Annotated in this window: 50 protein-coding genes, 1 tRNA gene, 1 riboswitch and 2 other annotated features (1 of these 54 cut by a window edge); of the genes, 45 read left to right on the top strand and 6 right to left on the bottom strand. The window is 38.7% G+C overall.

Annotation, left to right across the window (positions count from 1 at the left end):
• The 5 genes from AN957_RS20490 to AN957_RS20470 form a co-directional block, all read left to right on the top strand.
• Positions 1–352 carry the 3' end of an electron transfer flavoprotein subunit beta/FixA family protein gene (locus AN957_RS20490; protein WP_053477228.1) on the top strand. Its footprint begins 422 nt before the window's first position, so the window shows 352 of its 774 coding nt (coding positions 423–774); its start codon lies off the left edge, out of view; the stop codon is at positions 350–352.
• A 40-nt stretch (positions 353–392) separates the two neighbouring features.
• Entirely contained in the window at positions 393–1,370 is a 978-nt protein-coding gene (locus tag AN957_RS20485; RefSeq protein WP_053477227.1) for an electron transfer flavoprotein subunit alpha/FixB family protein, read from the top strand.
• A 180-nt stretch (positions 1,371–1,550) separates the two neighbouring features.
• Entirely contained in the window at positions 1,551–1,865 is a 315-nt protein-coding gene (gene trxA, locus AN957_RS20480; RefSeq protein ID WP_053477226.1) for a thioredoxin, read from the top strand.
• 286 nt (positions 1,866–2,151) lie between these two features.
• On the top strand, positions 2,152–3,924 hold the full coding sequence (gene uvrC / locus AN957_RS20475) for an excinuclease ABC subunit UvrC (protein WP_053477225.1): 1,773 nt from the start codon (positions 2,152–2,154) through the stop codon (positions 3,922–3,924).
• A gap of 64 nt (positions 3,925–3,988) precedes the next feature.
• Positions 3,989–4,169: riboswitch (Lysine riboswitch) on the top strand.
• A 159-nt stretch (positions 4,170–4,328) separates the two neighbouring features.
• Complete coding sequence (locus AN957_RS20470; protein ID WP_053477224.1) at positions 4,329–5,558, top strand: aspartate kinase; 1,230 nt, start codon at positions 4,329–4,331, stop codon at positions 5,556–5,558.
• A gap of 54 nt (positions 5,559–5,612) precedes the next feature.
• On the opposite strand, the gene AN957_RS20465 is transcribed toward AN957_RS20470, so the two are convergent.
• Positions 5,613–6,071: a YslB family protein gene (locus AN957_RS20465; RefSeq protein WP_053477223.1), complete on the bottom strand. Its 459-nt coding sequence runs from the start codon at positions 6,069–6,071 to the stop codon at positions 5,613–5,615.
• A gap of 388 nt (positions 6,072–6,459) precedes the next feature.
• Between AN957_RS20465 and AN957_RS20460 the strand changes: the two genes are divergently transcribed.
• From AN957_RS20460 to AN957_RS20320, 29 genes are all read left to right on the top strand, one after another.
• The gene (locus tag AN957_RS20460; RefSeq protein WP_053477222.1) at positions 6,460–7,068 is read left to right on the top strand and encodes a succinate dehydrogenase cytochrome b558 subunit; all 609 of its coding nucleotides are present in this window, start codon (positions 6,460–6,462) and stop codon (positions 7,066–7,068) included.
• Between the two features lie 79 nt (positions 7,069–7,147).
• Positions 7,148–8,899 (top strand): succinate dehydrogenase flavoprotein subunit, encoded by a 1,752-nt coding sequence (sdhA, locus tag AN957_RS20455; RefSeq protein ID WP_056685924.1) that lies wholly within the window; start codon positions 7,148–7,150, stop codon positions 8,897–8,899.
• Between the two features lie 18 nt (positions 8,900–8,917).
• A complete protein-coding gene (gene sdhB, locus AN957_RS20450; protein WP_053477220.1) occupies positions 8,918–9,679 on the top strand; it encodes a succinate dehydrogenase iron-sulfur subunit in 762 nt (253 codons plus the stop codon).
• A 345-nt stretch (positions 9,680–10,024) separates the two neighbouring features.
• The gene (locus AN957_RS20445) at positions 10,025–10,489 is read left to right on the top strand and encodes an acyl-CoA thioesterase (RefSeq protein WP_053477219.1); all 465 of its coding nucleotides are present in this window, start codon (positions 10,025–10,027) and stop codon (positions 10,487–10,489) included.
• 148 nt (positions 10,490–10,637) lie between these two features.
• Complete coding sequence (locus AN957_RS20440) at positions 10,638–10,862, top strand: helix-turn-helix domain-containing protein (RefSeq protein ID WP_009333184.1); 225 nt, start codon at positions 10,638–10,640, stop codon at positions 10,860–10,862.
• 174 nt (positions 10,863–11,036) lie between these two features.
• Positions 11,037–11,495 (top strand): MarR family winged helix-turn-helix transcriptional regulator, encoded by a 459-nt coding sequence (locus AN957_RS20435; RefSeq protein WP_053477218.1) that lies wholly within the window; start codon positions 11,037–11,039, stop codon positions 11,493–11,495.
• 10 nt (positions 11,496–11,505) lie between these two features.
• Positions 11,506–12,300 (top strand): glutamate racemase, encoded by a 795-nt coding sequence (gene racE / locus AN957_RS20430; RefSeq protein ID WP_056685921.1) that lies wholly within the window; start codon positions 11,506–11,508, stop codon positions 12,298–12,300.
• A gap of 76 nt (positions 12,301–12,376) precedes the next feature.
• Positions 12,377–14,518: a DNA helicase RecQ gene (recQ, locus tag AN957_RS20425; protein WP_056685918.1), complete on the top strand. Its 2,142-nt coding sequence runs from the start codon at positions 12,377–12,379 to the stop codon at positions 14,516–14,518.
• A 104-nt stretch (positions 14,519–14,622) separates the two neighbouring features.
• The gene (locus AN957_RS20420) at positions 14,623–15,702 is read left to right on the top strand and encodes a GerMN domain-containing protein (RefSeq protein WP_053477215.1); all 1,080 of its coding nucleotides are present in this window, start codon (positions 14,623–14,625) and stop codon (positions 15,700–15,702) included.
• A 119-nt stretch (positions 15,703–15,821) separates the two neighbouring features.
• Positions 15,822–16,577 carry a ribonuclease PH gene (gene rph, locus AN957_RS20415; protein WP_056685914.1) on the top strand — a complete coding sequence of 252 codons (756 nt, stop codon included), beginning with the start codon at positions 15,822–15,824 and terminating at the stop codon, positions 16,575–16,577.
• A gap of 17 nt (positions 16,578–16,594) precedes the next feature.
• Entirely contained in the window at positions 16,595–17,206 is a 612-nt protein-coding gene (locus AN957_RS20410) for an XTP/dITP diphosphatase (protein ID WP_056685912.1), read from the top strand.
• A complete protein-coding gene (locus tag AN957_RS20405; protein WP_053477212.1) occupies positions 17,203–17,724 on the top strand; it encodes a metallophosphoesterase family protein in 522 nt (173 codons plus the stop codon). The genes AN957_RS20410 and AN957_RS20405 overlap by 4 nt, the downstream gene beginning before the upstream one ends.
• 127 nt (positions 17,725–17,851) lie before the next feature.
• Positions 17,852–17,928, top strand: a tRNA-Arg gene (locus AN957_RS20400).
• Positions 17,929–18,288: 360 nt separating this feature from the next.
• Positions 18,289–18,543: a binding site (T-box leader), on the top strand.
• 78 nt (positions 18,544–18,621) lie between these two features.
• On the top strand, positions 18,622–20,337 hold the full coding sequence (gene ilvB, locus AN957_RS20395) for an acetolactate synthase large subunit (RefSeq protein ID WP_056685909.1): 1,716 nt from the start codon (positions 18,622–18,624) through the stop codon (positions 20,335–20,337).
• Positions 20,334–20,852, top strand: a complete 519-nt coding sequence (ilvN, locus tag AN957_RS20390) for an acetolactate synthase small subunit (RefSeq protein ID WP_053477210.1) — start codon at positions 20,334–20,336, stop codon at positions 20,850–20,852. Before ilvB ends, ilvN begins: the two co-directional genes overlap by 4 nt.
• A gap of 26 nt (positions 20,853–20,878) precedes the next feature.
• Positions 20,879–21,901, top strand: a complete 1,023-nt coding sequence (gene ilvC / locus AN957_RS20385) for a ketol-acid reductoisomerase (RefSeq protein ID WP_053477209.1) — start codon at positions 20,879–20,881, stop codon at positions 21,899–21,901.
• Positions 21,888–23,435 (top strand): 2-isopropylmalate synthase, encoded by a 1,548-nt coding sequence (locus AN957_RS20380; RefSeq protein WP_053477208.1) that lies wholly within the window; start codon positions 21,888–21,890, stop codon positions 23,433–23,435. The genes ilvC and AN957_RS20380 overlap by 14 nt, the downstream gene beginning before the upstream one ends.
• 66 nt (positions 23,436–23,501) lie before the next feature.
• Positions 23,502–24,614 (top strand): 3-isopropylmalate dehydrogenase, encoded by a 1,113-nt coding sequence (gene leuB / locus AN957_RS20375; protein WP_053477207.1) that lies wholly within the window; start codon positions 23,502–23,504, stop codon positions 24,612–24,614.
• 457 nt (positions 24,615–25,071) lie between these two features.
• Entirely contained in the window at positions 25,072–26,484 is a 1,413-nt protein-coding gene (leuC, locus tag AN957_RS20370) for a 3-isopropylmalate dehydratase large subunit (protein WP_056685906.1), read from the top strand.
• Positions 26,485–26,503: 19 nt separating this feature from the next.
• Complete coding sequence (leuD, locus tag AN957_RS20365; protein WP_053477205.1) at positions 26,504–27,097, top strand: 3-isopropylmalate dehydratase small subunit; 594 nt, start codon at positions 26,504–26,506, stop codon at positions 27,095–27,097.
• A 102-nt stretch (positions 27,098–27,199) separates the two neighbouring features.
• The gene (locus AN957_RS20360) at positions 27,200–28,222 is read left to right on the top strand and encodes a tetratricopeptide repeat protein (protein ID WP_053477204.1); all 1,023 of its coding nucleotides are present in this window, start codon (positions 27,200–27,202) and stop codon (positions 28,220–28,222) included.
• A 162-nt stretch (positions 28,223–28,384) separates the two neighbouring features.
• Positions 28,385–29,668 (top strand): trigger factor, encoded by a 1,284-nt coding sequence (gene tig, locus AN957_RS20355; RefSeq protein ID WP_053477203.1) that lies wholly within the window; start codon positions 28,385–28,387, stop codon positions 29,666–29,668.
• Positions 29,669–30,108: 440 nt separating this feature from the next.
• Positions 30,109–31,374 (top strand): ATP-dependent protease ATP-binding subunit ClpX, encoded by a 1,266-nt coding sequence (gene clpX, locus AN957_RS20350; RefSeq protein WP_053477202.1) that lies wholly within the window; start codon positions 30,109–30,111, stop codon positions 31,372–31,374.
• 216 nt (positions 31,375–31,590) lie between these two features.
• A complete protein-coding gene (lonB, locus tag AN957_RS20345; RefSeq protein ID WP_053477201.1) occupies positions 31,591–33,258 on the top strand; it encodes an ATP-dependent protease LonB in 1,668 nt (555 codons plus the stop codon).
• Between the two features lie 203 nt (positions 33,259–33,461).
• The gene (lon, locus tag AN957_RS20340; protein WP_053477200.1) at positions 33,462–35,789 is read left to right on the top strand and encodes an endopeptidase La; all 2,328 of its coding nucleotides are present in this window, start codon (positions 33,462–33,464) and stop codon (positions 35,787–35,789) included.
• The gene (gene yihA / locus AN957_RS20335) at positions 35,786–36,367 is read left to right on the top strand and encodes a ribosome biogenesis GTP-binding protein YihA/YsxC (protein WP_053477199.1); all 582 of its coding nucleotides are present in this window, start codon (positions 35,786–35,788) and stop codon (positions 36,365–36,367) included. The genes lon and yihA overlap by 4 nt, the downstream gene beginning before the upstream one ends.
• Before the next feature lie 131 nt (positions 36,368–36,498).
• Positions 36,499–37,275, top strand: a complete 777-nt coding sequence (locus AN957_RS20330; RefSeq protein WP_053477198.1) for a transporter substrate-binding domain-containing protein — start codon at positions 36,499–36,501, stop codon at positions 37,273–37,275.
• An 80-nt stretch (positions 37,276–37,355) separates the two neighbouring features.
• On the top strand, positions 37,356–38,003 hold the full coding sequence (locus tag AN957_RS20325; protein ID WP_053477197.1) for an amino acid ABC transporter permease: 648 nt from the start codon (positions 37,356–37,358) through the stop codon (positions 38,001–38,003).
• A gap of 16 nt (positions 38,004–38,019) precedes the next feature.
• Positions 38,020–38,757 (top strand): amino acid ABC transporter ATP-binding protein, encoded by a 738-nt coding sequence (locus tag AN957_RS20320; protein WP_056685904.1) that lies wholly within the window; start codon positions 38,020–38,022, stop codon positions 38,755–38,757.
• A 40-nt stretch (positions 38,758–38,797) separates the two neighbouring features.
• On the opposite strand, the gene AN957_RS20315 is transcribed toward AN957_RS20320, so the two are convergent.
• On the bottom strand, positions 38,798–39,283 hold the full coding sequence (locus AN957_RS20315; protein ID WP_053477195.1) for a LiaI-LiaF-like domain-containing protein: 486 nt from the start codon (positions 39,281–39,283) through the stop codon (positions 38,798–38,800).
• A 242-nt stretch (positions 39,284–39,525) separates the two neighbouring features.
• Between AN957_RS20315 and hemA the strand changes: the two genes are divergently transcribed.
• The 8 genes from hemA (at position 39,526) to ysxE (ending at position 48,534) form a co-directional block, all read left to right on the top strand.
• Positions 39,526–40,872, top strand: coding sequence for a glutamyl-tRNA reductase (hemA, locus tag AN957_RS20310; protein WP_053477194.1), 1,347 nt, complete (start codon positions 39,526–39,528; stop codon positions 40,870–40,872).
• 14 nt (positions 40,873–40,886) lie between these two features.
• Entirely contained in the window at positions 40,887–41,720 is an 834-nt protein-coding gene (locus tag AN957_RS20305) for a cytochrome C assembly family protein (protein ID WP_053477193.1), read from the top strand.
• Between the two features lie 24 nt (positions 41,721–41,744).
• The gene (hemC, locus tag AN957_RS20300) at positions 41,745–42,680 is read left to right on the top strand and encodes a hydroxymethylbilane synthase (protein ID WP_053477192.1); all 936 of its coding nucleotides are present in this window, start codon (positions 41,745–41,747) and stop codon (positions 42,678–42,680) included.
• Positions 42,677–43,468: a uroporphyrinogen-III synthase gene (locus tag AN957_RS20295; protein ID WP_053477191.1), complete on the top strand. Its 792-nt coding sequence runs from the start codon at positions 42,677–42,679 to the stop codon at positions 43,466–43,468. The genes hemC and AN957_RS20295 overlap by 4 nt, the downstream gene beginning before the upstream one ends.
• Positions 43,468–44,445: a porphobilinogen synthase gene (hemB, locus tag AN957_RS20290; RefSeq protein WP_053477190.1), complete on the top strand. Its 978-nt coding sequence runs from the start codon at positions 43,468–43,470 to the stop codon at positions 44,443–44,445. Before AN957_RS20295 ends, hemB begins: the two co-directional genes overlap by 1 nt.
• A 254-nt stretch (positions 44,446–44,699) precedes the next feature.
• Positions 44,700–45,989, top strand: coding sequence for a glutamate-1-semialdehyde 2,1-aminomutase (gene hemL / locus AN957_RS20285; protein WP_056685901.1), 1,290 nt, complete (start codon positions 44,700–44,702; stop codon positions 45,987–45,989).
• Between the two features lie 137 nt (positions 45,990–46,126).
• On the top strand, positions 46,127–47,272 hold the full coding sequence (spoVID, locus tag AN957_RS20280) for a stage VI sporulation protein D (protein WP_056685898.1): 1,146 nt from the start codon (positions 46,127–46,129) through the stop codon (positions 47,270–47,272).
• 203 nt (positions 47,273–47,475) lie between these two features.
• A complete protein-coding gene (ysxE, locus tag AN957_RS20275) occupies positions 47,476–48,534 on the top strand; it encodes a spore coat protein YsxE (RefSeq protein WP_056685895.1) in 1,059 nt (352 codons plus the stop codon).
• An 18-nt stretch (positions 48,535–48,552) separates the two neighbouring features.
• Here the strand turns inward: ysxE and AN957_RS20270 are convergent, their stop codons facing one another.
• On the bottom strand, positions 48,553–48,744 hold the full coding sequence (locus AN957_RS20270) for a hypothetical protein (RefSeq protein ID WP_053477186.1): 192 nt from the start codon (positions 48,742–48,744) through the stop codon (positions 48,553–48,555).
• 195 nt (positions 48,745–48,939) lie between these two features.
• Positions 48,940–49,176, top strand: a binding site (T-box leader).
• A gap of 67 nt (positions 49,177–49,243) precedes the next feature.
• On the opposite strand from AN957_RS20270, the gene AN957_RS20265 reads away from it, so the two are divergent.
• The 3 genes from AN957_RS20265 (at position 49,244) to AN957_RS20255 (ending at position 55,081) form a co-directional block, all read left to right on the top strand.
• A complete protein-coding gene (locus AN957_RS20265; protein WP_056685892.1) occupies positions 49,244–51,889 on the top strand; it encodes a valine--tRNA ligase in 2,646 nt (881 codons plus the stop codon).
• Between the two features lie 69 nt (positions 51,890–51,958).
• Positions 51,959–53,266, top strand: coding sequence for a bifunctional folylpolyglutamate synthase/dihydrofolate synthase (locus tag AN957_RS20260; protein WP_056685889.1), 1,308 nt, complete (start codon positions 51,959–51,961; stop codon positions 53,264–53,266).
• A 102-nt stretch (positions 53,267–53,368) separates the two neighbouring features.
• Positions 53,369–55,081, top strand: a complete 1,713-nt coding sequence (locus AN957_RS20255) for a sensor domain-containing diguanylate cyclase (protein ID WP_342668501.1) — start codon at positions 53,369–53,371, stop codon at positions 55,079–55,081.
• A gap of 297 nt (positions 55,082–55,378) precedes the next feature.
• Here the strand turns inward: AN957_RS20255 and AN957_RS20250 are convergent, their stop codons facing one another.
• Genes AN957_RS20250 through AN957_RS20240 form a run of 3 tightly spaced genes read right to left on the bottom strand, consistent with a single transcriptional unit; the run spans position 55,379 to position 57,524 of the window.
• Positions 55,379–56,647: a type II secretion system protein gene (locus AN957_RS20250; RefSeq protein WP_056685886.1), complete on the bottom strand. Its 1,269-nt coding sequence runs from the start codon at positions 56,645–56,647 to the stop codon at positions 55,379–55,381.
• Between the two features lie 3 nt (positions 56,648–56,650).
• Positions 56,651–57,085, bottom strand: a complete 435-nt coding sequence (locus tag AN957_RS20245) for a prepilin-type N-terminal cleavage/methylation domain-containing protein (protein WP_053477182.1) — start codon at positions 57,083–57,085, stop codon at positions 56,651–56,653.
• Positions 57,086–57,095: 10 nt separating this feature from the next.
• Positions 57,096–57,524, bottom strand: coding sequence for a type IV pilus modification PilV family protein (locus AN957_RS20240; RefSeq protein WP_056685883.1), 429 nt, complete (start codon positions 57,522–57,524; stop codon positions 57,096–57,098).
• Positions 57,525–57,671: the final 147 nt, after the last annotated feature.

Here is a 57,671-nt window from a genome sequence, read left to right as displayed (position 1 = left end):
GACAATTACGAAGCTGGATATTGCTGGAAGCAATGCAACAGTTGTACGTGACGTAGAGGGAGATTCTGAAGTTATTGAAACAACTCTTCCACTTTTAGTTACTGCACAACAAGGATTAAATGAACCTCGTTATCCTTCACTTCCGGGGATTATGAAAGCGAAGAAAAAGCCGCTTGATGAACTTGAGCTTGATGATCTTGATCTTGAAGAAGCTGATGTAGAAGCAAAAACAAAAACAATTGAAATCTATTTGCCGCCAAAGAAAGAAGCAGGGAAGGTGCTTGAAGGCGAGCTTGCTGATCAAGTAAAAGAACTCGTGAATCTTCTTCATACAGAAGCGAAAGTAGTCTGATCGAATATTCAAGAATATGAACGCAGGGGGTAAAACTCGAATGGCTAGAAAAATTATCGTATTAGGTGAGGTCCGTGATGGATCATTGCGTAATGTATCTTTTGAAGCAGTAGCAGCAGCAAAAATAGCATCAGAAGGCGGAGAAGTTGTCGGTGTTCTAATTGGCGATTCTGTAAGCGCTTTATCCGGAGAGTTAATCCACTATGGTGCGGATCGTGTAATTACAGTTGAAGATGAAAAATTAAAGCAATATACACCAGACGGATACTCACAAGCATTGATGGCAATTGTTGATGCTGAAAGTCCAGAAGGTCTAGTATTCGGTCATACATCATTAGGCAAGGACCTTGCTCCTAAAGTTGCGGCGAAATTAAATTCAGGCTTAATTTCTGATGTTACCGGCTTAGAAGTTGCTGGCGGAAATTTAGTTTTTACTAGACCAATTTACTCTGGTAAAGCTTTTGAGAAGAAAATCGTTACAGATGGTTTAGTTTTTGCAACGATTCGTCCCAATAATATTAGCCCATTAGAAAAAGACGAATCTAGAACTGGAGAGGCATCTTCTCTATCAGTTGATATTAAAGATCTTCGTACCGTTATTAAAGAGGTTGTGCGCAAAGCAAGTGAAGGCGTTGATTTATCCGAAGCAAAAGTAATTATCGCCGGTGGACGTGGAGTGAAGAGTGAAGAAGGATTTGAACCATTAAAAGAGCTTGCAAAAGTTTTAAATGGTGCTGTTGGCGCCTCTCGTGGAGCGTGTGATGCGGATTATTGCGATTACTCCTTACAGATTGGCCAAACAGGAAAAGTAGTTACTCCTGATCTTTATATTGCATGTGGAATTTCAGGTGCGATTCAGCATCTTGCAGGAATGTCTAATTCTAAAGTAATTGTTGCCATCAATAAAGATCCAGAAGCAAATATCTTTAAAGTAGCTGATTATGGAATTGTCGGCGATTTATTTGAAGTTGTACCGATGCTAACAGAAGAGTTTCGAAAAATATTAGTAAATGCTTAATAACAATACGGGCGGCCTGTGCCGCTCGTTTTCTTCATTACGTAGGGCTTTGCTATTGTTCTGCATATTAAAAAGGCTTTAAGGGGACATTACAATTTGAAGCAAATAGATAGCATCATTACATAAACGATGATATACTGTCGTTAGAATTTGAGTAGAATTTTTTAGGAGGAAATAAATATGGCAATTACAAATGTGACAGATCAAACTTTTACTAATGAAACGGCTTCAGGCGCAGTGCTTGTAGATTTCTGGGCTCCATGGTGTGGACCATGTAAAATGATCGCTCCAGTATTAGAAGAAGTGGATGCTGAAATGGGTGATAAAGTAAAAATCGTTAAGCTTGATGTGGATGAAAATCAAGAAACAGCAGCTAAATATGGTGTGATGAGTATTCCAACTTTACTAGTTCTTAAAGACGGAGAAGTTGTGGATAAGGTTGTTGGCTTCCAGCCGAAAGAAGCACTTGTTGAACTTCTTAGCAAACATGCGTAAATAAATAAGGTTGTTTTTGTAAATTTGCAGAGTTGATTGGAGCGGAGGGCACTTGACTCCTGCGGAGGGAGCGGGAGACCCCGCAGACGCAAAGCGTCGAGGAGGCTCCCGTTCCTCCCCGCGGAAAGCAAGTGCCCGTAGCGGAAATCAACGGGCTAAATTCATTAACAAAAACAACAATCTATTGGAAAAGAGCATAAAAAAAAATAATTAAAATCCTCGGCTTTATTTAAGCCGGGGATTTTTGTATGATCAATTTAGGAATATCCTCGGGAGGTGACATCGGATGAATGAAATTATAAAAAATAAATTAATGCTCCTGCCTGATCAGCCGGGCTGTTATTTAATGAAAGACCGTCAAGGGACGATCATTTATGTTGGGAAAGCAAAAGTATTAAAAAATCGAGTCCGCTCTTATTTTACAGGATCACACGACGGGAAGACATTAAGGCTTGTAAATGAAATTGAAGACCTCGAATATATTGTAACCTCCTCCAATATGGAAGCACTCATTCTTGAAATGAATTTAATTAAAAAATATGATCCGAAATATAATGTTATGCTTAAGGATGATAAAAGCTATCCTTTTATTAAATTAACAGCAGAGAGGCATCCGCGCCTGATTACAACAAGAAAAGTAAAAAAAGATAAAGGGAAATATTTCGGTCCTTATCCAAATGTACAAGCAGCAAATGAGACGAAGAAGCTATTAGATCGGATTTATCCATTAAGGAAATGTACAACCTTGCCTGACCGAGTTTGCCTATATTACCATTTAGGACAATGTCTCGCACCATGTGTGAACGAGGTAGGCGAACAGGAATATAAACAGATGGTTGATGAGATTACAAAGTTTCTTAACGGGGGCTATAAGGATATTAAAAAGGATTTAACAGAGAAGATGACGGCAGCTGCTGAAGAGCTGGATTTTGAAAGGGCAAAGGAATTTCGAGATAAGATTGCTCATATTGATGCGACAATGGAAAAACAAAAGATTACTTCTACAGATATGACTGATCGTGATGTGTTTGGTTATGCGGTCGACAAAGGATGGATGTGTGTACAAGTTTTCTTTATTAGACAGGGGAAATTAATCGAGCGTGATGTATCGATGTTTCCGATCCATAATGAGCCAGAAGAAGAAATGTTGACCTTTCTTGGTCAATTTTACTCAAAAGCCAACCATTTTAAGCCACGTGAAATCTTGGTTCCAGACTCCATCAATGCTGAAATGGCAGCAGAATTTTTGGAGGTTAAAGTTTTAGTCCCTCAGCGTGGACAGAAAAAAGAATTGGTAAAGCTTGCATATAAAAATGCGAAGATAGCATTGAAGGAGAAGTTCTCTCTAATTGAGCGTGATGAGGATCGAACGATTAAGGCGGTAGAAAGCCTAGGTCAGCAGCTTGGAATTTATACCCCGCACCGAATTGAGGCATTTGATAATTCCAATATTCAAGGAACAGATCCAGTTTCTGCGATGATTGTTTTTATCGACGGCAAACCAGAAAAAAGGGAATATCGAAAATACAAAATAAAATCTGTCCAAGGTCCTGATGATTATGAATCTATGAGGGAGGTTGTTCGCAGGCGTTATACACGTGTGCTGAAGGAAGGCTTGGCTCTCCCGGATTTAATCATTATTGATGGAGGCAAAGGGCATGTTGAAGCGGTAAGAGATATACTAGAAAATGAGCTGAATCTAGATATTCCTATTTCAGGACTAGTTAAGGATGAGAAGCATCGGACATCCCAGCTCCTATACGGAAATCCGCTTGCAATCATTCCATTGGCACGAAACAGCCAGGAATTTTATTTGCTGCAAAGGATTCAAGATGAAGTACATCGTTTTGCAATCACCTTCCATAGACAGCTTCGTGGAAAAAGTGCATTTCAATCGATGCTTGATGATATCCCGGGAATTGGCGAAAAACGAAAAAAACAGCTGTTAAAAACGTTTGGATCTATAAAGAAAATGAAAGAAGCAACGATCGAAGAGTTCACACAAATTGGCATTCCGGTAAATGTAGCGGAGGAATTAATGAAAAAATTGCAAGAATAGTATTGTTTGAAAAAAATGAATATGCTATAATTACTGAAAATTTAATATCACTTTATAACGTTAAAGTGAAGGTAGAGGTGCAAACTTCATAAGTAAAGGCTTGGAGAAGAATGAGCTTCAATGAAAAGCTTTGAAAGGGAATGTTTGCCGAAGTGAAGAAAGTCTCATCGCTTTCTTTGCTGGTTTTGCATTTAATAAATGCAAGATTGTCAAGATAATTAATATCTTGGAGAGCTATCTCACTGTGTGCACGTATGTCTTTTTATACGGGTGACTCACAGCAATGGGATAGATTCTCATTGCTTTTTTCTATGCCCAAAATTCATTCGTACTAAATAGTTTTTAGAGGATGAGTATAAGTAAGAAGAAATCAGCCACAAGAAAAGGCAGAGAGAGGGAATAAAGTGGGAGTAATCGTGCAGAAATTTGGTGGAACCTCAGTAGGAGATGCTAAGAAAATTCAAGGCGTGGCAAGTCGGGTAATCGAGGAAAGAGAAAAAGGAAACAATGTTGTTGTCGTCGTATCAGCAATGGGAAAATCGACTGATCATCTCGTTGATCTCGCAAAAGGAATTTCTTCACAGCCGAGCAGAAGAGAAATGGACATGCTTTTAACAACTGGGGAGCAGATCACCATTTCATTATTAGCAATGGCATTAACAGAAAGAGGGTATCCAGCTATATCTCTCACTGGCTGGCAGGCAGGAATTAAGACAGAGCCTGTTCATGGGAATGCTAGAATAATAGGTATAAATACAGAAAAAGTAGAAAAAGAACTGGCAGAGGGGACAATTGTTGTTGTGGCTGGATTCCAGGGAATAACGGAGGAAGGGGCTATTTCAACCCTAGGCAGAGGCGGGTCTGATACAACTGCTGTAGCTTTGGCTGCGGCACTTAATGCGGATAAATGTGAAATATTCACGGATGTGACTGGTGTTTTTACAACAGATCCCCGCTATGTTAAAGATGCAAGAAAGCTTTTGGCGGTATCATATGACGAAATGCTAGAGCTTGCCCATTTAGGTGCAGGTGTTTTACATCCAAGAGCAGTTGAGTTTGCCAAAAACTATCAAATACTGTTAGAAGTCAGGTCAAGTATAGAAAAAGAAGCAGGTACGATTATTGAGGAGGAAGCGGCAATGGAACAAAATTTAGTAGTACGGGGAGTAGCCTTTGAAGATAATATTACGAGAGTAACTGTTATTGGCATGCCGAATTCCTTAACAGGGCTATCTGTAATTTTTACTGAATTAGCCAAAAATCATATAAATGTAGATATTATTATACAGAGCACACTAGCAGAACAATTGACTAACTTATCTTTTTCAATTAAAAATGAAGATTTGGCAGAAACGATTCATGTACTAGAAGACAGTAAGAAGAAGCTGAATTATGAACGGATAGAATCAGAGGCTGGACTTGCCAAAGTATCGATTGTGGGGTCAGGAATGGTTTCAAACCCAGGGGTAGCAGCTGAAATGTTTGAAGTATTGGCGGAGAATAATATTGCTGTTAAAATGGTCAGCACCTCTGAGATCAAGGTATCTACGGTCATAGAGCATGAAGAAATGATTCATGCAGTTGAAGTATTGCATGAGGCCTTTCAGCTTTCAGGTTCTCCAGTTATATCCTAGTAAAAAAGCTTTCAAGCATTCGAATGCTTGAAAGCTTTTTACATGAATGATTATTTAGGGCTGAATGGTATCCTTTTTATCCCACTTAACGGTAAAGTATATTTTTCCCTTTTTCTTTTTATTAGGATGTTCAAATGCCTCACAGATTACTTCTTTTTGGAGTTCAATCTGCTGTGCAATAAATCCAGCTTCGAGCTGAAAAGTAGATTCACTGTTTTCCCTGCAGCGCTGTTTAATTAATGGGCTGAATAATTCCAGCTCCATTTCATTTTTTGACTCTTTAATGATCGTTAGGCTGCCCCAAGCTGCTTGTTGAAAAAACGCTGAAATTTCATCAAAAGTTTCCATAGGATATTTACGTGCAAGTCTTTTTCCTGCCCAGTATAAAATCTCTGGTGCATCATCTCCTAATAATTCATGCAAAAGAACTTCCCGAATGAGTTCATAACCGAATACGGGAACGGTTTCAGTTGTATTTTCAAGTGTCATGATTTCAGATGCTGATTCGCTCAAACTTGATTCCCCTCTTTCTAGTATTCTTCTATTATATACAAAACAGATGAAAATTAGACATTTATTCAGGGAAAAAAGGTTATTTTTGCTCAAGGAAATTATTGCTATATTAATATAAATAGCCATGATAGTGGCTTATTGAAAAATAAGGGTTTTTATTTTTATTTTGCAATACCAATATATTTTAATAATTTTATTTTTTATGAACATTTTATGTAATCGTTTCCTTGACGCTCTATGGTGTTGAGAGTAAAATGGACATGTCACATAATTGTAAGAAAATGCAGTAACATTTTTATGGTGATGTTTAGGTGGAATAATTTAATACTTATTTTTCAAAAAATGAAAAATGATACCTTGACATCTTTAAAATCTAGGGGGGTAAAACATGGCGGGAAATCGAGAGTTTTTTAATCGCAGATTGCATTCATTACTTGGTGTTATTCCGATTGGCTTGTTTTTAATTCAGCATCTTGTAGTGAATCATTTTGCAACAGGAGGAGAAGAGTCGTTTAACAAAGCGGCTGGTTTCATGGAACATCTTCCGTTCCGAATTATTTTAGAGACTTTTATTATCTTCCTTCCAATATTATTTCATGCAATTTACGGCCTATATATTGCTTTTACTGCAAAAAATAATGCGAGCAGATTTGGCTTCTTCCGTAACTGGATGTTTTTACTTCAACGTGTAACTGGAGTTATAACCCTTATATTTATTGTTTGGCATGTTTGGCAGACTCGTGTGCAGGCAGCCTTTGGAGCAGAAGTAAACTTTCAAATGATGGAGAATATCTTGTCTAATCCATTTATGCTATGGTTCTACATTATTTGTGTTGTGTCGGCAATTTTCCACTTTGCAAACGGGCTTTGGTCTTTCTGCGTTAGCTGGGGGATTACGATTTCACCACGCTCTCAATTAATTTCAACATATGTAACAATGGGTATTTTTGTGGCCCTTTCAATTGTGGGAATTCGTGCGATTTTTGCATTTGTTTAATAGAAAATTAAAAACTATCAAACTCAGTTCGGTTCTTTGATAAAGTTTGGATTTACTAAGTATTAGGGAGTGAGTCACAATGGGTAAAGGTAAGGTTATCGTTGTCGGCGGTGGTCTAGCTGGCTTAATGGCAACAATTAAAGTTGCAGAAACAGGGACTCCGGTTGAATTATTTTCTTTAGTGCCGGTTAAACGATCTCACTCTGTTTGTGCCCAAGGGGGTATTAACGGAGCGGTAAATACAAAAGGAGAAGGCGATTCACCATGGATTCATTTTGACGATACAATCTATGGCGGAGACTTCTTAGCCAATCAGCCTCCTGTTAAAGCAATGGCAGAAGCGGCACCAGGAATTATTCACTTATTGGATCGTATGGGAGTTATGTTTAACCGTACGCCTGAAGGATTACTTGACTTCCGCCGTTTCGGAGGTACACAGCATCACCGTACAGCGTTTGCAGGTGCAACAACTGGTCAGCAATTGCTTTATGCGTTGGACGAGCAGGTGCGCCGTCATGAAGTTTCGGGATTAGTAACAAAGTATGAGGGCTGGGAATTTCTAGGTGCGGTTGTTGATGAAGAAGGCATTTGCCGCGGAGTTGTTGCGCAGAACCTAATTTCGATGGAGATTAAATCATTTGCGGGCGATGCGGTGATTATGGCGACGGGTGGCCCTGGAATTATCTTTGGAAAATCAACGAACTCTGTAATCAATACTGGTTCTGCGGCATCTATTGTTTATCAGCAAGGCGTCTATTATGCGAATGGTGAGTTCATTCAAATTCACCCGACAGCGATTCCTGGGGATGACAAGCTTCGTTTAATGAGTGAATCAGCTCGTGGTGAAGGTGGCCGTATTTGGACATATAAGGACGGAAAACCATGGTATTTCTTAGAAGAGAAGTATCCTGCTTACGGAAACCTTGTTCCTCGTGATATTGCAACACGTGAAATCTTCGATGTTTGTGTGAGTCAGAAGTTAGGGATTAATGGGGAAAACATGGTTTACCTTGATCTCTCTCATAAAGATCCTCATGAACTAGATGTGAAACTTGGCGGAATTATTGAAATTTATGAAAAGTTTACTGGCGATGACCCACGTAAGCTTCCAATGAAAATATTCCCTGCTGTCCACTATTCAATGGGCGGTCTGTGGGTAGATTATGATCAAATGACAAATATTCCAGGATTATTTGCTGCTGGAGAATGTGATTATTCTCAGCACGGTGCAAACCGCCTTGGTGCAAACTCATTGCTTTCAGCTATTTTCGGAGGAATGGTAGCTGGTCCAAAGGCATTGGAATACATGGCAGGTCTTAATAAGCGAGCTGAAGATGTTTCTTCTTCTGTATTTGACGGTTTTGTTAAGCAGGAAGAAGATAAATGGAATAAGATTATGTCAATGAACGGAACTGAAAATGCTTACGTTCTTCATAAAGAGCTTGGCGAATGGATGACTGACAATGTGACAGTTGTACGACATAATGACAGACTTCTTAAAACAGATGAAAAAATTGTTGAGTTATTGGAGCGTTACCAGAATATTAACATTAATGATACATCAAAATGGAGCAATCAAGGTGCATTCTTTACGCGTCAGCTGCAAAACATGCTTCAATTGGCACGTGTTATTACAATTGGTGCTTATAACCGTAATGAAAGCCGTGGGGCTCATTACAAGCCAGAATTCCCTAAACGTAACGATGAAGAGTTCTTAAAAACAACGATGGCAAAGTTCGTTGATGCTAACTCTGCTCCGGCCTTCCATTATGAAGAGGTCGATACTGGCATGATCAAACCACGTGAACGTGACTATACAAAAAAACATTAATAGAAAGGGAGAGTAATGATGAGTGACAAAAAAACAGTTCGCTTTATAATAACTCGTCAAGATAATCCAGATTCTGCCCCTTACCAACAAGAGTTCGAACTTGATTATCGTCCGAATATGAACGTCATCTCAGCGTTAATGGAAATCAGACGTAACCCGGTAGATGTGAAAGGAAATCAAACAGCTCCTGTTTCATGGGATATGAACTGTCTTGAGGAAGTTTGCGGTGCCTGCTCAATGGTAATCAATGGCAAGCCTCGTCAATCCTGTACAGCTCTTGTAGACCAGCTTGAGCAGCCAATCCGCTTAGAACCAATGCGTACCTTCCCTGTTGTCCGTGACTTGCAGGTTGATAGAAGCCGCATGTTTGATTCCTTGAAAAAGGTAAAGGCTTGGATTCCTATTGACGGAACATATGACCTTGGTCCGGGACCACGTATGCCTGAGCCGAAGCGTCAATGGGCATATGAATTATCAAAATGTATGACATGTGGCGTATGTTTAGAAGCATGTCCGAATGTAAATAGCAAAACAAACTTTATGGGACCAGCTGTCTTTAACCAAGTCCGCTTATTCAATGCACACCCAACTGGCGCAATGAATAAGGCAGAACGTTTAAACGCCTTTATGGATGATGGCGGTATGCAAGGCTGCGGTAACTCACAAAACTGTGTACAATCGTGTCCAAAAGGGATTCCAATTACAACTTCCATCGCGGCAGTCAACCGTGATGCCACATTGCAATCATTCAAGAACTTCTTTGGAAGCGATCAGGTTTAATATTAGAAATACCCCGCTCTTTATTAAGAGTGGGGTATTTTTGTATCAACAATGTTGGCCAAGTATCTTGGTTGACTGTAGCGGAAGGTGCGAGACTCCTGCGGGAGGAGTGGGACAGGTGAGACTCCGCAGGAGCGTTGTGCTCCGAGGAGGCTCAGCGCCCACCCCGCGGAAAGCGAGCAACCTGTAGCGGAAGTCAACACCTGCCTATTAGATTTAATTAGCAATTATTTCAGTGAAATTAATGAAAGGTCTAATAATAGGAGACTCTACTTTTCAAATAATTCAAATTAAACTATAATAAATATAATGAATGGTGATTCATTTTGAAGTGGAGGTAGGAAAATGTCAAAAATAAATTATATTCCTGATATGGCTGAGTGGGAAAAGGATTTCGAATTTTATTATGAAATGAAAGTCCGCTTCTCGGAAACAGATATGTTCGGCCACCTAAACAATACAGTTCCTTTCACGTATTTTGAGATGGCAAGAATCGAATTTTTTAAGTATAAGGGTTTTATGCAGGAATGGGTAAAACCAACGAACGAAACCATACCTGTTGTTGCTGATCTCCAATGTGATTTCCTTCAACAAGTCTTTTTTGATGAAAATCTGAAGGTATATGTGAAGGCAAATTCGATTGGAAAATCTTCAGTTGATATTCACTATATGGGCAAAAAGGAAGATGGCACGATTTGTTTCACAGGTAGAGGGGCAATGGTGCAAATGTCAAAAAGAGTAGGAAAAGGTGTTCCTTGGACAGAAGACCAGCGAAAATTGCTTAAAGATCATGAGAAAATAAAAGCTTAATTACGCAGAAACACATTTTCTAAAATAAAACGTTCTCCTTCAAGGAATTGCAGTCACTTCAGGTCCGTGCCTGACATATGATATGGTGACTAAATATATACCCACCCCACGGTTCATAGCTGGCGAAAGGCAAGGAGGGTTACAATACTTGAAGGAGAACGAATATACTCACAAGCCGTTACTCACCAAACGAGAAAGAGAAGTATTCGAACTGTTAGTACAAGATAAAACAACAAGAGAAATCGCTGGTGAATTGTTTATAAGCGAGAAAACAGTTCGGAACCACATTTCGAATGCCATGCAAAAGCTTGGTGTTAAGGGGCGATCACAAGCTGTTGTAGAGCTCCTTCGTATGGGAGAGCTAGAACTTTAATTTAGACCGGCAATCCATTTTATTGGATGCCGGTTAAAATTATTTTTGGCAAGACTTATTATTGCTTTTATTTCTCCTTGAAATTTACTCGAAAAAAGGCGAAAATAAATGAAAAAGAAAGTCATTTTAGTAGGATATAGATGATTAGAAAAGCAATTATGGGAGTTGTTTCTAATGGAGCTAGAAGATGTGATCATTAACGAAGAAGTAGATTCTGTGGCAGCAATTGAAAAAGAACTGCGATACATATCAGGAATTATTAAACAAAAAGGCCGCGAAATTTTAAGTAATTACAAGATTACTCCACCCCAATTTGTTGCTCTACAGTGGCTTTTTGAAGATGGAGATATGACGATTGGCGAGCTTTCTAATAAAATGTATCTTGCATTTAGTACAACAACCGACCTTGTTGATCGGATGGAAAAGAATACACTTGTAAAACGGGTGAAAGACCCAAATGATCGCAGAGTCGTCCGCATCCATCTTCTTGAAGAGGGCGAACGGATTATTGATGAAGTTATCCAAAAAAGACAGTTATACTTAAAAGAGGTGCTGATTAATTTTTCACATGAAGAAGTTCAGCTCCTTAAGACAAATCTTTTGAAATTACACCAAGATATGCGCGGAGAATGAGGCGGTATGTTTGAAACGACCAATTGGAATCATTGATTCAGGTGTCGGAGGGCTGACTGTAGCAAAAGAGGTTATGCGTCAGCTGCCGAATGAAAATATTGTATACCTAGGCGATACAGCTCGCTGTCCATATGGACCAAGACCTGGTGAAGAAGTAAAAGCGTTTACATGGGAATTAACTCAATTTCTGTTAACGAAAGATATAAAAATGTTAATAATAGCTTGTAATACTGCAACAGCCGTGGTGCTGGATGAAATTCGCAATGAGTTATCCATTCCTGTCATTGGTGTTATTTCTCCTGGGGCAAGGGCGGCTATTAAGAAAACAGAAAATCATAGGATTGGCGTAATCGGAACAATTGGGACAATAAAAAGCGGGGCATATGAACAAGCGTTAAAGCAAATAAACAGAAGGGCGGTCGTGCATAGTTTGGCATGTCCAAAATTTGTTCCGCTTGTTGAAAGCGGAGAATACGGTGGTCCTTTAACAAAAAAGGTTGTTACCGAAACGCTGCAGCCCCTTTTAAATCATAATTTAGATACCTTAATATTAGGATGTACGCATTATCCTCTACTGGAACAGCCGATTCAACATGTGATGGGGGATCGAGTGAAAGTAATTAGCTCTGGTGAGGAAACTGCAAGAGAAGCTAGTGCCATTCTCTCTCATTATGAAATGCTTAATTCATACGAGAATGAAACGGAGCACCAATTTTTTACGACAGGCTCTAGAACGATTTTTAAAAAGATTGCGGCTGAATGGCTTCAGCTGCCTATCATAAATGTAAAAAAAATTACACTTTAAAACCTTCATACTGAAGGTTTTTTTGATATAGAATCATGATAGAATAAAGAAAATGAATGAGAATAAGGTGATAGATTTGTTGAAAGAAGCTGAAGATTATTTAAAGCAATATTTTGGTTACTCCTCCTTCCGCCCGGGTCAAGGAGAGATCATCCGTAATCTATTGAAACAGACAAATACCCTCGGGATCCTTCCAACCGGAGGCGGGAAATCTCTTTGCTTCCAAATCCCAGCTCTTATGCTCCCAGGTCTTGCCGTTGTTATTTCTCCATTAATCTCTCTCATGAAAGATCAAGTTGATGCATTATTAGCGGCAAATATAGATGCCACATTTATAAATAGTTCTCTTTCAAGTCAGGAATATCAGGAAAGAATGTCCGGTATACGCCAAGGTGATTTCAAGCTTGTTTATGTTGCACCTGAACGATTTGAATCAGAGAGTTTCTTAGATATGCTTAATTCTTTAGATATTTCAATGATTGTATTTGATGAAGCACATTGTATCTCACAATGGGGACATGATTTCAGACCGAGCTATCGATCAATCGTTATGAATTTAAATAAATTAAATAAAAAACCTGTAATTGCCGCACTAACAGCTACCGCAACAAAGGATGTAGCGGATGATATTCGAAATTTATTAAATATAACTGAAGGAGATAGTTTTATCACCGGCTTTGCTAGAGAGAATCTAGCTTTTCATATGATAAAGGGCATGAATAAAAGAGATTTTATCAGTCAATTTATAAAAAAACATCCAAATGATTCAGGGATTATTTACACTACTAGCCGAAAAGAGACAGATCAGCTTTATAATCATTTGAAAAAACTTAATCATTCCGTTGCAAAATACCATGCTGGGCTGGGAGAAGCAGACCGGAAACAGGCGCAGGATAAGTTTGTTTATGATGAAGCTGATATTATGATCGCAACAAATGCATTTGGCATGGGGATTGATAAATCGAATGTTCGTTTTGTTATTCACTATAACCTTCCCCGAAACATTGAAGCATATTATCAAGAAGCAGGACGTGCTGGCAGAGATGGAGAAGAAAGTTCTTGTTATTTACTTTTTTCTCCACAGGATATTCAGCTCCAAAAATTTTTAATTGAAGAATCAAATCTAGATTTTCAGAAGCGGGAACAAGAATACAATAAATTAAAGCAAATGGTGAACTACTGCCATACAGAAAAATGCTTGCAATCCTATATTATTGAGTATTTTGATGCAAATAGTAAAATGGAGGCTTGCGGGAAATGCAGCAATTGCATGGATAAACGTGAGCAAGTAGATATTACGAAGGAAGCGCTGATGATCTTTTCGTGCATCAAAAGGATGGGGGAGCGATTTGGTGTAACACTTACTGCCCAGGTTTTAAAAGGTTCGCAAAATAAGCGAATTAAAGAATTACGTTTTAACGAATTATCTACTTATGGACTGTTAAAACATTATAAGGAAAAAGAAATAAGTGATATCATTAACTATTTGCTTGCTGAAGGCTACCTTCTATTGACTGACAGCCAGTTCCCGGTTGTCAAGCTTAGTGAAAAATCATTGCCAGTTTTAAAGCAACAGGAAAAGCTTTATATGAAAATGACGATTCAAGCATTTGACACTCCAGTTGAAGAAAATAGTGATCTATTTATCGTTCTTCGTACACTTCGCAAGCAACTGGCAGACCAGGAAAAGGTCCCTCCATACGTTGTCTTTGCAGATACAGCTTTAAGAGAAATGAGCCAGTATTACCCTACAGAGAAAGACGAAATGTTGAAAATTAAAGGTGTTGGCCAAATGAAATATGAAAAGTATGGAGTATTTTTCGTAGAAGAAATCCAAAAATATATGTCTGAGAATAATATCGAAGTGGAGAAGAAAACTTCTGAGAGAGATCAGAATATTCCTTTGAGGAATCAAGAAAAGCCAGATGTACCAAGCTATTTGCATTCCTATCAATCTTATACGGATGGGATGTCAATTAATGAAATTGCGAAAGCTCGTAATTTTTCTCCAATTACGATTCAAGAACATATCTTGCGTGCGGTTCGAGAGGGGCAGGAAATTAACTGGAAAAATATATTTGATGACGAAACTGAAGTACTTATTTTAGAAGCGGTACAAAAAGTAGGGACAGAAAAGCTTAAACCCATTAAGGAAGAACTGCCTGATGAAGTTGATTATTTTTCAATTAAAGCAGTGCTGACAAAGAATGGTCTATGAAAAAGAGAAGCTAAGAAAAATCAAATTTTTTTCTCCGAAGGCGGTCTAATTTACAAACAGGCTCGTATACATGTTAGTACAAACTGTCTTTGGAGGGATTAAATATGTCCATAAATAAAAAATCAACAATCGTGTCTGCAGTCTTAGTCTCATCCGTTTTATTGTCTGGATGCGGATTGTTTGGAAGCGGAGGAAAAGAAAAAATCGATCCTCCTCAATCATCGGTAACCTATACAGATGATGAAACAGCTGTGACAGGGGAAACAGCCAATACAGAAACAGGCACGGACACAGCTGGAAATGAAGAAGCTGTAACTGGAACGATTCAAACAGAGCTATACTTAATTAATAAGGATGGCTTAGTTGTGCCGCAAACATTGGAATTGCCAAAAACAGAATCAGTAGCTACACAAGCACTTGAATATCTAGTAAAGGATGGCAAAGTAACGGAGCTGCTGCCAAATGATTTCAGGGCGGTTCTGCCAGCTGATACGAAAGTATCCGTCGATATTAAGGACAAAGTTGCGACGGTCAATTTCTCCAAGGAATTTAAAGATTATCAAGTGGACGATGAATCGAAAATTCTTCAGGCTGTCACATGGACATTAACACAATTTGATTCTGTTGATAAAGTTAAGTTTCAGCTAAACGGAAATGCATTGAATGAAATGCCTGTAGGTGGAACACCGATTGGGGAATCATATAGCAGAGGAAATGGGATTAATCTCGATACGACAGATGTTCTTGATATAAATAATACAAGACCTGTCACGGTTTATTATATTGGTGGAAGTGAAGGCTCTTATTATTATGTTCCGGTCACAAAGCGTGTCTCCAATAATGAGAAGAATGAATACAAAGCTGTCGTGAATGAACTCATTAAAGGGCCAAGCTATGTGTCGAATCTTGATAGTGAGTTTTTACCGGATGTAAAACTATTAGAAGATCCGAAAATTGAAAACGGGAAAATTACCTTGAATTTTAACGAAGCTGTATATAGCAGTGAGGAAAAAATCATTTCTGAGCATTTATTAAATGCATTAGTCTTGTCATTAACTGAGCAAAAAGACATCGAAAGTGTTGCAATAACTGTTGATGGAAAAGCAGAGCTAGTGAATGAAAAGGGAGAAAAGCTGACAGAGCCAGTGACTCGTCCTGAAAAATTGAACACAGGTAGTTTTTAATCATCCGATTTTTGATATACTATAGGAATAAGTAAAAGAGGAGGCATTTTCTGCCACCTCTTCTTTATTGTGTTAGAGGCTATCGAGCTTCAGCATTTCTATTTAGGAGGAATCATCTTATGCGTGCAGATGGACGTGAACAGCTACAATTAAGGCCTATACATATTGAAACGAATTATTTAATGCATCCTGAAGGCTCTGTTTTAATAAGTGTTGGAAATACGAAGGTAATTTGTACAGCAAGCATTGATGATCGCGTGCCGCCTTTTATGAGGGGAGAGGGGAAAGGATGGATCACTGCTGAGTACTCCATGCTCCCTAGGGCAACGGAGACAAGGAATATTAGAGAATCAGCAAAGGGGAAAATTACCGGGCGGACAATGGAAATCCAGCGCTTAATTGGACGAGCTCTTCGTGCGGTTGTTGATCTTGAAGCGCTCGGAGAAAGAACGATCTGGCTTGACTGCGATGTCATTCAGGCAGATGGAGGTACAAGAACAGCTTCGATTACAGGTGCGTTCGTTGCAATGGCACTCGCTTTAGAAAAAGTTAGTAAAACGAAAAAGCTTGCGAAATATCCAATCAAGGATTTTCTTGCTGCAACAAGTGTCGGAATATTAGAGAATAAGCAAGTGGTTGTCGATTTAAATTATATCGAGGATTCAAAGGCACTTGTCGATATGAATATTGTCATGACGGGAAATGGTGAATTTGTCGAACTGCAAGGGACAGGTGAGGAATCCACTTTTTCTTACAGCGAGCTTCAAGAATTGCTAAAAGCTGGACAGGATGGAATTGTCCAATTATTTGAAATTCAAAGAGAGGCGTTCGGGGAAGAAATCACTAGTAAAATTTACTCAAGAAACGGAAAATAAGGGAAGGTGCTTAAAGAATGTCAGAAGTGATTATAGCAACAAAGAATCAGGGAAAAGCAAAGGAATTTACACGAATGTTCCAGCCGCTCGGCATTGAGGTTAAGACACTGCTAGATTTTCCTGAAATACAGGATGTGGAAGAGACAGGAGCCACCTTCGAGGAAAATGCGATATTAAAAGCGGAAACGATATCTAAGGTTTTGGGCAGAATGGTGATTGCTGATGATTCAGGTCTAGCGATTGATGCACTCGATGGGAGACCTGGAATTTTTTCTGCTCGGTATGCAGGAGAAGAGAAAAATGATGAAGCAAATATGACCAAAGTGCTAAAAGAGCTTGAAAATGTCCCTGAAAATGAACGACATGCAAGATTTTACTGTGCCCTTGCAGTTGCTTCTCCAGACCAGGAAACGTTTACTGTCTTAGGGACTTGTGAAGGAAGGATCCTACGAGAAAAAAGGGGTTCCTACGGATTTGGCTACGATCCGATATTCTTTGCAATTGAGAAAGGAAAAGCAATGGCAGAGCTGGAACCAGAAGAAAAAGCTCAGATTAGTCATCGTGCACATGCACTTCGAAAATTAGAAAGCGAGCTGCCTTCTCTTCTGGCGGGAGCTGAAAAAAGGTGAAAATTTTAATTGTCAGTGATAGTCATGGACTTACGGAAGAGCTGCTGGAAATAAAAGCTCGATATGCCCATGAAGTACAGATGATGATTCATTGTGGAGATTCAGAGCTGCAAGCTGACGAGGAAGCTCTAGAAAACTTCCATGTTGTTCAGGGAAATTGTGACTTCATAGGGACATTTCCTGAAGACCTAATTAAAGAACTTGGCGGCCTTCGTGTTTTTGTTACACATGGTCATCGGTATGGAGTTAAATCTACATTATTAAATCTTTCCTTACGTGCGCAAGAAGCAGCCGCTAATATTGTCTGTTTCGGGCATTCTCATTTCCTTGGTGCAGAAATGATTGAAGGTATTATGTTTATTAATCCTGGGAGTATTAGGCTGCCAAGGGGTAGAACGGAAAAAACATTTGTTATTTTAGAGTTAAGTGAAAATGAAATGAAGCTGCATGTTCACGATCTTACACATGGAAAGCTAGATGATTTAACTCAAGTATTTTCACTTCCAAAAAGAGATTGAACAGCATATACTGTTAGGGAAGCTAAAAAGCTTCCCTGACAAAAAAACATTTATTTTTGTGTTGACTTTTAATTGTATGCCTTATATAATAAAACTTGTCTTTGAATTACTTTTTTGAAAATATTAAGTCCCAGTAGCTCAGCTGGATAGAGCATACGCCTTCTAAGCGTACGGTCGGGAGTTCGAATCTCTCCTGGGACGCCATTTACACATCAGTTAAACTACATATCTTACCGTTTAAACTCACTTTTAAAAGTGAGTTTTTTTATTTTAAAAAAGTAACAACGTTTCAAGAAATAAAAAAATTTTTAAATGTATAGATTGTGTATACCTCAACAATGAAAGCGGATACAATAAATCAGATTAATTTAAATTATCAAATAATTTTCAAAAAGGGTGTTGACGGTTTAATAAAATGGGCGTAAGATAGTCCTCAATATAAGAAATCAAAAAATTATGAAATAAAAACCAGCCAACTTTTAGGTTAGCGAAACCAATTAATACATAGTTTTTTTAACCTAAAAATTCAATGGTTTAAAGTGTTAAAACATAAAATTTCATAGCCATAAAGTGAAGAAGAGGATAAGTAGTTTTATGAATTGGAATTTTGCAGAGAGCCGGAGCTGCTGTGAACCGGTAATTCCACCATAAGATGAACTCACCTCAGAGCATCAGCTTGAAAGAGTCAATCGAGTAGAGTTGGTCGGGTGTCTACCACCCGTTATCAAAACGGACAGGAACAGATGTCCATAAGTGCATGCGTAATGCGTGAATTTAGGGTGGTACCGTGGAATGGGATTAAAGCCTTTCACCCCTTATACCTAGGATTAGTAGGTTTTTAAGGGGCGGAAAGGCTTTTTATATTGAATTAAAGGAAAAAGAGGAGGTTTTATACAAATGTTGCAGCAAGCTGCCATGACAGAATCAAAGGCTAAGACCGAAATGGTCACTGGTGCCGATCTGTTATTAGAGGCCTTGGAAAAAGAAAAGGTGGAAGTGATTTTTGGATATCCTGGAGGGGCTGTGCTTCCGATTTATGACAAGCTTTATGATTCAAAAATTCTCCACGTTTTGCCAAGACATGAGCAAGGAGGAATTCATGCAGCGGAGGGGTATGCAAGAATTTCCGGAAAGCCTGGAGTTGTGATTGCTACTTCTGGCCCAGGAGCAACTAATATTGTTACGGGTCTCACAGACGCAATGATGGACTCTCTGCCGCTCGTTGTATTCACTGGTCAGGTCCAGACAAGTGTAATCGGTTCTGATGCTTTCCAGGAAGCGGATGTTCTAGGAATTACAACACCGATTACAAAATACAATTACCAGGTGCGAAGCATTGAAGACATCCCTCGAATTGTGAAAGAGGCATTTTATATTGCCACAAGCGGAAGGCCGGGGCCAGTCTTGATAGACATTCCAAAAGATATTGCAGCGTCTGTATCAAAACCTCCAGAAGAACAAGAGATAAAGCTACCTGGCTATCAGCCAACCGTACAGCCTAACTATTTGCAAATTAGAAAACTATCTGAGGCAGTTAGCCGAGCGAGAAAGCCAGTTATTCTTGCTGGAGCTGGTGTCCTTCTTGCGCAGGCTTCGAATGAATTAAAAGAATACGCAGAACAGCAGCAGCTTCCAGTCATTCATACACTTCTCGGATTAGGGGGATTCCCAGCAGACCATCGGCTGTTCGTCGGATTAGCAGGTATGCATGGCTGTTATGCATCGAATATGGGCTTAAGTGAATGTGATTTATTAATTAATATCGGAGCAAGATTTGATGACAGGCTTACAGGGAATTTACAATTTTTTGCCCCTCAAGCAACGGTTGCTCACATCGATATTGATCCAGCTGAAATTGGAAAAAATGTTCCAACAGCCATACCAGTTGTTGCAGATGCAAAAGAAGCATTGAAGGAATTAATCAAGCAAAATGGAAAACCGCCAGCCCATTTGGAATGGCTGGAACAAATTCATAAATGGCAAGTGGAATATCCTTATCATTACGGGGAGTCAGACACTCTTAAGCCACAAAAAGTGTTAGAGATGCTTTATGAAAAAACAGCCGGGGATGCAATCGTCGTCACGGATGTTGGGCAGCACCAAATGTGGGCAGCACAGTATTATCAATTTAAAAAGGCGAATAGATGGGTGACTTCAGGTGGCCTTGGAACCATGGGATTTGGTTTACCAGCAAGCGTTGGAGCGCAGCTTGCTGATCCGGACCGGTGTGTCATTGCTGTTCTTGGGGATGGGGGATTTCAAATGTCTACACAAGAGCTGACGGTCATTAAAGAACTAAATCTCCCTATAAAAATCGCAATATTCAATAATTTATCACTCGGAATGGTACGGCAATGGCAGGAAATTTTTTATGACAAACGGTATTCCCATAGTAAAATTCCTATCCAGCCTTCCTTTGTAAAGCTAGCAGAAGCTTATGGGATAAAAGGATATGAAATAAATAATGCGGAGGAAGCAGATGTCCTTTTTGAAGAAGTGTTGAATAGCCGAGAGCCTGTTCTGCTTGATATCCGAATTGATCCTGATGAGAATGTCTATCCGATGATTGCCCCAGGGAAAGGGCTGCATGAAATGGTAGGTGTGAAACCTTGAAAAAAATTATTAGTATGACTGTTATGAATCGCCCTGGTGTTCTCAATCGGATTACGAATCTTTTTTCAAAGAGGAATTATAATATTGAAAGCATTTCTGTAGGATTGACCGAACAGGAAGGAATATCAAGAATTACTTGTGTGATTCATGTAGAAAGTGATCGGGAAGCTGAGCAAATTACAAAACAGCTGAATAAACAGATTGATATTTTAAAAGTAACAGATATTAGTGATCAGGCAATTGTTGCAAGAGAACTGGCATTAATTAAAGTGCTCTCTACCCCGCAAACAAGAAATGAACTTTACGCATTAATCGAACCATTTCGGGCAGCGGTTATTGATATAAGCAAGGATAGCTTAGTCATTCAAATAACAGGAGAATCAGATAAAATTGAAGCATTTATCGAACTGATTAAGCCTTATGGAATTAAGGAGCTTGCTCGCACAGGAACGACAGCATTCCCAAGAGGAACACAAAAACCTGTTAATCCGCAAAAAACATATTCAATCGTTTAATTTTAAAAAAAGAAAGGAAGATAATAATGGCGAAAATGTACTATAACGGAGATGCGAATCCAGCTTATTTAAATGGAAAGAAGGTAGCGGTGATCGGGTATGGATCACAAGGTCATGCACATGCATTAAACCTGAGAGACAGCGGAGTTGAAGTCGTTATTGGGCTTCGCAAAGGGAAATCATGGGATAAAGCAGCAGAAGATGGCTTTCAAGTATATTCAGTAGGGGAAGCAACAGCACAGGCAGACGTGGTCATGATTCTTTTGCCAGATGAACTCCAGACGAAAGTATATAAAGAAGAAATTGAACCGAATTTAACAAATCAGGCACTCATGTTTGCACACGGTTTTAATGTTCATTTCAATCAAATTGTTCCACCAAAGGAAAGCGATGTGCTTCTCGTTGCCCCTAAAGGTCCTGGCCATCTTGTAAGGAGAACATTTGAACAAGATGCAGGCGTCCCAGCTTTGTTTGCCATCTATCAAGATGTATCTGGTGAAGCACAAGAGCTTGCTCTAGCTTATGCAAGAGGCATTGGGGCATTACGTGCAGGTGCATTAGAAACCACCTTTAAGGAGGAAACAGAAACCGATCTATTTGGGGAACAGGCTGTCCTTTGTGGAGGATTGACCTCACTTGTTAAAGCAGGCTTTGAAACGTTAGTCGAAGCAGGATATCAGCCAGAATTAGCCTACTTTGAATGCTTGCATGAATTGAAGCTGATTGTTGACTTAATGTATGAAGGCGGATTAGAAGGAATGCGCTATTCAATTTCAGATACAGCACAATGGGGAGATTTTGTCAGCGGACCACGAGTAGTTGATGGAAGAGTGAAGGAAGAAATGAAAGCTGTTCTTAAAGATATTCAGGAAGGGAAATTTGCGAAAGGCTGGATCTTAGAAAATCAAGCAAATCGTCCTGTATTTAATGCAGTAAATGAAAGAGAAAAGCAGCATCAAATTGAGCAGGTGGGCAGAGAACTTAGAAAAATGATGCCGTTCGTTAATAGCGGAAAAAAGAAGGAAGCTGTTGCTAGTGCAAACCATTAAAATATTCGACACGACCTTAAGGGATGGAGAACAGTCAGCAGGTGTGAATCTTAATTTTTCGGAAAAGCTAGAAATCGCTAAGCAGCTGGAAAGATTAGATGTAGATATTATGGAAGCTGGTTTTCCTGCCGCATCGAAAGGCGACTTCTCATCCGTACAAAAAATTGCCCAAACGATAAAAAATTGTTCTGTCACAGGACTTGCTCGTGCAGTTATCTCAGATATCGATGCAGCATGGGAAGCGCTGAAAGACGGTGCAGAGCCAAGACTCCATACCTTTCTTGCAACTTCGCCGATTCATCGAGAATACAAATTGAAAATGTCGAAAGAAGAAGTCATTCATACAGCTGTAGAAACAGTAAAATATGCAGCGAAGAAATTCCCGATTATTCAATGGTCTGCAGAAGACGCTTCGAGAACGGAGCTGCCGTTTTTGGCAGAAATTATTGAAAAAGTCATTCAGGCTGGGGCGAGAGTAATTAATATTCCTGATACTGTCGGATATGGAACACCACAAGAATATGGAGCTATTTTTAAATACTTAAAAGAAAATGTTCCTTCTATTAATAAAGTTTCTTTATCAACCCATTGTCATGATGATTTAGGAATGGCCATCGCAAATTCACTTGCAGCAGTAGAAAATGGTGCCACGCAAGTGGAAGGGACAATAAATGGCATTGGGGAAAGAGCAGGAAATGCTGCATTGGAGGAATTTGCGGTAGCCTTGCATATCAGAAAGGATTACTATCAGGCATCCACCCGGTTAAATCTTCATGAGATAAGCCGAACAAGCAGTCTTGTTAGCAAGCTTACTGGAATGATCGTTCCTGCTAATAAGGCAGTTGTCGGCAAAAATGCATATGCACACGAATCTGGGATTCATCAGGATGGCGTACTTAAGGAAAAAACAACCTATGAAATTATTTCTCCGGACTTAGTAGGCTTCCAGTCCAACTCATTAGTTTTAGGAAAGCATTCTGGCAGACATGCCTTTAAAAACCGGTTAGATGAATTGGGACTTAACGTTCCTGAGGAAAATATTAAGCCGCTATTTAGCGCATTTAAGGATTTGGCTGACCGCAAAAAAGAAATGACTGACGAAGACTTGGTTGCTCTTGTCCTTGAGGAAGAGCTGTCAAAGGAAGAGCGATTCTATGAATTAATTCATTTGCAAATCCAATATGGGACAAATCAAATACCAACCGCAACGGTTACTTTATCAGGGGCGGATAAAGAAGTCATCCAGGAGGCTGGAACGGGAGCAGGAAGTATAGAAGCCCTCTATAATACATTGGAAAAATGTGTGGAAGGGTCAATCAACCTCTTAGATTACCGTATCCAGTCTGTCGGGGGAGGGAGAGATGCCCTGGCACAAGTATATGTGAAGCTTACTTATCTGGATATTGAAACAAGTGGACGGGGGCTTGCACAAGATGTGCTGGAGGCATCGGCAAAAGCTTATTTAAATGCGATTAACAGAGTCATCTATATGAAGGATAAGGGGCCAGAACCGGAAATGTGCTTTACTCCATAACTAGAAAGACCGGTTGTAATCAACAGTTATCAAGATTCATCATAATCACAAGACGGAGGGATAACAATGAAAAAACGTATCGCAGTACTACCAGGAGATGGAATCGGAAAAGAAGTGACTAAGGGAGCTATTGAAGTTTTGCAAGCTGTTGGAGAGCGTTTCGGACACCAGTTCTATTTTCAATACGGATTAATCGGTGGAGAAGCAATCGATGCGGTTGGGTCCCCACTTCCGAATGAAACAATTGAGCTGTGTAAACAAAGCGATGCGATTTTACTAGGTGCAGTTGGCGGTCCGAAATGGGAAAGTCAGCCTACCCACCTTCGTCCTGAGCGTGGACTATTAAAAATTCGAAAAGAACTTAGTCTATATGCGAACCTTAGACCAACGAGCTATTATGCCAGTCTTGCAGAATCTTCACCGCTTCGCAAGGAAGTAATTGAAGGCGTAGACATGGTCATGGTAAGAGAATTAACTGGCGGTCTTTATTTCGGCAAACCGAGCGAGCGTACACGAAAAAATGGTGAAGACGAAGTAGTGGATACGCTTTATTACAAAAGAGCAGAAATGGAAAGAGTGATTAAACTAGCATTCCAGCTTGCTAAAGAAAGAAAAGGGAAAGTAACTTCTGTCGACAAAGCAAATGTGTTAGAATCCAGCCGAATGTGGAGGGAAGTAGCAGAATCCGTTGCTAAAGAATATCCAGCTGTCGAACTTGAACACATGCTTGTAGACAATGCAGCCATGCAAATGATTAAAAAACCGAAACGTTTTGATGTCGTTGTTACCGAGAATATGTTTGGCGATATTTTAAGCGATGAGGCATCCGTTTTAACTGGATCATTAGGCATGCTTCCTTCAGCAAGTCTATCTGAAGATGGCCCATATCTTTATGAACCAATCCATGGCTCAGCACCTGATATTGAAGGGGAAAATACAGCAAATCCACTAGCTATGATTCTGTCAGCTGCCATGATGCTTCGTCTATCATTTAGTATGCATGAGGAGGCTGAAGCGGTTGAGCAAGCTGTAAACCAAGTGCTTGAAGCAGGATACAGAACAAAAGATATTATGACATTTGGCAAAAAGCCTGTAACAACTAAAGAAATGGTTGAAGAAGTAAAAGCAACACTTATGGATAATGAAGCAATTATGCATATCATGAGTGCGTACGCATAGAAAAGCGAAGCCTGCTCGCATAGGGGCGACAGTCTACCGTTATTGAGTACAGTTTGAATTTAAATTACACACTTAGAGGTATCAATAGCCCCTATAGAGTCCAGTTTGAACTAAAACTAGACATTTAGAGGAATCAATAGCCCATATAGAGTCCGGTTTGAACTAAAACTAGACATTTAGAGGAACCAATAGCCTCTATTGAGTGCAGTTTGAACTAAAACTACACATGTTGAGGAATCAATAGCCCCTATTGAGTACCAATTTATCTAAAATTACTTATTTACTGAAATCAAGGTGAGCAAGGTGTTACTTGATAATTGTTCTCTCTCCTTCAAGTTGGATTGCTTTGTTGATCCTAAAGGGCCGAGTAGCAGCAATGGCAGAAATGAAATTTATTAATAGGAAACACGACCAAACATGGTCGTGTTTCTTTTAAAAAAGAAAGCAGGAGGAAAAAATGGGGAAAACAATTATTGATAAGATATGGGAAAAGCATGTAGTCCATCAAGAGGAAGGGGAACCAGATTTAATCTATATTGATCTTCACTTAGTACATGAGGTAACCTCCCCACAGGCATTTTCTGGGTTGAGAATGAAAAAACGACGAGTTAGACAACCAGAGAGAACGTTTGCGACGATGGATCATAATGTACCAACCGTTAATCGATATAAAATCGATGACCCAGTTGCTTTAAATCAAATGACGACTTTGGAAAAAAACTGTTTGGAATTCGGCATCCCGCTTGCTGGAATGGACAGTCCAGAGCAGGGAATCGTTCATGTGATAGGTCCAGAGCTTGGACTAACACAGCCGGGGATGACGATTGTTTGCGGTGACAGTCATACTTCTACACACGGGGCATTGGGAGCAATTGCCTTTGGAATAGGTACGAGCGAAGTGGAACATGTGTTAGCGACACAAACGCTTTGGCAAACGAAACCGAAAACATTAAAAATCGAAATAAATGGACAGCTTCGAAAAGGGGTTACGTCTAAAGATGTCATCCTTTATATTCTTTCCAAACATGGTGTCAATTTTGGGCAAGGGCACGTCATTGAATATTGTGGAGAGGTTATTAAAAGGATGTCAATGGAAGAGCGGATGACCATTTGTAATATGTCAATAGAAGGAGGCGCAAGAGCTGGTTTGATAAGCCCGGATGAAACAACATTTTCTTATTTAGAAGGAAGGAAGCACACACCAAAAGGAGAAGCGTTTAAAAAGACTGTCATGCAGTGGAGAGAGCTTGCATCTGACGATGATGCCGGATTTGATCGGACGATAATGATTGATGCGAATGTAATTACACCGATGGTAAGCTGGGGAACAAATCCCTCGATGACATCCGGTATAAAAGATTCTATTCCATACTTAAAAGATTGTAAAAATGAACTCGAACAAAAGTCGCTAGAAAGAGCAATTGATTACATGGGTCTAAAAGAAGGACAGAAAATTGCTGACATTGAAATACAACATGTGTTTATTGGTTCATGTACAAATTCACGTTTAGAAGATTTACGTCAAGCCGCTGAAATGGTAAAAGGAAAAAATGTTCACCCAACTGTAAGGGCTTTAGTCGTACCAGGATCTCAGCAAGTTAAGAAGGAAGCTGAGTCTGAAGGATTAGATGTAATTTTTCAAAAGGCTGGGTTCGAATGGCGGGAATCAGGCTGCAGCATGTGTCTGAGTATGAATAATGATATTGTTCCAAGCGGGGAGCGTTGTGCATCCACTTCAAATCGTAATTTCGAAGGGAGACAAGGGACAGGCGCTAGAACGCATTTAGTCAGCCCAGTGATGGCTGCTGCCGCCGCACTATATGGGCGTTTTGTTGATGTCAGTGAAAAGGTATCTGTTGAAGCACTGTAAATAAAAAGGATGTGAAAATATGAGTGGATTTAGAACGATAGTAGGAAAAGCAGTTGCAATGGATCGGGCGAATGTAGATACAGATCAAATTATTCCGAAGCAATTTTTGAAAAGAATTGAGAAAACAGGGTTTGGTCAATATTTATTTTATGATTGGCGGTATACAAAAGAAGGCGAGGAGAATCCTGATTTTGAATTGAACCAGCCGAAAAATCAAAGTGCATCGATCCTAATTGCCAATGAGAACTTTGGGTGTGGATCCTCTAGAGAACATGCGCCTTGGGCGCTGTCGGATTACGGCTTTAAAGTTGTGATTGCACCATCATTTGCAGATATTTTCCATCAAAATTGCTTAAAAAATGGGATGCTTCCTCTCAAACTGCAAGCAGAAGAAGTAGCGTATTTAATTGAAAAGGCACAAAATCAGCCATACCACTTAACGATTGATCTCGAAAAGGAAACGGTAACAGATAATAATGGCTTTTTAGCCTCCTTTCCGATCACAGCGTATTGGAAGAGGATGCTTTTAAATGGATGGGACGAAATTGAAATTACCCTGCAATTAGATGAGAAAATAGCACAATTTGAGCGTTCCAGAGCGGTTATATCATGATTGCCAAAAGGTTCACAGCGGAGGTGAGAGCTGTGGATCTTTTTTGTTTTTTTAAAGTTTTCATGCTAAACTTACTTCAAAATCAAGTAGGGCGGGGACTGCATGAAGAAACGAGATCGGAAAAAACTAAATAATAAAGTAATCCTTTTTCCCGATCTGGAAAAAAGGCTTCTTGAAAAAGGGCTTGAAAAAATGCAACAGAAAAGATTCCGGGAAGCGACCGAGCACTTAGAAGAAGCAAAACAATTAGACCCAGAAAATAGCGATATTTATATTGGATTAGTACTCGCATATTTTGAATGGGGATCATTGCAAAAGGCAAAGGAAATAGCGGCGGATATGCTGCAAAAGGGAATTGGGGAATACATCCAAATTATTGACTTATACTTAATGATTCTTGTTCAGCTTCATCAATATGATGAAATTGTAACGACGATAGAGATTCTATTAGAGGAAAAGGAGATTCCAACGGAAAAATATGAAAGCTTTACCCAAATGTTAGAATTTAGCAGGAGAATGGCAAAGGACAAGCCTGAAATGCAAGATGAAGAAGCGGCAATGGAAGAATTGGATAAAGACCTTGATTTGTTCGCTTTCAAGACCCAACAAGCACAAATGAATTTGGCTGCCCAGTTAGCAGAGAAAAATATTCGGGCGTATATTGGTGAGATAAGTACATATCTCCACTCGCAGGAGGGATCTCCTTTCTTCAAAACGATGCTGCTTAATGTATTAATTGAGCATGAATATGACAAAGAAGTCCTTGTTGAAAAGCTGGGAAGAACGTTATCGGTTATTCCGGTTCAGCTTCCTCCTGTTCATAAGCAGCCAGAGATAGAGTCGCTACTTCACCTCCTTAGCAGCCAAATCGAGCATGAAGACCCAATCTTGTTTGAAAATATAAAAAGCCTAATTAGCCGCCATTCTTTTATTCTCTATCCGTTTCAGCTAGATACGTATGAGGAAAAAGTTTGGGCAGCAGCCTATCATGCCCTCATAGCTGAATACCTAGGTTTAAGCATGGATGAAGAACTCGTATTGCTATATGATGTGAGAATAGAAGAGATGAAAGCTGCACTGCTAGAATTAAAACAGCTTGAAGAAATTTCATCTTCCGATTTTTAGTCTTCCTTGTTGAAAGAAAAGGAACGTGTGGTATAATATAATGGTTGTATATGTAGATGGTATTTTTTATGTTAAAAATGTATAAAGCTTGCTAACCAAGCTTTATCCATATCCATTTGTTACGTATGAAATGATAATAGATTGTTGGAGGGAATTAAATTTATGTCTGCAAAATTTGAAAAGCTAGAAGGGAACCAAGGGGTTCTTACAATTGAAGTAAATGCAGAAAAAGTTAATGAAGGTTTAGACGCTGCATTCAAAAAAGTAGTAAAACAAGTAAATGTACCAGGTTTCCGTAAAGGAAAAATGCCTCGCGGAATGTTCGAAAAGCGTTTCGGTATTGAATCACTTTATCAAGATGCAGTTGATATTCTTCTTCCAGAAGCATATGCAAATGCAATCGAAGAAACTGGTATTGAGCCAGTTGATCGTCCTGAAATTGATGTAGAGCAAATTGAAAAAGGCAAGAGCTTAATCTTCAAAGCAACTGTAACTGTAAAGCCAGAAGTTAAATTAGGCGAATACAAAGGGCTTGAAGTAGAAAAGTTTGATACTGAAGTAACAGAAGAAGATGTTGACAATGAATTAAAGTCTATGCAAGAAAGACTTGCTGAGCTTGTTGTAAAAGAAGAAGGCAAAGCTGAAAACGGCGACACAGTTGTTATGGACTTTGAAGGATTTGTTGATGGAGAAGCATTTGAAGGCGGAAAAGCAGAAAATTATTCTCTTGAACTTGGTTCAGGTCAATTCATTCCAGGATTTGAAGAGAAATTAGTTGGTGTTGCTTCTGGAGAATCAAAAGATGTTGAAGTTACTTTCCCTGAAGAATACCATGCTGCTGAATTAGCAGGAAAACCTGCAGTATTTAAAGTGACTGTTCATGAAATCAAAACGAAAGAACTTCCTGAATTAAATGATGAATTTGCAAAAGACGCAGATGAAGAAGTTGAAACTTTAGCTGCTCTTAAAGAAAAACTAAGAACTCGTCTTGAAGAAAGCAAGAAGCATGAAGCTGAACATTTTGTTCAAGATACTGTAGTGGAAAAAGCTTCTGCAAATGCAGAAATTGATCTTCCATCAGTAATGGTTGATACAGAAATTGACCGTATGATGAACGAATTTGAACAACGCCTGCAAATGCAAGGAATGAATCTTGAGCTTTACTTCCAATTCTCAGGTCAAGAAGAGAGTGCATTACGTGAGCAAATGAAGGAAGATGCTGAAAAGCGTGTTCGTATGAACTTAACACTTGAAGCAATTGCAAAAGCAGAAAACATCGAAGTAACAGATGAAGAAGTAACTGCAGAGCTTAATAAAATGGCTGAAATGTACAACATGACAGTTGAAAATATCCAAAAAGCTCTAGGCAGTCTTGAAGGCATAAAAGCAGATCTTCAAGTTAAAAAAGCAGTTGATTTCATTGTAGAAAACAGTAAAACTGTTTAATAAATATTATTAAAGCTAGATAAAACATAATGAACAAGGCGCGAGTAATCGTGCCTTGTTTTGTACAATAGAATAGAAGAAATGATAATACATACACATACATATGAAGTTTTTGGATAAAATCTATTGACTTAACTTGACCATAATTGGTTAAGCTTATTTAGAATATCTTTTTTTACAGCCAACCTTAAACGAATCCGCTATGCAAGCAGTCATACATAATCTAATTAAGTAATTAAGAGTTTTCATTTCCTGTCCAAAGTGGAAATGTGTTACAATGCAATACATAACAATTGTTGTAAGAAAAGGTAAGTCTAAATAGGATGAGCATTGGATTACGTGCTTAATATATTTAGTAACAAACGGCTGAATTTTATTTGTTTGCATATGATTCGCACAAGCTTAATATAATGATTTGAAGTTTTCAAGGGGTGAAGGATTTGTTTAAATTTAATGATGAAAAAGGGCAATTAAAGTGTTCATTCTGTGGCAAAACACAGGATCAAGTACGAAAGCTTGTTGCCGGACCAGGTGTTTATATATGTGATGAGTGTATAGAACTCTGCACAGAAATTGTAGAAGAAGAGCTTGGAACAGAAGAAGAAGTAGAATTTAAAGATGTACCAAAGCCGTCAGAAATCCGAGATATTCTTGACGAATATGTCATTGGTCAAGACCAAGCAAAGAAATCGTTATCCGTTGCCGTGTATAACCATTACAAGCGCATTAACTCTAACAGCAAAATTGATGATGTGGAACTTTCAAAAAGTAATATTGCCATGATCGGGCCGACTGGAAGCGGGAAAACATTACTTGCACAAACATTAGCCCGTATTTTAAATGTTCCGTTTGCTATTGCTGATGCGACTTCATTAACAGAAGCAGGGTATGTGGGAGAGGATGTAGAGAACATCCTTTTAAAGCTCATTCAATCTGCTGACTATGACGTTGAAAAAGCGGAAAAGGGAATTATTTATATTGATGAAATTGATAAGGTAGCGAGAAAGTCTGAAAACCCATCCATTACTAGAGATGTATCTGGGGAAGGGGTACAGCAAGCACTGTTGAAAATATTAGAGGGAACGGTTGCAAGTGTACCACCTCAAGGTGGACGTAAACATCCTCATCAAGAATTTATCCAAATTGATACAACAAATATTTTGTTTATTTGTGGTGGAGCCTTTGATGGGATTGAGCAAATTATTAAACGCCGATTAGGTCAAAAGGTCATTGGGTTTGGATCAGATACGAAACAAAATGAACTTGATCAAAAGAGCCTGTTATCAAAAGTACTTCCTGAGGATTTATTAAGATTTGGGCTTATTCCAGAATTCATCGGTCGTCTTCCAGTTATTTCAAGTCTAACACCATTAGATGAAGAAGCATTAATTGAAATTTTAACAAAGCCAAAAAATGCGCTTGTTAAACAATATCAAAAAATGCTTGAACTTGATGAAGTAGAGCTTGAGTTCGAGGAAGAGGCACTTACTGAAATTGCTAAAAAGGCAATTGAACGTAAAACAGGTGCTCGCGGACTGCGTTCTATCATTGAAGGAATCATGTTAGATGTGATGTTTGAGCTTCCTTCACGTGAGGATATTAAGAAATGCATTATTACGAAAGAAGCGATCACTGATAATGCTTCACCAAAGCTGATTCTTGAAGATGGTACAATTATTGATGAGGAACGAAAAACTTCAGCTTGAATAAAATTTAGAGAGGCCAAACCATTATAGGGTTTGGTTTTTCTCATTGTGTCTCGTTTATCTCATTCGTGGCACTTCCAGTTTGTACGGCGATGATCTAAGGCGCTTCCGCATTTCTTGCAGCCCAATTTTTTACAACAGATTCTTGTTTATTCCAACTCTGTGAAGGAGATACTAGCATTATCAGCGAGAACTTTTAATGCAGGAGGGAAAAGTATGAGTTGGACGGGGATCGCCTTATTTATACAATTGTTTTTTGGAATTGTCATTGGGCTTTATTTTTGGAATTTGTTAAAAAACCAGCGGACTCAAAAGGTTTCAATCGATCGGGAGTCAAAAAAAGAAATGGATCAATTAAAAAAAATGAGAGCCATTTCTTTAACAGAGCCTCTGGCGGAAAGGGTACGGCCTTCTAGTTTTGCGGATATTGTTGGACAGGAAGATGGGATCAAATCTTTAAAAGCTGCTTTATGCAGTCCAAACCCGCAGCATGTAATTATTTATGGACCACCAGGTGTTGGAAAGACAGCAGCAGCAAGACTCGTATTAGAAGAAGCAAAGAAAACAGCCAAGTCTCCGTTTAAACCGTCTTCTGTTTTTATTGAATTAGATGCAACGACTGCTCGCTTTGATGAACGTGGGATTGCTGATCCTCTTATTGGTTCTGTTCATGATCCTATTTATCAAGGAGCTGGTGCAATGGGACAAGCTGGTATACCTCAGCCGAAACAAGGAGCGGTAACCAATGCCCATGGAGGGGTACTTTTTATTGATGAAATAGGCGAGCTTCACCCAATACAAATGAATAAATTATTGAAGGTATTAGAAGATAGAAAAGTTCTTTTTGAAAGTGCCTATTATAATGAAGAAAATACTCAAATTCCTAATCATATTCACGATATTTTTAAGAATGGCCTTCCAGCCGATTTCAGATTAATTGGTGCAACAACAAGAACGCCAAGTGAAATTCCCCCAGCGATTCGTTCAAGATGTATGGAGGTATTTTTCAGAGAATTATTAGAAGAGGAAATTATTGAAATTGGAAGAAAGGCTGCTAAAAAGGTCAATCTCACGATTAGTGAAAATGCATTAACAATACTAGCATCGTACGCAAGAAATGGGCGTGAAGCAGTCAATCTTATTCAGATTTCAGCTGGATTAGCAATAACGGAAGATAGAGATTACATAAAGGATGAAGATATTGAGTGGGTGATTCAGTCAAGTCAGCTTACTCCTAGAATGGAAAGAAAAATAAATGAGAAATCAGCTATAGGTCTAGTTAACGGTCTTGCCGTATACGGGCCGAATACGGGTGCCCTTCTTGAAATTGAAGTGACTGTCATTCCTGCCACTGATAAAGGAAGTATCAATATTACTGGGATCGTTGAAGAGGAAAGTATCGGCGGACAAGGAAAATCGATACGGAGAAAAAGTATGGCAAGAGGGTCCATTGAAAATGTAATTACTGTTCTTCGTTCAATGGGTGTTCCTGCGAATGATTACGATATTCATGTGAATTTTCCAGGAGGAGTTCCCATTGATGGGCCCTCTGCAGGAATCGCAATGGCGACCGGGATATATTCCGCTATTTATAAGCTTCCAATTGACCATACAGTAGCAATGACAGGAGAAATAAGTATTCACGGGCATGTGAAACCGATCGGTGGTGTGTATCCAAAGGTTAAAGCAGCGAAAAAAGCTGGTGCAAAAACAGTGATTATTCCTGAAGAAAACATGCAATCCATTTTAAAAGAAATTACAGGAATAAAGATTGTTCCTGTAAGCCATTTGAATGAAGTTTTTGATCTAGCCCTTCTAAAGAATATTCATATGGAGCAATCGATAACGGCTTCAGTCGAACTGGTGAAAAAAGAAAGCATTTAGTTGGTGAAAAAACTTCGGCTTGCAATGGATGCGAAAAGCCGAAGTTTTATTTATGCGTTTTGGCTTGTCTTGTGCTTGTCGGGGGTGACCAAACCGCCTCCGCATTTCAAATTAGACACTATCTTATAAATACGATAGAATTGTACAAAGAAATTATTAGAAATTTTATGCTTATAAAGATTTGCATTTGGAGGTGTTTTAGTTTGGCGAAAAAGAAAGAAATCATCGTCCCCCTCCTGCCGCTTCGGGGTTTGCTTGTTTATCCAACAATGGTTCTTCATTTAGATGTTGGCCGTGAAAAATCGGTACAGGCACTTGAAAAAGCGATGGTAGATGACCATTTAATTTTCCTAACTACACAAAAAGAGATCTCGATAGATGAACCTGCAGAAGAAGATTTGTTCACAAGAGGCACATTAACACGTGTCAAACAAATGCTTAAACTTCCAAACGGAACGATTCGAGTGTTAGTAGAAGGTCTTCAACGAGCTGAAATTATTGAATTCTATGATGAAACCAGTCATTATGCTGTCAGTGTGGAAGTGTTTGAAGAACCAACTACAAAGGATGTTGAAGACCAAGCATTGATGAGAACGATGCTTGAATATTTTGAGCAGTACATAAAGGTTTCTAAGAAAATTTCAGCTGAAACGTATTCTGCGGTTGCGGATATTGAGGAACCAGGAAGAATGGCTGATATTATCGCTTCACACCTTCCTTTAAAATTAAAGGAAAAGCAACAAATCTTAGAAACGACCAATATAAAAGAGCGAATGAATCAAGTAATTGAAATTATTCATAATGAGAAAGAAGTTCTAAATTTAGAAAAGAAAATTGGTCAGCGAGTTAAAAAATCGATGGAACGAACGCAAAAGGAATATTATTTACGTGAACAGATGAAGGCGATTCAAAAAGAACTTGGTGATAAAGAAGGAAAGACAGGGGAAATCGCTGCCCTCACGGAAAAAATTGAAAAAGCCGGCATGCCAGAACATATTCAACTAACAGCCCTAAAGGAATTGGACAGATATGAAAAGATTCCTTCTAGTTCAGCTGAAAGTGCGGTTATTCGCAACTATATTGAATGGCTAGTTGCTTTGCCATGGAGTCATGCAACGGAAGACGATTTAAATATTCATAAAGCTGAACGGATATTAAACGAGGATCATTACGGACTTGAAAAGGTAAAGGAGCGCGTTCTTGAATATTTGGCAGTTCAAAAGCTAACCAATTCATTGAAAGGGCCAATTCTATGTCTTGCTGGACCTCCAGGAGTGGGGAAGACAAGTCTAGCCCGTTCAATCGCTGCTTCTCTAAATCGAAAATTTGTCCGAATCTCCTTAGGTGGGGTACGTGATGAATCTGAGATTCGTGGTCATAGAAGGACTTATGTAGGAGCGATGCCAGGCCGTATTATTCAAGGAATGAAAAAAGCAGGTACCATTAATCCTGTGTTCCTTTTAGATGAAATAGACAAGATGTCGAATGATTTCCGTGGCGACCCATCTTCAGCAATGTTAGAAGTGTTAGATCCGGAACAAAATCATAATTTCAGTGATCATTATATTGAAGAGCCATATGATCTTTCTAAGGTAATGTTTATTGCAACGGCAAATGATTTAGGAACCATTCCTGGTCCACTCCGTGATCGAATGGAGATTATTACAATTGCCGGCTATACAGAACTGGAAAAGATTCATATTGCGAAAGATCATCTCTTGCCGAAACAGATTAAAGAGCATGGGCTTTCAAAGTCTCAACTTCAGATTAGAGAAGACGGGATTCAAAAAATCGTTCGTTATTACACGAGAGAAGCAGGTGTGCGCAGCTTAGAACGCCAACTTGCCACAGTATGCCGAAAAACGGCAAAAATTCTTGTTTCTGGTGAAAAGAAAAAAGTAGTGATAACGGAGAAAAACATAGAAGATTTCCTTGGGAAAACAAAGTTTCGTTATGGCCAGGCAGAGCTGGAAGACCAAGTTGGAGTGGCTACTGGGTTAGCTTATACAACGGTTGGCGGAGACACACTGCAAATTGAAGTTTCTCTAGCACCGGGAAAAGGGAAGCTCGTTTTAACAGGGAAGCTTGGCGATGTAATGAAAGAATCGGCACAAGCAGCGTTTAGCTATGTTCGTTCGAAAGCAAAGGAATTGGGTATTGAAGAAGACTTCCATGAAAAATATGATATTCATATCCATGTACCTGAGGGAGCGGTTCCAAAAGATGGACCATCTGCTGGAATTACAATTACAACGGCACTTGTATCTGCACTTTCCGGAAAACCGATCCGTAAAGAGGTAGGAATGACAGGTGAGATTACTTTAAGAGGACGCGTTCTTCCAATTGGCGGTTTGAAAGAGAAATCATTAAGTGCACATCGGGCTGGGCTTACAAAGATTATCATTCCTAAGGATAACGAAAAGGATATTGATGATATCCCTGAAAGTGTCCGGGAAGATCTTAACTTTGTCCTTGTTTCTCATGTTGATGACGTTCTAAAACATGCATTGAATGGCGGTGAACAAGGATGAAAGTAAATTCGGCTGAAATCGTAATTAGTGCGGTAAAACCAGAACAATATCCTGTTGAAGCTTTACCAGAGTTTGCCTTAGCGGGCAGATCGAATGTCGGGAAGTCTTCATTTATTAATAAAATGCTCAATCGAAAAAATTTAGCAAGAACATCATCGAAGCCAGGAAAAACACAAACATTAAACTTTTATCTCATTAATGAAATCATGCATTTTGTCGATGTACCTGGTTATGGCTATGCGAAAGTCTCCAAGAAGGAAAGAGAAGCTTGGGGGAAAATGATTGAAACATATTTAAAGGATAGAGAGCAGCTCAAGGCTGTTGTTCAAATTGTTGATCTTCGTCACCCGCCATCAAAGGATGATGTGATGATGTATAATTTCTTAAAGCATTTTGAAATTCCGTGCATCATTATCGCAACAAAAGCAGATAAGATTCCAAAATCCAAATGGCAGAAGCATTTGAAAGTAGCTAAAGAAACATTAGAATTAGACCCAAATGATCATATCATTCTCTTTTCTTCTGAAACAGGACAGGGAAAAGATCAGGCTTGGGCATTATTACAAGCTTATATGTAAGAATGGAATCCCATTGCAAATATGCAATGGGATTCTTTTTATTATATAAAATGCGAATTTTAGAGGATTCAAAAACATAGAATGGGGTAGGACAAATATTAAGCTAAAAAATAAAGGGGGTATTTACACTAGTGAAACATTTTTGGAAAGGCGCATTTTTGCTCTTGCTTATAGTTGTACTAGCTGCATGCGGATCAAAAGAAGCGTCGAATAAAGGCATGAAACTAGTAGATGATGGTAAGTTTACTTATGCATCTTCAGGTGAGTTTAATCCATTCAGTGTAACGAATAAAGATGGAACAATGAGCGGGTTCGATATTGAAGTTGGAGAAGCTGTTGCAAAGGAATTAGGACTGGAACCAGTCCAGCATAAATTTAAGTTTGGCGGAATTGTCGAAGGTGTTAAATCGGGTCGATTTGATGCAGCGGTAGCAAGTCATACAATTACTGAAGAACGATTGGAAGCCGTTAATTTTTCGATTCCTTATTATTTTTCTGGTCCGCAAATCTATGTTCGTCCTGATAGCTCAGTGGAAACGTTTGATGATTTAAAAAGGCTGGAAGTTGCCGTAGCAAAAGGCACTACATATACAACAGAAGCAGAAAAAGCTACAAATAATATTAAATTCTATGATAGCGATGTAGTAGCTCTAGAGGCATTAAGCAAAGGAAAGCATGATGCGGTTATTACTGACTTTATCACAGGAAAAGAAGCAATCGGTGCTGGAATGAATATTGTCGGCAAAGAATTGCTTGGCCGCAGTGAACAAGCCATTGCTGTGGCAAAAGAAAATACAGAGCTTCTAGAAAAAATTAATAAAGCGCTTGAAAACCTGCATGAGAATGGAACGCTAACAGAAATAAGCAAAAAATATATCGGTGAGGATATCACTGTTGTTCCTGAGTAGGAATAAACATACCGGGCGAATGTAGCAGAAATTACATTCGTCTTTTTTCATAAGCATAACATGTTTAAAGGAGGAAACCTGTGGACTTATTAACAAAATTTATCGACACATATCCAGTCTTTTTAAAAGGAATGCTTCTCACCTTTGAAATAACAATCGTTTCTATTTTTATTGCCATTTTTATAGGATTATTCTTTGCCTTTTTAAAAATATCCAATATAAAAATACTGGAATGGATTGCTGATTTATACATTTTCTTAGTTCGTGGCACCCCGCTTGTTGTCCAGATCTTTATCTTCTACTTTGGATTAACTGCTTTTAATATTTCCGATTTTCTGGCTGTTGTACTAGGACTAGCCTTTCATAACGGGGCTTATATTGCAGAGATTTTCAGAGGGGCTATTCAATCGATTGATCATGGACAAATGGAAGCTGGCCGCTCACTTGGAATGACAATGGGTTTAACAATGAGAAGAATTATTTTGCCGCAAGCAAGCCGCAGAGCGCTTCCACCGTTAGGAAATCAATTCATTATTGCTTTAAAGGACTCCTCGCTCGCCTCGTTTATTGGCATGTACGAGCTCTTTAATGTTGCAACCACGCACGGTTCTCTTAAATATGATTATATGAGCTACTTGCTTATTGTTGCTGTCTATTATCTAGTTCTCGTTCTATTCTTCTCTATTATCGTAAGAATAATTGAGAAAAAAATGTCTAGCAGCGATTAAAGGAGGGAAGATAAATATGAGTAAAGATATTATGATCAATGTAGAGAAGCTGAATAAATCTTTTGGGGATTTACATGTCTTAAGGGATATCGATATGACGGTAAACCAGAGTGAGGTTGTTTGCCTTATTGGTGCGAGCGGGTCTGGAAAAAGCACGCTTCTCCGCTGCATTAATTTTTTAGAATTAAAAGATAGTGGACTTGTTATGATCGGCGGAGAAAAAATCGAGAAAGAAACGCATGATCTAAATGAAGTAAGAGCAAGAGTCGGAATGGTATTTCAGCATTTTAATTTATTTCCGCATAAAACGGTGCTACAAAACGTGATGGAGGCACCAATTTATGTTAAAAAGTATCCAAAAGAAGAAGCGAAGATGGAAGCAAGAGCTTTGCTGAAAAAAGTAGGTCTTTTAGATAAAGAGAATGTGTATCCTTCAAAGCTTTCCGGTGGGCAAAAGCAGCGTGTAGCAATAGCAAGGGCTCTTGCTATGAAACCGGAGATTATGCTCTTTGATGAACCAACCTCTGCGCTTGATCCTGAATTAGTAGGAGAGGTGCTTGCGACAATGAAGGAATTGGCTGAAGAGGGAATGACAATGGTTGTTGTTACCCATGAAATGGGCTTTGCAAGAGAGGTTGCTGATTGGGCTGTCTATATGCATGAGGGACGAATTGTTGAAGTAGGACACCCAGAGCAATTATTCTCAAATCCAAAAGAAGCACGAACAAAAAACTTTTTAGATTCTGTATTGTAATCGAAAAAGACAGGGGAAACTATGTATCCCTGTCTCTTTTCTATTTTTTCTTAATAAAGAGGAAATAACCGCCAATAAGAATGAGGATGACAGGCCAAAATTTCCAAACATTCGAGACTCCGTTATTCAATAGGCCGAACCAGACAATCATGCGATCATAAAAAAGCAGCAAAATCGATAAAAATAAGAAGAGAAGCCCATGAAATAAACCTGATCCAGTCTTTTGATGCTGCAGCAGCAAGCCAAGAGCTAGAATTAAAATAAAAATGCCAATATGATCTGGCCATATTTCCAGCCGATTGACCACATGAAAATGGAGACCAAAACCAGTCAGAATGACGCCAGGCAGGATGGCATGGTATTCTTTTGCGCCGTAGCCCTGAAATAAAAAAGCGACACCAATAATTATTAGTAAGGATGGCCACGTGAAATAAGGCTGCAAAACAGGAATATTGGATTGCTCAAGATAAAAGTAGGCGCCAAAGCCAATTAGGATAATTCCTAGAAAAAAACGTTGATTTTTCATCGTTACACCCTTCCAATAAGGTTCACTTGAATCTGCTATGTTTTTTTGTTACTGTACATATGGGAGGATTTTGTCGAATGATAGAAAGTGGATAGAGCAATGGATTTTCTTTATCTGCACTCTTACTTTATTTTACCATATGAATTCACTATCTGTTCACATTTTACCATTGGATAAAGGGATAGAAATGTTACAATTATAGTAGTATTTTGTGCAATTTAATTGGGGGGGTCAATTGAAACATGCATATTTTAGTTGTCGGTATAAATTATAAAACAGCCCCTGTCGAAATTCGTGAGCGTTTGACATTTAACCCGTCTCAGCTTGCAGATGCTATGAACACATTAAAGAATAAGAAGAGCATCTTAGAGAACGTGATATTGTCAACATGTAATCGGACTGAGATTTATGCAGTTGTTGATCAGCTTCATACAGGCCGATATTATATTAAAGAATTTTTGTCAGAGTGGTTTCAAATAGAGAAGGAAGAATTTTCACCATATTTGTTTATATATGAACAAGAAGGCGCAATGGAGCATTTATTTAGTGTGTCTTGCGGGTTAAACTCCATGATTCTTGGGGAAACCCAAATTTTAGGACAGGTTCGCACAAGCTTCCTGCAAGCTCAGGAAGAGAATACGACTGGAACCGTGTTCAATCATCTGTTTAAGCAAGCCATTACGCTTGCCAAACGGGCCCATTCAGAAACAGAGATCGGTGCAAATGCAGTTTCTGTAAGTTATGCAGCTGTTGAATTAGCGAAGAAAATTTTTGGTTCCTTAGAGAATAAGCATGTCCTTATTTTAGGTGCTGGAAAAATGGGTGAGCTTGCGATTCAAAACCTGCATGCAAACGGTGCAAGTAAGGTAACGGTTATTAATCGTACGTTTGAAAAGGCGCAGGACTTAGCAAACCGCTATGAAGGGCAAGCAAAGACACTGAAAGAGCTTCAATGTGCATTACTTGAAGCAGATATTCTTATTAGCTCAACAGGTGCAAAAGAATTTGTCATTACAAAATGCATGATGCTGCAAGTGGAAAAACTGCGCAAAGGCAAGCCGTTATTCATGGTTGATATTGCTGTTCCGCGTGATTTAGATCCATTGCTTGCTGAATTAGATAGTGTGTTCCTCTATGACATTGATGATCTTGAGGGAATCGTTGAAGCGAATCTTCAGGAGCGTAAAAAAGAAGCCGAAAAGATTCAGCTAATGATTGAAGGAGAAATAGTTGAATTCAAACAATGGCTGAATTTACTTGGAGTTGTTCCAGTCATTTCTGCGTTGCGTGAAAAAGCCCTAGCAATTCAAGCAGAAACGATGACGAGCATAGAAAGAAAGATGCCGAATTTAAGTGATCGGGATAAAAAGGTGTTAAATAAACATACGAAGAGTATTATTAATCAGTTATTGAAGGATCCTATTTTACAGGCTAAAGAAATGGCTGGCCAAAAAGATGCAGATAAGGCATTGGATCTATTCGTGAAAATTTTTAATATAGGAGAACTTGTTAATGAGCGGCAGGAAGTGAGTGCAGCAGAACTAAGGCACTCGGTTGCTCAATCGCCACAGGCTTCCTTTCAATCATAAAAGGAGTACTGTCCATGTTTGAAATTTATATGACACGGCTGCATGAGTTTACAGTCGTTCTTTATGCCTTATGTGTCTTATTATATTTTGTTGATTTTCTGACGTCTAACCGGAAGGCAAACCGAATTGCCTTCTGGTTACTTGCATTTGTATGGGGTTTACAAACAATATTCCTTTTTTTGTATATGTTGAAGACGGGGAGATTTCCTGTCTTGACGATATTTGAAGGGCTTTATTTTTATGCTTGGGTACTGATAAGTTTATCTTTAGCCATAAATCGCTTACTTCGAGTAGATTTTATCGTGTTCTTTACAAATGTGCTTGGATTTATGATCATGGCAATTCATACATTTGCACCCATACAATATGAATCCCATGTTATGGCACAGCAGCTGATTTCTGAATTGCTGCTTATTCATATTACTGTGGCCATTCTATCTTATGGAGCCTTTTCCCTCTCATTTGTGTTTTCGCTGCTGTATCTAATTCAGTACGATCTTTTAAAAAGAAAAAAGTGGGGAACGCGCCTGAAGCGGCTTGCTGACCTTTCAAAGCTTGACAAAATGTCTTTCGTCTTAAATCTTATTGGGGTTCCTATGCTAATTATAAGTTTAATTCTTGGAACAACTTGGGCATACATAAAGGTTCCTGATATGATTTGGTACGATCCTAAGGTGATTGGCTCTTTCATCGTACTCGCGATCTACAGCATTTATTTATATTTAAAGGTTGGGAAAGGACTGACTGGGAATAAGCTTGCTTTATGGAATCTTGCATCCTTTCTCGTCGTTCTTATTAATTTCTTCTTATTTGGAAAACTTTCATCTTTCCATTTCTGGTATTCATAATCGCTTTAAATTTAGGAGGCAATCATGAGAAAAATTATCGTTGGTTCGCGCAGAAGTAAACTTGCATTAACACAGACTAATTGGGTTATTAATCAGTTAAAGGCACTAGATCCGTCTTTTGAATTTGAAGTAAAGGAGATCGTCACAAAAGGCGATCGAATTCTTGATGTAACTTTATCAAAAGTTGGCGGCAAAGGACTTTTTGTGAAGGAAATTGAGCAGGCCATGCTTGATAAGGAAATCGATATGGCGGTACATAGCATGAAGGATATGCCTGCCGTTCTCCCAGATGGCCTCGTCATCGGCTGTATACCAGAAAGAGAAGATCATCGAGATGCACTTATTTCAAAAAATCATATTCGATTTGATGACCTTAAGCCTGGCGCTATCGTTGGAACAAGCAGCTTAAGAAGAGCAGCCCAGCTGTTAGCCCGTCGTCCTGATATCGAAATTAAATGGATTCGCGGAAATATTGATACAAGACTGGAAAAGTTAGAAACAGAAGAATATGATGCGATTATTTTAGCAGCTGCAGGTCTTTCAAGATTAGGGTGGGCATCTGATGTAGTAACAGAATTTCTAGATCCAGATATTTGCCTCCCAGCGATCGGACAAGGTGCATTATCTATTGAGTGCCGTGGAGATGATGAAGAACTGCTTGGATTGTTAAAGAAATTTACATGTGAAAAGACTGATGCCACGGTTAGAGCGGAACGCGCATTCCTTCATAAAATGGAAGGCGGTTGTCAAGTGCCGATTGCAGGATTCGCAGAGTTGAATGACAAGGATCAAGTCGTATTAACCGCACTTGTTGGTTCACCAGATGGAAAAATTATTTATAAAGAACAGATAACTGGCATAAATCCCGAAGAAGTTGGAATTGCTGCCGCAAATAGCTTAATAAAGCTTGGAGGAAAAGAATTGATTGATCAGGTTAAAGCGGAGATGGAAGGCAAATGACAGCCTCCTCCCTTCCTTTAAGAGGAAAAAATATTCTTGTTCCAAGAAGTAAAGGGCAGGCACAATCCTTTTCGGATTTAGTGGAGAAATATGGAGGAAATCCTGTTGAAATCCCTCTGCTTGCCTTTAAACCTGCTCGTTCACCAGAAATACATGCCATCATCAATCAGCTGCATTCGTATGATTGGCTAATTTTTACGAGCAGTATAACGGTTGAAACGTTTCTATCCTTCCTTCATCCATCTGATAGAAAGCAAATGCCAAAAATTGCTGCCATCGGAAGGAAAACAGAAAGCTTTTTATTGGCTAAAGGGCTTCAAGTGGACTTTACGCCAGAGGAGTTCGTTGCTGAAGGATTTGCTGAAGAATTTAAACCATATGTACAAAAGGGAATGAAAGTACTCATTCCGAAGGGGAATTTAGCCCGTAATTATATTGCTGCTTATTTATCTAAATATGGCGCTGTTGTTGATGAAGCAATCATTTACGACACATATTTTCCAGAAGAAAGCAGAGAACTCATTAAAGAAAAGCTAACTCATAGCCAATTAGATATCTTAACCTTTACTAGCCCATCTACAATTGACCATTTAATGGCTGTTGTGAAAGAAAACAATCTTTATGAAAAGGTAGAAGCATGTGTCATCGGCTGTATCGGACCTGTTACAAAGGAAAGAATTGAGTCATATGGGTTAAAGGTTCATATTGCACCGAATGTATACACCGTCCATCACATGATAAAAAGCATAATTGACTATTTAGAAAATGAATATCGGAGGGCATTATAATGGATTTACAATTCACCCGTCATAGACGTTTACGCCAAAGTGCAAATATGCGTGCACTCGTACGTGAAAATCATTTAACAATAGATGATTTCATTTATCCTATTTTCGTAGCAGAGGGAGAGGATGTTAAGAAAGAAATCACGTCGATGCCTGGCATTTATAATTTATCGCTGGATCATCTTGAAGAGGAAATGAATGAGGTTGTTGCTTTAGGGATTAAATCCGTTCTGTTATTCGGTATTCCTTTAGAAAAGGACGAATGCGGCGGGCAAGCTTACCATGATCATGGAATCGTCCAAGAAGCAACCCGTTTAATTAAAGCGAAGTTCCCTGAAATCATCGTTATTGCTGACACTTGTCTTTGTGAATACACAAGCCATGGCCATTGCGGCTTGATAGAAGGAGATCAAGTTTTAAATGATGCCTCGCTTGAATTGCTTGTTCAGACAGCTGTTAGCCAGGCAAAGGCTGGAGCGGACATTATTGCACCATCTAATATGATGGATGGATTTGTCGTTGCTATTCGTGCTGGATTAGATGAGGCTGGTTTTGAAAATGTGCCAATTATGTCTTATGCGGTGAAGTATGCCTCTGCTTTCTATGGCCCATTCCGTGACGCGGCTGATAGTACACCTCAATTTGGCGACCGAAAGGCTTATCAAATGGACCCTGCAAATCGTATGGAAGCATTGCGTGAAGCAGAGTCTGATTTAATGGAAGGCGCTGACTTCCTAATAGTGAAACCTGGTATGCCTTATCTGGATATTGTTCGTGATGTGAAAAATAATTTCAATCTTCCACTCGTTATTTATAATGTAAGCGGCGAATATTCCATGGTTAAAGCAGCTGCTCAGAACGGATGGATTGATGAAAAAAGAATCGTAATGGAAATGCTGACTGGGATGAAACGCGCTGGCTGCGACCTTATCATTACATACCATGCAAAAGATGCAGCTAGATGGCTAAAAGAACAATAATTTTTAAGTTTTAGGTACTAACAAAAGGTATTTGTACGGCAATATAGATGAATATGTTGGAATAAAGTTAGGTTGATTGGAGCGTAAGGTGTGAGACTCCTGCGGAAGGAGTGGGACAGGTGAGACCCCGCAGGAGCGTAGGCGACGAGGAGGCTCAGCGCCCGCCCCGCGGAAAGCGAGCATCCTGAAGCGGAAAACAACCTTTGCCAAAACTGCATTATTTTCAACAATAAAAAAGTGAAAAGAGGGATTAGATGCGCTCTTACGATAAATCCATTCAAGCTTTTAAGGAAGCGAAAAAATTTATGCCGGGAGGAGTTAACTCTCCTGTGCGTGCGTTTAAATCAGTAAACATGGATCCAATTTTTATGGAAAGAGGAAAAGGCTCGAAAATCTATGATATCGATGGAAATGAATACATTGACTACGTATTATCATGGGGACCGCTCATTTTAGGACATACAAATGACCGTGTCGTCGAAGCACTTAAAAAGGTTGCAGAATTAGGTACAAGCTTTGGTGCACCGACAGTTACTGAAAATGAGCTTGCTAAGCTAGTAATTGAAAGAGTTCCGTCTATTGAAATCATACGTATGGTTTCCTCTGGAACAGAAGCAACAATGAGTGCGCTAAGACTTGCACGCGGCTATACTGGCCGAAACAAAATTCTGAAGTTTGAAGGCTGCTATCATGGTCATGGAGATTCCTTATTGATTAAAGCTGGCTCTGGAGTGGCAACGCTTGGTCTTCCAGATAGTCCTGGGGTACCAGAAGGAATCGCAAAGAATACGATTACTGTTCCTTACAATGATTTGGAAAGCGTAAAGTATGCTTTCGAGCAATTCGGTGAAGATATTGCTGGAATTATTGTGGAGCCTGTTGCGGGTAATATGGGCGTTGTACCACCGCTTCCGGGCTTTTTAGAAGGACTAAGAGAAATTACGACACAATACGGAGCATTGCTGATTTTTGACGAAGTAATGACTGGATTCCGTGTCGGATATAACTGTGCTCAAGGCTACTTCAATGTTACTCCGGATATCACTTGTTTAGGAAAAGTAATCGGCGGAGGTCTTCCAGTAGGTGCTTACGGTGGTAAGGCTGAAATTATGGAGCAAATTGCACCGAGCGGCCCTATCTATCAAGCTGGAACATTATCAGGAAACCCACTAGCTATGACAGCTGGATATGAAACATTAAGTCAGCTAACACCTGAGGCATATACGGAATTTACACGTAAAGGGGATATGCTTGAAGCGGGGATTAAAGTGGCTGCTGAAAAGTATGATATTCCGAATACCGTTAATCGTGCTGGCTCAATGATCGGCTTCTTCTTTACGAATGAAAATGTCATTAATTATGATAAAGCAAAAGCTTCAAACCTAGACTATTTTGCAGCATACTACCGTGAAATGGCAAATCAAGGCGTCTTCCTGCCACCATCTCAATTTGAAGGCTTGTTCTTATCAACTGCACATAGTGACGAAGATATAGAAAAAACACTACAAGCAATCGAAATTGCTTTTTCGAAAATTAAAGGGTAATTATTAGGCACTCATCTCTAATAGATGGGTGTTTTTTTTGTGCTGCTTCGTTTTTCAATCATAAAAGAATTAACTTTCTCATAAAGTGTAAATGACATAGTGATAAAGCGTGTTGTGTTATGAAAGGAGGAGTCGCTTTGTCTCAGGGGAGCCAATCGTGTTTACGATTTTCTTTGGAAGAGTCTGTCTGGTTTCAAAAAGGACAGGAAGTACTAGATTTGATTTCTATCTCGTTAGACCCTGATATTTTTATTCAGGAAGATGATCAATATGTTACGATTCAAGGAGCGCTCGAGCTATCAGGTGAATATAAACGCAATGAAATAGAGACAGCGGAAGATGAAGGAACTTTTGCCGCTCCAAAATTCATTCAAGTGGTAGAAGAAAGAGAAGAAGGAGTTTGTGAATTTAGACATTACTTCCCAGTTGATATAACTATACCGATCAATAGGATTCAAAGCCTAAATGACATTGATGTTCAAGTAGAATCCTTTGATTATATCTTTCCTGAAAGAAGCTGTTTGAAGCTATCTGCTAATTTAATGATCACTGGCTTATATGGGGAGCAACAGTCATCCTACGAAGTGGATACGCAGGATGAGGAGGAATTAGAACCATTTTTGGCAAGATCGCCTGCTGCAGAAGATGTAGTGGATGTGAGTCCGTTAGAAAAAGCTTTTGCAGAAGAAGAGGATCAAAAGGAAGATCGAACAGAAATTTTTGTTAGTTCAGCAAATGAAATTGAAAAGCATGATGAGTTTAAGGAAAAAGTCTATATTCCATTTGAAGCTGAGGCAAGAAAAGAGCCTGAACCAGAGCCAGAGCCGAAAGAAGAAGTAAAAAAGGCAGATGAGCCAGAAATCACATTTTATTCTTCAAAAAGAAGTGAAGAATCACCTCCATCAGCAGAAGATATTTTTGAAATTCCGGTAGATGAAAGTCTAGTACAGGATGTGAATATGCCTAAGGTCGAAAGCCCTGAACAAGAAGCAAAACCAGAATCTCCTGAGATTATTGATGAAAGTCCTGAGAAAACGGATAAGAAAAAGAAGAAATCGAAAAAGAAAAGCATGACCTTAACAGAATTTTTTGCCCGTAAGGAAGAGTCCGATCATGTGGCAAAATTAAAGGTATGCATTGTTCAAAGCGGAGATACACTGGATCTCATTGCAGAAAGGTATGCGATTGGTGTTCACCAGCTGTTAAGTGTCAATCATTTAGAAATTAATCAAGATATCTCTGAAGGGCAAGTACTTTATATTCCAGCTGTTGTAGCCCGTTAAAAAATGCAAAAACAGGCTGGGCAGGTTAGCGAACACCTGCTTAGGCTGTTTTCTTTTTTAAAGGATAAGAAAAATATATCACTTTTTAAATTGGGAACTGTCTAGCGCAAGCAGCCTATCGCCTATCAAACTTTAGGTCTCCTCCCTACGATAAGTCAACATCGGCTTGCTTACGCTTTTCTTAAGAAAGAGAGTGGATTCTTATGGAAAAGGAGAATCGATTACTAAAGGTTGCACCGATATTAAAGAACTATGCCCTTGAACCGCATTTTGTTGAGGAGCGTGGCCGCATACGGAAAATTTATACGAATAAAGGGGTCTTTGCCTTAAAGAAAATTGATCCAAAGCATGGTGGTGATTTCATACGCCATGTCCAGTCTCTCTTTCAAAAAGGCTATAACCGAATTGTCCCTATTTTTCCTGCAGTTGATGGGAGATATGCGGTTTTACATGAAAATGAACTATATTACTTAATGCCATGGCTAGCAAATGAAGTGAAGGAAAATCGATTCGAGCGGAATCAGCAGCTGTTTCGTGAACTGGCAAGACTTCATACTTTATCTGTTAGGGAAGTAACAATCAGTAAGGAGGATCGTTCAGAGCATTATGAGAAGACATTGCTTGAATGGGAGAAAGAAAACGAATTTTTAATTGGATTTATAGAATCATGTGAAAGCAGAGAGTACTTATCTCCCTTCGAGCTAATGTTTTCTCTTTCTTATCACGACATTAGCCAGGCATTGCAATTTTCCATCAAAAGATTTAAAACGTGGTTTGAAAAAACGGAGGAAAGTGAAAAAGCTCGCACTGTGATTATTCATGGTAAGATCTCCACTGAACATTTCTTATTTGATGATAAAGGACATGGGTACTTCACGAATTTTGAAAAGTCCAGACTAGGCTCCCCTCTTCATGATTTATTGCCGTTCTTATCGAGAACGTTAAAAACCTATCCGAAACGATCAGAGGAATGCATAGAGTGGATATATACGTATTTAAAGTATTTTCCGTTTAAAGAGGATGAGTTATTACTTTTTCAGAGTTATTTTGCCCATCCAGGTGCAGTCATACGATCCGCAGAAAACTATTTTAAAGCATCAGATCGTAAAGGTGAAAGAAAATCAGTCTTGCACTTCCAAAGACAATACTGGCTTCTGAAAAATACAGAATATATACTAATGAGAATTGAAGAGATTGAGGCACAAAAGAAGCAGGCAAAAGCAATGGCAGAGGCTGAAGGGCAAAGCGGAGCCCAGAATTGAAACACGAATTTTGGGCTCCTATAGTAATTCGAAGTGAAAAGCAATAGCTAATAATATTAGCACAGTTAGCAGCAATACATCGAGTGTAAATGGAAAAAGAATTGTACGAATTCCTTGAAAAACACAAATAGGGATAATAAATTGTGCACAAACACCTCTGACTTTTCTTAACCACGGTGGAAGAATATACGGATTATATCTTCTTTTCACTCGGCAAACCCCTTTCCTAACATTCCTTTCTCATACTATTCTATGTTCACTTCTCTTTGTTAGTGCCTATATTTTAATAAGGCCTTTTTTATAAAAATGAGGTACAAAAAAATTTAATTGAATAAATTATAAAGAAATCGGCAATTAATATTGACTATAGCCATCATTTTTCGGTAGTATATTTATAAATTAAAATCACAAGCAAAGACAGGGAAGAGTACATTAGCTATTTGCTTTTAGAGAGGAAAACCATCAGCTGAAAGGTTTTCTAAGCGGAACTATTGGAAGGTCGCCCTCGAGCTTCTTTCGCGAAAGGACTATCGTCCAAGTAGTGAAAGACGGGAAATCCGTTATCTATTTAAGAGTCAACTACATCTCTATTGTAGTTGAAAAAAAGGTGGTACCGCGAAGCAAACTCCATTCGTCCTTTAAGGCGATGGGGTTTTTTTATTTTCTTTTATAGTATTGAATGATCATTGATTGGAAAGGAAGATTGACGATGGAGACAAAGGAACTGACAATGCCGACGAAATATGATCCACAGGCAATTGAACAAGGGCGTTATGATTGGTGGCTTAAGGGGAAATTTTTTGAGGCGAAGGATGACGAAAAGAAGGAGCCCTATACGATTGTTATTCCACCGCCTAACGTAACAGGAAGACTGCATCTTGGGCATGCATGGGACACGACCCTCCAAGATATTCTAACTCGTATGAAACGGATGCAAGGCTACGATGTATTGTGGCTTCCAGGAATGGACCATGCAGGAATTGCTACACAGGCAAAAGTAGAAGAAAAGCTTCGCAATGAAGGAAAGAGCCGCTACGATTTAGGCCGTGAAAAATTTGTTGAAGAAACATGGAAATGGAAAGAGGAATATGCAAGCCATATCCGTCAGCAATGGTCCAAGCTTGGTCTAGGTCTTGATTACAGCCGTGAGCGTTTTACGCTTGATGAAGGGCTATCAAAGGCTGTTCGTGAAGTATTTGTATCCCTTTATAATAAGGGACTTATCTATCGCGGCGAATATATTATTAACTGGGACCCATCAACGAAAACAGCCCTATCTGACATTGAGGTTATCCATAAAGATGTTCAGGGTGCCTTCTATCATATGAGATATCCTCTTGCCGATGGGTCAGGACATATTGAAATTGCGACGACACGTCCTGAAACCATGCTTGGGGATACCGCTGTAGCTGTTCACCCTGAAGACGAGCGCTATAAGCATTTAATTGGCAAAACGGTTAAGCTCCCAATCGTTGGACGTGAAATTCCAATTGTTGCGGATGATTATGTAGACATGGAGTTTGGTTCAGGTGCTGTGAAAATTACTCCTGCTCATGACCCGAATGACTTCGAAATCGGAAATCGCCACAATCTTGAACGCGTTCTTGTCATGAATGAAGATGGAACGATGAATGCAAAGGCTGATAAGTACCAAGGGATGGATCGGTTCGAATGCCGCAAGCAGATTGTTAAAGATCTGCAGGAGCAAGGTGTATTGTTTAAAATTGAAGAGCATATGCATTCAGTTGGCCACTCAGAACGAAGCGGTGCGGTCGTTGAACCATATCTCTCCACTCAATGGTTTGTAAAAATGCAGCCATTAGCTGATGAAGCAATTGCCCTTCAGGAGAAAGAAAATAAAGTAAACTTTGTTCCAAACCGTTTTGAAAATACGTATCTTCGCTGGATGGAAAATATCCGTGACTGGTGTATTTCACGTCAGCTTTGGTGGGGACACCGCATCCCTGCTTGGTATCATAAGGAAACGGGTGAGGTGTTCGTTGCCCATGAAGCACCTGAAGATATCGAGAATTGGGAACAGGATAAGGATGTTTTAGACACATGGTTCAGTTCTGCGTTATGGCCTTTCTCGACAATGGGCTGGCCTGATACAGAGTCTGCTGATTATAAACGCTATTATCCAACGGCAGCTTTAGTTACAGGATATGACATTATCTTCTTCTGGGTATCAAGGATGATTTTCCAAGGACTTAAATTTACAGACGAACGTCCATTTAAAGATGTACTCATCCATGGCTTAGTTCGTGATGCAGAAGGCCGCAAAATGAGTAAGTCGCTCGGAAATGGTGTCGATCCAATGGATGTTATTGATAAATATGGAGCAGATTCTTTACGATACTTCTTATCAACAGGAAGCTCACCAGGGCAAGATTTACGATTCAGCATGGAGAAGGTTGAAGCGACATGGAACTTTGCGAATAAGATTTGGAATGCATCCCGTTTTGCGTTAATGAATATGAACGGCTTAACCTATGACGAAATTGATCTAAGCGGAGAAAAATCAGTAGCTGATAAATGGATTTTAACTCGTTTGAATGAAACAATTGAAACCGTAACGAGATTATCAGACCGCTATGAGTTCGGTGAAGTTGGCCGTATTCTTTATAACTTCATTTGGGACGATTTCTGTGACTGGTATATTGAAATGGCTAAGCTTCCTCTATACGGAGAAGACGAAGCAGCGAAGAAAACGACTCGTTCTATTTTGGCTTATGTACTAGACAATACAATGAGATTGCTGCATCCGTTTATGCCATTCATTACCGAGGAAATTTGGCAGAACCTTCCTCATTCAGGTGAATCAATTACAACAGCTTCATGGCCAGAAGTGAATCCTGAATTCACGGATGAGAAGGCTGCTGATGAAATGAAGCTATTAGTTGAAATCATCCGTTCAGTTCGCAATAGCCGTGCGGAAGTGAACACACCAATGAGTAAAAAGATTAAGATGATTTTAAAAGCAAAGGATGAAGCGATTCTGAGCACATTAGAAAGCAATCGTGGCTATATTGAGCGTTTCTGTAATCCGGAGGAACTGATCCTTGCAACGGATGTTGAAACCCCTGAAAAAGCGATGACAGCGGTTGTAACTGGTGCAGAAATCATCTTGCCGCTTGAGGGCTTAATTAATATTGAAGAGGAAATTACCCGATTAGAAAAAGAATGGGATAAACTCAACAAAGAAGTTGAGCGTGTTCAGAAGAAATTGAGCAATGAGGGCTTTGTTAAAAAGGCACCGGAAAAAGTAATAGAAGAAGAAAAAGCAAAAGAGCTTGATTATAGTGAGAAGCGAGCGGCTGTCGAAGCGCGTATTAGAGAATTAAAAGGCGAATAACAAAGTAATTTGAAGGCGAATCCAACTATATTGGATTCGTCTTCCTATGTGTAGTTAGGAGGGACTAGCATGTTTAATACATATGAAGAAGCAGTTACTTGGATACACTCTCGCTTAAGACTTGGAGTGAAGCCTGGGTTGAAAAGAATGGAATGGATGATGGAGAAGCTGGGTCATCCTGAAAGAAGAATGAAATCAATCCATATCGGTGGAACAAATGGAAAGGGTTCAACATTAACATATCTTCGCCATATTCTTCAGGAATCTGGCTGTTCAGTAGGGACTTTTACCTCTCCCTATTTCGAGCAATTTAATGAAAGAATTGCATTGAATGGTGTTCCGATTCAAGATGAGGATATTGTTCGGCTGGCAAATGATATTTACCCGCTTTCCGTGGAACTGGAAGCGACTGATCTTGGCGGTCCGACTGAATTTGAAATCATCACAGCGATGGCGATGCAATATTTTGGTCATGTACAGCCAGTGGATATTGTTCTATTTGAGGTTGGACTTGGCGGAAGGTTCGATTCCACTAATATTATCTTTCCGATTTTATCCATTATTACAAATATCGGGTTGGATCATACAGGCATACTCGGATCTACCCATGCAGAAATTGCTTTTGAAAAAGCCGGTATTATTAAACCGGGAACGAGCATCATTACGGCAGTAAAACAAGAAGAGGCTAAGAAGGTTATTGAAAATAAAGCACTTGAAATGAAGGCACCCTTGTATTCTCTTGGCAGCCAGTTTTCAATTGAAGGCCATCACTCAACAACGACGGGGGAAATATTTTCGCAAATAACACCTTTTCGTAAATGGAGTCATTTAGAAATTTCTATGGCAGGCAGCCACCAAACAGAAAATGCCTCATTAGCACTAATGGCCGTGGAGCTATTAAATAAATACTATTCTTTCTTAATTGAAGACGAGCATATATACTCAGGTCTGAAAAAGTCATACTGGCCTGGCCGATTTGAAACGATTTCAATGGATCCATTGATTATTATTGATGGGGCTCATAATGAAGAAGGAATCACAGCATTAGTAAATGAATTGAATAAGCGCTATTCTGAAAAGAAAATCAGAATCATCTTTACAGCTCTTTCTGATAAAAAAATGGATAAGATGATCCTAAATTTAGATGCGGCTGCAGATAAAATCACCTTTGTAAGCTTTGATTTTCCAAGAGCAGCAAGTGCAGAATCTTTATTCAGCATAAGTCAAAATGAAAATAAGCATTACGCACCGAATTGGAAAGCAGCAATAGATGAGGAAATCCATTCTCTTCGAAGCGATGAAGTCCTCGTTATTACAGGGTCTCTATACTTCCTATCCGAGGCGAAGCCATATCTGTCTGAAGCTGTAAACAGGTAAAATGAAGAAGGATTCGTGTGACATCATTTTGAAAATTTGGTAAGATAGTCATATTATATGACAAATGACCTATAAATGTTTTGAGGAAGGGGGATATAAGTGGTGAGTTTGCTTAAGAAAAGGATGACTTGGATTATTTGGTTGCTAGTATTTCCGTTAGGTCTATGGGTAACTTACCAAAATTATCCTCCTCAAATCTCTGGTCGCGAATTAGATGTATTGCTATTCTTATTGCTTGCTTCATTTGTAGCAGCTACACCAATGATTATAAATAGATCTCCTGTATTTTTAATCCAATGGGTTTCCTGGGCGGTCTTTTTATCATTTGGTCTGTTTGTTGAATTAGTAATCATCCAAGTTGCACTCATTGTTTTACTTATCCGCGTTAAGCTTCCTAGTACTGAATTTTTTCGAGTTCCGTTAAACTCTCTCATGTTCTTTCTTGTTTCTCTATTGAGTGGTATTTTTTATTACTCACTTGGTGGGAAAACGGGAATCCATATAGGTGAGTTACATGATTCTTTTTGGCTTATCGTAATCTATCCTATTACTAATTACCTTTTGAATCATTTCATCATCATTATTATAAATCTACTAGTTTATAATGGTCGTAAAAATATTTTTGGAAAAGACTTTGTTTGGGAGACGGTTGCAACATTGATAACCTTTCCAATCGGTTTTGTCCTATACACGCTCTATATAGAAATCGGACTTATTGCCGTTTTGTTCGTTGGTGTACCATTTTCTAGTCTATCGATTATTTTGAATCTTTATTATTCAAGCGATAAAATTAATGGTTTTTTACAAAAGGCCACAGAAATCGGACACCAGCTAGCAGAAAAATTAATCGTAAATGAAGTTCTCGACTTATTTATTGAGAAGATAACAGAGATGCTTACCGTTGATAGCGCATACATCCTTGATGTGGTAGATGAAAAGGAATTACAGATTCTTCGTTATATAGAAAAAGGTGAAGTAATATCATCATATGCTGGCTCGCTTACAAAGAAGGAAGGAATAAGTGGACTAGTTTGGGATCAGCGTAAGCCGATGTTATTTCATAAGAAGGAAGAATGGAGCCATCTTCCCAAAGGCTATTTGCCTGACACGATTGAGAGTGTCTTAAGTGTTCCAGTGATTCGAAATAATCAAGTAACAGGGGTTTTGGTACTTGCCTCGACACAAAAAAGAGCATATGAGAAGTCCCAGCTAATGATTATCGATATCCTTTGTTCACATTTTGCAGTAGCAATCGAGAATGCTAGACATTACGAGGAAACAAAGGCACAAAGCGAACGCTGTGCGTTAACACAGCTTTATAATTACCGTTATTTTGATAATCTATTGAGCAGAGAATTTGATCGACTTGAAACCTTTGAAAGAGAACAGTTATCACTGATTATTCTAGACATCGATCACTTTAAATCAATAAATGATACATACGGTCATCAAAGCGGCAATGAAATTCTTTGCCAGCTTGCCGATAAATTAGGGCAATTAATAGGTGATAGAGGAACGGTCGCTAGGTATGGAGGAGAGGAATTTATTATCCTTCTTCCAGATGTGACAAAAGAAGTTGCACTTATAACAGCAGAAACCATCAGGCAAACGATTGCCTTACATACCTTCACACTGACACAGCATATGGAGTGGGATGGGAACCCGCTTGGTGTAAATATCACAGCCTCAATTGGTGTTGCAGCTGCCCCACTTGATGCAGAAGATTCCCTTTCTCTCATCCGTCATGCTGATCGAGCTTTATATGTTGGCGCGAAGAGAGCTGGACGGAATCGGGTGGCGGAGTATGTGAAGTGAAGATTCCAGTGAGTTGGGATCTTTTTTTATGGTAGAAAACCCCAGGCTATGCCCAGGGTTTAAAAAAGTTATCAGCTTAGAATAAAAGCTCTTTGTAATGTTAAATTAAATGTGGTTCGTTGTTAAAAAGTATTAGTTTATATATCAAAACATGTGAGTATATACAGATTAGAATTATAAATTCTACACTTCTTTACGGACTACAAATTTTCTTGAATGTTACCGTTAGTCACTTTAGCACGTCTAAGGTTAATGTATTTTGTAAGTCCCATTAAATAAGTGGTAGTTGGTACATTATTAATATTTATAATCATAATCTGCAATTATTGAAGGATCACCCCAAGAAATGGATGGACCAGAATTTCTAGAGCATGCACCACCTTCTTTAAATGCTCCATCACCTTTAATTACATTATTGTTGTTACTGTTCTTAGCATAAACTTTACTATTAGAGTTATTATTAAAATTATTTTCAATTTTTAAGTATCCATTGATACAGATAATAGAATTAGATCCTATATCTAATCCTTTTATTACAGCATCTGAATTAACAAAAATCTTGGAATCATTCATTCCATTTATTTGCCCGAAATTTGCTTTATATTTATCTACATAAATGGTAGATCTTAAAAGTTTCATATTATCAAAGCTGGCATTTCCTCCGATTTCTATTATTGAATCAGTTAGTCCATTTCCATTAAAATGGCCGAAATTTGCTGCTCCATTTACATGTATTTTTGACTTATTTAGGCTATTCATATTTCCAGTTGTCATACTTCCTAGTATATATAGTGTTGAATGATTCATATCCTTGTTATTCATATTCTGAAAGTGTAATGCCCCAGTAACTTTAAAAATTGATTGGTCAAACTCTAATTTATCATTTTGATAAAAGGTTTTACTTCCATTTATTTGACACACTGTATTTGTAAAGTCAGTCTGACTATTACTGCAGATTTTTAAATTTCCTGGATCAGCAATTTCATTCCCGGAGGGTAATTTTAATTCTTGGTCTCCATTATTTTCTTCACCTTTGCCATCTGATGACATTAAATTACTAAAGTCAATCGTCATTGTTGTGCCTATTGTGGTACTTTTGTCGTTCTCAGTACCTACACTATTAAAAGTAATCCTGATATCCTTTCCATTTGAATGGATATCATTTTCACTATATTGAATATTAAATTTTGCGTTTGGTTTTCCATCAATAGAAATTGATGTTTGCTTTAATTTAGATTTAAATTGTTCTATCATTAAGACTATTGCATACTGTATATATTCATCATCTGCTTTAAATATTCCATCCTTTATATCTTTGTTGCGTGCCTCTTTTACTTGGGCGATAATTGATTGGTGATTAGATTTAAAAACATTTTGAACTGCTAGTTGAAAATACGTAACGCCCATTTCGGCAAGCGCAACAGACTGTGATTTGGTTTCAATAACTTTATTCTGCTTTACATTATTTGCAGCTTGTCCCATAAATGAAAAAGCAAGAATCATAAATATAGTCATTGTTAATAGAACAGCAACTAGTGCATATCCCTTTTCATTAGAAACCCGCATGGGTTATCCCCCACCTTTCAAGCGGTATAGAACGGTATCTATAGAAATGGTATTATTTGAATTTTTTTCGTTAACAGTGATAGTTAATGGAGTATCATTTTTATTTGGTATTACATTATTAATAGATTGTGTAAAAAAATCTAAATGGCTATCGTCAAAAGTAATTTTATGTGTCGACCCCTTTTTATCTTCATAGTCAACAATTATGATTCCACCATTTGAATGAATGGAATAGATTTCTGCGGTTTGATGAATTTTTGTTAATTTGGAAATGATAATATTTGCCTCTTGCTGCATTTGATTTTTGGTTACAGCTATATTAGAATATTTTGTTCCTTGAAAAAAAACACCCCAAATAATTACTCCGATAATTGAAAGAATGGCTATTGCTGCTAATAATTCAACTAAAGTAATTCCGCGTTGATTTTGATTTAACATTGCTAACCTCCTAGTTAACAATAATATATCCATAAGTTTCACTGATTGTTGTTTCTCGATCGTTTTTAAGTTTAATATGAACTAAATATGCTTTTGAAGGGGTAGTATTTAAGTCAGGAGTCTTTTTAATTTTAATTTCAACATCTAATTTTCCTTTTTTATTTTTAAAATAATAGTAATTAGCATCATTATGGTCATAACCAGATAAGGCACCACTCGATGGATCTGCAAGGAATGTTTTTAAATTATCCCCTTTTTTTTGCCAATCAATTAATAATTCTTTTACATCATTCACTGCTTGCTGTTTGGTCCCATTCTGGTTGTTCAACATTCCCATCTGGGGGAAAAACTTCATTGCTGTTACAAGGATAATCGTAAGAATTACTATAGATAAAAGAATTTCTATTAGTGTCATTCCTTTTTGATTACGTAGAAGCATTATATATTTCTCCTTTATCCTCTATTTTATTAAAGAGAAAATAGAAATTCTTTGAAGATAATAAGTTTTGATTAATCCTTCATTTTTCTTCTCTTCCCAACTTGCTAACTCTATTATACAATAACTAGTATACTAAATTTGTGAAAA

Source organism: Cytobacillus solani (assembly GCF_001420595.1).
In the GTDB taxonomy this organism is placed as follows: domain Bacteria; phylum Bacillota; class Bacilli; order Bacillales; family Cytobacillaceae; genus Cytobacillus; species Cytobacillus solani.
Note: the sequence above shows the minus strand (reverse complement) of the source record. Positions and strands in the feature narration are given on the sequence as shown.

Excerpts from the sequence above, each read along its gene's own strand:
- trxA (WP_053477226.1), top strand. The coding sequence starts at position 1,551 with ATGGCAATTACAAATGTGACAGATCAAACTTTTACTAATGAAACGGCT.
- AN957_RS20485 (WP_053477227.1), top strand. The coding sequence starts at position 393 with ATGGCTAGAAAAATTATCGTATTAGGTGAGGTCCGTGATGGATCATTG.
- leuB (WP_053477207.1), top strand. The coding sequence starts at position 23,502 with ATGAAAAAACGTATCGCAGTACTACCAGGAGATGGAATCGGAAAAGAA.
- hemA (WP_053477194.1), top strand. The coding sequence starts at position 39,526 with ATGCATATTTTAGTTGTCGGTATAAATTATAAAACAGCCCCTGTCGAA.
- leuC (WP_056685906.1), top strand. The coding sequence starts at position 25,072 with ATGGGGAAAACAATTATTGATAAGATATGGGAAAAGCATGTAGTCCAT.
- sdhA (WP_056685924.1), top strand. The coding sequence starts at position 7,148 with ATGGGTAAAGGTAAGGTTATCGTTGTCGGCGGTGGTCTAGCTGGCTTA.
- sdhB (WP_053477220.1), top strand. The coding sequence starts at position 8,918 with ATGAGTGACAAAAAAACAGTTCGCTTTATAATAACTCGTCAAGATAAT.
- leuD (WP_053477205.1), top strand. The coding sequence starts at position 26,504 with ATGAGTGGATTTAGAACGATAGTAGGAAAAGCAGTTGCAATGGATCGG.
- AN957_RS20360 (WP_053477204.1), top strand. The coding sequence starts at position 27,200 with ATGAAGAAACGAGATCGGAAAAAACTAAATAATAAAGTAATCCTTTTT.
- uvrC (WP_053477225.1), top strand. The coding sequence starts at position 2,152 with ATGAATGAAATTATAAAAAATAAATTAATGCTCCTGCCTGATCAGCCG.
- tig (WP_053477203.1), top strand. The coding sequence starts at position 28,385 with ATGTCTGCAAAATTTGAAAAGCTAGAAGGGAACCAAGGGGTTCTTACA.
- AN957_RS20410 (WP_056685912.1), top strand. The coding sequence starts at position 16,595 with ATGTCAGAAGTGATTATAGCAACAAAGAATCAGGGAAAAGCAAAGGAA.
- AN957_RS20445 (WP_053477219.1), top strand. The coding sequence starts at position 10,025 with ATGTCAAAAATAAATTATATTCCTGATATGGCTGAGTGGGAAAAGGAT.
- AN957_RS20435 (WP_053477218.1), top strand. The coding sequence starts at position 11,037 with ATGGAGCTAGAAGATGTGATCATTAACGAAGAAGTAGATTCTGTGGCA.
- lonB (WP_053477201.1), top strand. The coding sequence starts at position 31,591 with ATGAGTTGGACGGGGATCGCCTTATTTATACAATTGTTTTTTGGAATT.
- AN957_RS20295 (WP_053477191.1), top strand. The coding sequence starts at position 42,677 with ATGACAGCCTCCTCCCTTCCTTTAAGAGGAAAAAATATTCTTGTTCCA.
- AN957_RS20265 (WP_056685892.1), top strand. The coding sequence starts at position 49,244 with ATGGAGACAAAGGAACTGACAATGCCGACGAAATATGATCCACAGGCA.
- AN957_RS20240 (WP_056685883.1), bottom strand. The coding sequence starts at position 57,524 with ATGCTTCTACGTAATCAAAAAGGAATGACACTAATAGAAATTCTTTTA.
- AN957_RS20305 (WP_053477193.1), top strand. The coding sequence starts at position 40,887 with ATGTTTGAAATTTATATGACACGGCTGCATGAGTTTACAGTCGTTCTT.
- ysxE (WP_056685895.1), top strand. The coding sequence starts at position 47,476 with ATGGAAAAGGAGAATCGATTACTAAAGGTTGCACCGATATTAAAGAAC.
- AN957_RS20320 (WP_056685904.1), top strand. The coding sequence starts at position 38,020 with ATGAGTAAAGATATTATGATCAATGTAGAGAAGCTGAATAAATCTTTT.
- AN957_RS20315 (WP_053477195.1), bottom strand. The coding sequence starts at position 39,283 with ATGAAAAATCAACGTTTTTTTCTAGGAATTATCCTAATTGGCTTTGGC.
- hemB (WP_053477190.1), top strand. The coding sequence starts at position 43,468 with ATGGATTTACAATTCACCCGTCATAGACGTTTACGCCAAAGTGCAAAT.
- hemC (WP_053477192.1), top strand. The coding sequence starts at position 41,745 with ATGAGAAAAATTATCGTTGGTTCGCGCAGAAGTAAACTTGCATTAACA.
- AN957_RS20420 (WP_053477215.1), top strand. The coding sequence starts at position 14,623 with ATGTCCATAAATAAAAAATCAACAATCGTGTCTGCAGTCTTAGTCTCA.
- yihA (WP_053477199.1), top strand. The coding sequence starts at position 35,786 with ATGAAAGTAAATTCGGCTGAAATCGTAATTAGTGCGGTAAAACCAGAA.
- AN957_RS20460 (WP_053477222.1), top strand. The coding sequence starts at position 6,460 with ATGGCGGGAAATCGAGAGTTTTTTAATCGCAGATTGCATTCATTACTT.
- AN957_RS20250 (WP_056685886.1), bottom strand. The coding sequence starts at position 56,647 with ATGCGGGTTTCTAATGAAAAGGGATATGCACTAGTTGCTGTTCTATTA.
- hemL (WP_056685901.1), top strand. The coding sequence starts at position 44,700 with ATGCGCTCTTACGATAAATCCATTCAAGCTTTTAAGGAAGCGAAAAAA.
- ilvC (WP_053477209.1), top strand. The coding sequence starts at position 20,879 with ATGGCGAAAATGTACTATAACGGAGATGCGAATCCAGCTTATTTAAAT.
- AN957_RS20245 (WP_053477182.1), bottom strand. The coding sequence starts at position 57,085 with ATGTTAAATCAAAATCAACGCGGAATTACTTTAGTTGAATTATTAGCA.
- ilvB (WP_056685909.1), top strand. The coding sequence starts at position 18,622 with ATGTTGCAGCAAGCTGCCATGACAGAATCAAAGGCTAAGACCGAAATG.
- rph (WP_056685914.1), top strand. The coding sequence starts at position 15,822 with ATGCGTGCAGATGGACGTGAACAGCTACAATTAAGGCCTATACATATT.
- AN957_RS20260 (WP_056685889.1), top strand. The coding sequence starts at position 51,959 with ATGTTTAATACATATGAAGAAGCAGTTACTTGGATACACTCTCGCTTA.